This window comes from Desulfosporosinus lacus DSM 15449, assembly GCF_900129935.1.
Lineage (GTDB): Bacteria > Bacillota > Desulfitobacteriia > Desulfitobacteriales > Desulfitobacteriaceae > Desulfosporosinus > Desulfosporosinus lacus.
In genome coordinates this window covers 1-57,671 of sequence record NZ_FQXJ01000015.1, presented here as the reverse complement: position 1 = coordinate 57,671, position 57,671 = coordinate 1, and the positions used below count along the sequence as shown (strand labels likewise).

Here is a 57,671-nt window from a genome sequence, read left to right as displayed (position 1 = left end):
TATGGTAGTAAATGGGATTAATAACCATGTGGTTTTGGATGGGGTGGTATAAATAATCTGGAATACAGAAATGACGTTTCGAGCTATGATAAGTTCAATTAGTGATGGAATCTATATAACTGATTCCCAGGGAGACTGTCTTGCCCATAATGAAGCTTTTTTACGCATTACTGGAATTCCAATAAATATCTTGGGTCGGAACGTCAGTACACTTATAGACGATAACTTGATATCAGACTCTGCGACAATTGAGGTCATTAGAAGTGGACAGCGTACGTCTAAAATAATAATATATCCAAGTGGTTGCGAGGCCTTAGTAACTGGTAATCCAGTCTTTGATAAAGACGGCAAATTGATAAACGTGGTGTGCGAGGTGCGTGATTTAAGTGAACTAAATACATTGAAAGATGAATTAAAGCGTTCTAAACAGCTTAACAAGCAGTACCGGGAGATTCTAAAAAACTATGGCCCTGCTGTGAGCACTGAGGTGGTAACGGTACGCGATCCTAAAATGCAAAGCATGTTAGATGCCTTACCCAGAATCGGTGATTCTGACGCAACGGTGCTGATCAACGGAGAGTCTGGGGTAGGAAAAGGACTGATAGCTTCGTTGATCCATGAGCATAGCAGTCGCAGCACGAAAGGAAAGTTCATAAAGGTGGACTGCAGCGCGATTCCATCGTCATTGATGGAATCAGAATTATTCGGCTATGAGGGGGGAGCGTTCACAGGTGCGAAACGAGAGGGTAAGCCGGGATTGCTGGATCAAGCCAATCACGGCACAGCCTTCATGGATGAGATAGGAGAGTTGCCCCTGTTTCTCCAAGTAAAACTGCTTAGTGTATTACAAGACCATAAAATTCTACGAGTTGGAGGAACGACACCTCGGTCGATGGACATTAGGTTTGTATGCGCCACTAATCGAGATTTAGAAAAGATGGTGGATGAGGGGACATTTCGTAAGGACCTCTATTACCGACTAAATGTCATACCTGTTGGAATACCGCCCTTAAGAGAACGGAAAGAAGATATATTTGTATTAACCTTGTCCTTCTTGGACAAATTCTGTAAAAAATATCATCGCAATCTGAGCTTTGTCCCGGAAGCAATGGACTGCTTATATGAATACTCTTGGCCCGGAAATGTGCGTGAACTGGAAAATGTTGTGGAACGATTGGTGGTACTGAGCCAAACGGGTCTCATTGAGAAAGCGGATTTACCGGAGAAGATTCGACAGGCTAGTGAGGTGGTTGTTTTGACCGTTCCTTCGAGTGAAAATAATCGGAAAGTAATTCCGCTGAGAGCGGCCGTGGCAGCAACCGAAAGGCAATGGATTGAGCGAGCTTTCCAGCAAAACAAACAGCTCGGGCCGACCGCACAGGCTCTCGGTATCGACATCTCTACTCTTTTGAGAAAATGCAAAAGGTTGGGGATAAGACGAACTGCAACATTAGCGGAAATGCCATGAATAGGCCACTTAGATCTCGATTTGTAGATGGATGTAGAGACCTGATTATTATTTCGTTAGATCCCAAGAATGATTAATTCACAAGGGAGGTTGGATTTAACCAATGACAAAAGTTATAAGTCCTGAAGAAGCAATCAGCAAGATTAAAAATGGAATGACCATAATGGTCGGAGGGTTTATTGGATGTGGAGCTCCCAGCCAACTCCTTGAAGAGGTCTGCCGTAAGCAAGTCAAAGAGCTGACCCTTATTGCCAATGATACGGGTATCCTCGGGGATGCAATGTCTCAACTCATCGTGCAACGATGCGTAAATAAACTTATTGCAACGCATATAGGCACGAACAAAGAGACTGGAAGGCAAATGTCCGTCGGTGAGCTTGAAGTCAAGCTAATACCCCAAGGAACATTAGTTGAACAAATTAGGGCTGCGGGTGCGGGTTTAGGAGGAATTTTAACTCCGACTGGAATTGGAACTCTTGTGGAGGAAGGGAAGCAGAAGCTTGTCGTAAATGATACTGAATATCTTCTGGAACTTCCAGTTCGTGCTAATGTAGCCTTATTAAATGCCTATAAAGCTGATAAGGCCGGTAATCTCGTTTATCGTCGTGCTGCTCGTAATTTTAATCCTTTAATGGCAACAGCCGCCGAAACTGTTATTGCTCAAGTGGATCGAATAGTCGAAGTAGGAGAAATCGACCCGGATGAAGTCATGACTCCAGGCATCTTTGTGGATTATCTGGTTCAGAAACAGCCTCGGGAGGTGAGCAGTGTTGGATAAGGAAGCAAGAATAGACTGGCTTATAAAAAGAGTGGCTCAAGAATTTAAAACTGGAGATGTCGTCAACTTAGGGATCGGAATTCCTACTAGGGTAGCCAACGCTTTACCAGAGGGGATAAAAATTATTCTTCAATCTGAAAACGGTTATATGGGGGTTGGCCCTGTCCCGGAAGCCGGAAAAGAAGATCCTGATATCGTTAACGCTGGGGGTCAATATGCTACCATCTTACCGGGTGGTTGTAGCTTTGACAGTGCCATGTCGTTTGCCATCATTAGGGGAGGTCATGTGGATGCCACTGTGTTAGGAGCTCTTCAAGTAGATGAAGATGGAAATTTAGCAAGCTGGATGATACCGGGAAAGATGGTGCCTGGAATGGGTGGAGCGATGGACCTGGTAGTCGGTGCGCGCAGAGTCATTGTTGCAATGGAGCATGCGGCTAAGAATGGAGGCATAAAAGTCTTGAAGAAGTGTACTTTGCCTTTGACAGCATCGAGACAAGTTAATCTGATTGTTACGGATATGGGAGTGATTGAAGTAACTCCCAAGGGGTTGGTCCTTAGGGAAATCGCACCGGGCTTAACGTTTGCGGAAGTGCAAGCTTGCACAGAAGCTATTCTGCTTACACCCGAATCTGAAATAGTAGAAGTATGACGTAGTATTTGTGAAAAAGTATGATTTGCAAGGTGAGATGAATCTCGTACTCAATTGTAAAAAAGGCTAAGGAGGGTATTTATGTATATTGAAGAGTACCGTAACAAGTGTGTCTCAGCGGATGAAGCGGTAAAAGCGGTTCGAAGTGGAGATTGGATTGAGTTTTGTTGGGCAGCAAGTATAGCGTGTTTGTTAGATGAGGCTTTAGCCCGCCGGGTAAAAGAACTAAACGATGTGAATATTCGTGCAGCTGTTCTGCTCAAGCCGTCGGCCATCTTGGAGAGTGATCCAACGGGAGAACATTTTACTTGGAATAGTTGGCATCTTAGCGGGCGCGAACGAAAATTAGTCCAAAATGGTCAAGCTTACTATATTCCTATTAAATATTCGGAGGTGCCTCGCTGGCTCCGTGAGAATTTACAGACAGATGTTGTTGCTATTCAAGTTGCCCCAATGGACAAACATGGGTATTTCAGCTTTGGGGTAACGGTATCTCATTATGCGGCAGCGATTGAAAAGGCTCGTGTAGTCATTGTTGAAGTAAATGAAGATATGCCGAGTATCCATGGTGGATATGACCATATGGTCCATATTTCAAAGGTTGACTATGTTGTTGAAGGAGGGCATAGGGGACTTCCAGAATTACCTTCAGCGCCTGCCTCTGAAATAGATAAAAAAATTGCCTCATATGTATTGCCTGAGATTATGGACGGCGCTTGTATTCAGTTGGGAATTGGGGGAATGCCTAATGCCTTAGGACAGATGATTGCGGAATCAGATCTTAAGGATTTAGGAATTCACACTGAAATGCTAGTTGACGGTTTTGTAGATATGGTTGTAGCAGGGAAAGTTAATGGTACGTGCAAACAACTAGACCGAGGCAGAATTGTCTTTTCTTTCGCGGCGGGGACCCAAAAACTTTACGAATTTATGAAGAATAATCCATCTTTGGCTGCTTATCCAGTAGATTACACTAATCATCCATGTAATGCTTCACGAAACGACCACCTAATTTCAATTAATAGCTGTTTGGAGATCGACTTGACAGGTCAAGTATGTTCTGAATCAGCTGGCTCCAATATGATGAGCGGTTCTGGCGGACAGCTTGATTTTGTGGAAGCCGCTTATAATTCTAAAGGAGGAAAGAGCTTTATTTGTTTGCCATCCACCTATATAGATAAACAGGGACAAGTTAAATCCCGCATTAAAGGGCTTATGACATGGGGCTCTGTGATTACGGATACTAGGACGACTGTTCATTTTGTAGTCACAGAGTTTGGAAAGGTTAATCTTAAAGGGTTGTCGACTTGGCAGCGAGCAGAGGCTTTAATTTCAATCGCCCATCCTGATTTCAGAGAAGAATTGATCGCTCAGGCAAAAAAACTGAAGATTTGGCGTCAATGTCATAGTGGTTAAGTTAAGGCGTTTAACTCTAATAGATTACTCATCTACTTTAGTGAGATAAAAAATAAGAGAGACAAGGAATTTTCAATTAGCGTAAAGAGTAAATGATTAAAATTATATTAAGATAAGGGGTTGGGTTATGGGTGTTACTCTTACGATTGATCAACATATAGCAAGGGTTGTAATTGATCGACCTGAAGCTCTTAATGCTATGAATGAAAGCGTTTTAGTTCAAATGAAGCAGGCTGTTGATAGTATTCAAAATAATGAAAATGTAAGGGTTGCTATTTTTATGGGTGGCGGTGTGAAGAGCTTTGTTGCCGGCGCAGATATAAACTATATGTCTTCTATGACCCCTCTCGAAGGTGAAAAATGGGGTAAATTCGGACAAAGCGTTTTTATGGCTATTTCGGAGTTGAGGTGTCCTACAATTGCGGTAATTCAAGGGTACGCCTTGGGTGGTGGTACGGAACTCGCAATATCTTGTGATCTAAGAATTGCAAGTGAAAAAGCTTGTTTTGCTCAACCTGAGGTGAAGTTAGGTATTATCCCAGGGTTCGGCGGTACACAACGCTTGACACGTTTAATCGGTCCGGGCTATGCAAAACAGATGATTTTTACAGGTGATCAATTTAGTGCTCTACAAGCGTTAGCGATGGGGCTCGTAAATGAAGTTGTTTCCCACGACAAACTTATCGAGCGAGTAGACGCTCTAGCCCAGAGTATAATAAGTGGATCGCCCAATGGAATTCGATTGGCTAAAGAAGCAATTGAACACGGATTACAAGGCTCTCTTAATAAAGGATTACAGCTGGAGGCAGCTTTATTCGGATTATGTTTTGCTTCTCCTGAGCAACGGGAGGGTATGACCGCTTTTGTGGAAAAACGCAAGCCCAAGTTTTAGGTAGACTAACTTTGAACTTGAATGTTTTATTTATAAGCATACTCTTCACTTCTTCTTACAATTGAACCCTCTTGTTAGAATTTTATCGTACGTGATAGACTCGCACTTGGTAGATGCCTGTTATAAATTGGTATTTGTGATGGACAAAGAATGAAAAGTAAAATTGGCTAGTTAGTAAGATTGATACATGTTTAAAATTCAATACATGTATCAAAAAGTAGTCATCGATGCAAGGCCAGGAAATGGAAGCAACCATAAGACCTTACGCCATAAAGTGTAAACAAGTGTGCACATGTATCTGATCAGAGTTTTTTGTAATTTGCCTGTGCAAAAACTCTAGAAATCCTTGATAGGAAGGCGAAGGGCCGAAATAAAATTCAGAATATTTAGTATGGCACAAATATTGCAGATAATTAAGTATATTCTGATATTTTACCAGAAATCACCCTAAACAAAACAAAGGGAGGGATGCCTAAAGAAAATCAATAATGGCATGGTTAAGTTCAAGGATTAAGCCCTGGGAACGAAATGTTTAGAGGAGGTATATTAATGTCGGATCACCAATTGAAAGCTCGCTGGGGTCAGCCCTTAACCGGTATTATTTCAACGGCTTCTTTTTTACTCATCGCACTGATAACTTGGTTTATTTTATCATCCCCCCATGGAATTTTTAAGAACTATGAACACCCTATGCTTGAGTTTTTAGCCTGGATGATCTTGTTTGGTGCTTGGCAGCATATTGTTTTTGGAAATTGGCCTTTTGAGAAGCTTAAACCAGTGACACGAGGAATTGTGATGATTGGGGTTAATATAATAGGAACCTATGTCATCATTTATGGTGTATTTCAAAGTTTTCTTGGAAAGCTCATTCTTCCACTTTGGAGTGTTGAAGCCTTAGTGGCACAAGGAATAACTATTGAACATGCCAGAGAATATGTTGGAGGAGCCATTACAATGTTTGTCCTAATGGGCTTTGTCACCTATACGTTTTGGTCAATTCTCTTTAAAAAATGGCCTTGGGGCGGAAAACTGACCCAGCCTGCCTTAGGTTTGGCAGAGTGGTCATTAACTACGGTCATTACGCTTTTGGCTTATGGTGCACTAATCTTCCCCTTCTACGTAAGTGTGGTTTTAAAACAACCTTTAGCGGCCGCTGCTCCTTGGTGGGGAATACTTGATGGTGTTCCTCACTTAAATTACGTGGTCGGAATCTGGGAATGGATGGTTGTTTACCTTTTCATGACAGCAAATGTATGGTCCGGGAAGCCTTTCCACCTGGTTAAAAAGCAACCCTGGAGCGGGCTGGTTGCCATTATTTCTATCATTGTCATGGCCTATGTGACAGTCAAGATTTTGATGTTTGGAATGGGCGCTGTATGGGGTGCAGTGGATCCGAAAGCTGCTGACGGGCCAGCGTCCTTGGCGTGGCGCTATTATAATACTGCCACACTTGCCGGGTTTACCTTGTTCCCATTTTTAATCTGGAACCATTACTTTGACAATTGGCCTCAAAAATGGGGAAGCGTTGTGGGGTGGTTTGTTCGGACAGGGATCGTTGGTGTACTTGCTGTGGCCCAGTTTTTCATCTATTACTCTGTATGTTTACCCTTATTAGGACTGAAGCCTGAGTATTCTAATCATGCCAACAAACCGCTGGTGTGGCTTTTCTGGGCGATTATCCCCCTTCTCTTTAACGATTGGTTCATGTCGAAAGTTCCCTTTTACAAGTCGACTGCAGAGCATGTGGATGTAGTGGAATCAAAAACTACGTCAAGCTCTCATTGATGAAGCACAAACACTAACGAATACTATCGCTGAAGGGTTGGCTTCGCTGAGCCGCCTATCCCAAAATACACTGGTGGCGAAGTCGGAGTCTCCCCCAAAGCGAAGTAGAAACGGGCCCGATTACAAGAAGTGAGGGTCAAGGATATAGATTTGGAAAAAATACGTGGGGTGAGAAGATGTCAAAGATTAAAGAAATTTACCAAGATAAGCTTCGTACGGTTGAAGAGGGGATCAAACTGGTTCAGAATGGGGACTGTCTTGTGGTACCAACAGGAGTGGGTGAACCACCAGCACTTTTGACAGCTTTATCCGAGCATCGTCGGGAGTATCATGATGTTAAGGTATTTCAGATTCTTCCCTTGAGAAAGTTCGGATATATTGATCCTGAAACAGTCGAACATGTTCGCCACGTGGCATATTTTTTAGGAGGCGCAACGCGAGCAGGAGGCCAGCAAGGATGGATTGATTACATCCCAAGTTATTTTAGTGAAATGCCCAGAATGTTTCAAGATGGACTTCTTCCGGTTGATACTGTCTTTACTCTTGCCTCGCCAATGGATGAACATGGGTATTTTTCCATTAGTTTAGCTACAGATTATACAATGGCTGCAATTCAAAAAGCACGTACTGTTGTTCTGGAAGTGAATCCTAATGTTCCCTACGCTAATGGAAATTGTTTAGTCCACATTTCTCAGGTTTCAGCCGTTGTGGAAGATCAAACCCCGCTTACAGAAGTCGGACTGCCTGTTATTGGTCCGGTTCAGGAAGCGATTGGTAAATATGTCGCAGATTTAATCGATAATGGTTCTACAATTCAGATCGGTTTCGGGGCAATCCCTGACGCTGTCGTGATGCAACTTACCCATAAACATGACTTAGGCATTCATACGGAAATGTTTGGAGATGGAATCTTAACTCTGATTGAAAGCGGCGCAGTAACGAATCGAAGTAAGAATTATTTACCCGGTAAAGTTATTGCAACTTTTGCCTTAGGTTCAAAACGTCTCTACAATTTCATGAACCGCAATCCTCAGTTGGAGATGCATCCGGTCGACTTTACAAATGATCCATGTCTTGCTGGGCTGAATGATAATTTAGTCACAATTAATGCTTCCGTGCAAGTGGATTTCTTGGGTCAATGTTGTTCTGAGAGCATGGGCAGTACCCCTTACAGCGGAACCGGAGGGCAATCAGATTTTGTGCGGGCGGCAAATCGTTCCAAGGGCGGAAAATCATTTATTGTTCTTCCTGCAACTGCGAAGGATGGGAAAATATCTCGGATTACTCCGACCTTAACCCAAGGTTCAGCAATAACTACCTCGAAAAATGATGTAAACTATGTTGTTACGGAATATGGTGTGGCACAGTTAAGAGGGAAATCTGCTAAGCAAAGAGCTAAAGCGCTAATTGCTATTGCCCACCCAAGTTTTCGTGAAGAACTTACGGAAGCAGCAAAGAAAATGAATTTACTTTAAAACTTAATGAGATGGATGAAAATAGATTGTGGAAAATATTCCGAAATATGAGATAATATTTTTTGTAGAGAGGAACGCGGCAATATGAGTAAGGAGAGAGATTAAATGTCTAGAGCAGTAATTGTAAGTGCAGCAAGAACCCCTTTCGGTACAATGGGCGGAAGTTTGAAGGATATTTCGGCGGTAGATCTTGGAGCACATGTCATTCGAGAAGCGCTTAAACGCGCGGATCTTCAGGGAGACATGATAGATAATGTTCTTATGGGGATGGTTATCCAGGGTGGAGCAGGACAGATTCCCTCGCGGCAAGCGAGTATCAAAGCCGGACTCCCATTGGAAGTAACCTCAGAGACGATCAACAAAGTATGTGCTTCCGGAATGCGAGCTGTGACCTTGGGTGAGACCATCATACGCGCAGGAGATGCGGAGGTTATTATTGCCGGTGGAATGGAAAGTATGTCTAATGCACCATTTGCTTTGAAAAAGGGACGCTTTGGCTATCGTATGGGGAATGACAGCCTGATAGATTTAATGGTAAACGATGGATTGTGGTGTGCTTTTCACAATGTTCATATGGCAATTCACGGCTCTACAGTAGCCAGAGAATATGGAATTTCACGTGAAGAACAGGATGAATTTGCTCTGAGGTCCCAACAATTGGCCTCTAAGGCTATCGAAGAGGGAAAGTTTGTGGATGAGATTGCTCCAGTGGATATCCCGCAACGAAAAGGGGAGGCACTTTGCTTTGCGAAGGATGAAGGACCTCGACGAGATGCCACTCTGGCAAAGCTTGCAGCCCTACCACCTATTTTTGTAAAAGATGGAACTGTTACAGCAGGGAATGCCCCTGGAGTGAATGATGGTGCCGGTGCAATGGTCTTAATGAGTGAGGAAAAGGCGCGTGAAATGGGTAAAAAGCCTCTGGCAACAATCCTTGGGCATGCCAGTGTAGCACAAGAACCGGCCTATATTGCCACAACCCCAGGACTGGCCATCAATAAACTCCTCAAACAAAAGGGAATGAACATTCAAGATATAAACTTAATTGAAGCTAATGAAGCTTTTGCGGCAGTTGCCCTCACAAGTCAAAAGATAGCTAAGTGGGATCCAGCGATTGTCAATGTCAATGGAGGGGCTATTGCCTTAGGGCATCCCATTGGGGCCAGTGGAGCAAGAGTCATTATGACCTTAATTTATGAATTGCGCCGTCGTGGGGGCGGAATTGGGATTGCCGCGATTTGCAGCGGGGCAGCGCAAGGGGATGCAATCATGCTGGAAGTGTACGGAGAGTAAGGACAGAGTAGAATTGCGAATCGAAAGTGGGCGGAAAGAGTGGATTTTCAATTTAATGATGATCAATTAATGATGCAGAAGATGGTGCGGGATTTCGTCCAAGAGGAAATCGTTCCCTTAGCAATGATCACTGATGAAACCCATGAATACCCTTTAAAAACCATTCGTAAAATGGGTGAGCTTGGATTAATGGGGATACCTATCCCGGAAGAATACGGTGGCTCAGGTTCGGACTTCTTATCTTATATCTTGGCTATTGAAGAAATCGCCAAAGGATGTGCTTCTACAGCCGTTATCTTAGCAGTGCATACGTCTGTGGGAACTTTTCCAATTCTTTATTTTGGAACTGAAGAGCAGAAGAGGAAATATCTTCCTAATCTGGCAAGTGGTAAATTTATTGGAGCTTTCGCTTTGACAGAAGCGAATGCCGGTTCAGACGCATCTAGCCTGCAAACGACTGCGATACGTAAAGGAGACCACTACATCCTCAATGGATCAAAGCGTTTTATCACCAATGCGGGTTATGCGGACGTCTATTTAGTCATGGCTTCTACAGATCGAGGGAAGGGGCCGCATGGGGTGACTTCTTTTCTGGTCGATAAGGATACACCTGGATTTAAAATCGGGAAAAAAGAAGAAAAGATGGGCCTGAATGGATCCGCAACCTGTGAATTAATTTTTGAAGATGCCATAGTTCCGGCAGAAAACCTTTTGGGCTCTGAAGGGCAAGGCTTTAAAGTCGCGATGTCCCTGCTGGACGGCGGACGGATTGGGATTGGCGCACAAGCCTTGGGGATAGCAGAAGCGGCGCTGGAGGCGGCATTAGCTTATTCCCAAGAACGTGTACAGTTTAAACAAACCATCGGTAATTTCCAAGGAATTCAATTCATGTTAGCAGATATGGCAACTCAAATCGAAGCGTCGAAATTGCTGATTTACCAAGCGGCCTCGCTGAGGATGGCCGGACTGCCTTACAGTAAACAGGCCTCGATGGCCAAGATGTTCGCGAGCGATACCGCAGTTAAGGTGACGGCAGATGCGGTGCAGATTTTTGGGGGGTATGGTTATTGCAAAGAGTATAAAGTTGAGCGCTATATGCGAGATGCAAAGATCACACAAATTTATGAAGGAACAAATCAGATTCAGAGAATTGTGATTGCGAAACACATGAGAGCTTAGAGAATCGGACCGACTGCATGAGAAAAAGCTCATAACACAAAGCACTTCTTCGATTCGGAGAGGTGCTTTGTGAAGTAGCGCTAATGTTTAACTAAGGGTCAATAAAGGAATTTTCTCTTTTTGGGCGAATTATTTGATAATATCAGATTGCAGGAGGTTTGACCAATGTTGCTTGAGGGACAAAACTTTTCGATTACCCTTGATGAAATATTAGATAACACAAATAATGCAATTATTGCCGTTGACCCTCAAGGTATGATTATATACGCTAATCGGGCAGTTTTTAATATCCTTAAGATTCCAGTCAGCAATATTATTGGGCACCCTATCACCAATCATTTCCCTGAAACAGGGTTAATGCGGGTTTTCGAAACAGGTATAGCTGAGTTAGCCCAGAGGTTATCCCTTAATGATACGATTTTATTAAGCAATCGAACTCCAATCTATGTTCATGGAGAACTTGTGGGGGCCGTCGCTGTATTTCAAGACATTACGATTCTGCAGAATTTCCTTGACAGTTTAGTAATCGAACATGAGAAAACCAAGCAACTTCAACGTACTCTTGAAGTCGTTCTGAACACAGCCTATGACGGGCTCATTGTGGTAAACAAAAAGGGAATTGTCACTATGACGAATCAGGCATTTTCTAGTTTTTTTGATCAAAAGCCAGAGGACCTGGTAGGCAGACCTATTACAGAAATTTACGATAATCCAAAATTTACGGAAGTCCTGGAAACTGCCCAACCAGTGCACGGATACATACATGATCTAAATGGACATGAAATAATTGCCAGCAGAGTTCCGATTATACAGGACGGTAAAATCGTAGGCGCTTTAGGTAAGGTTGTTTTTAAAGATGTTAACGAACTCTATGCTTTAACCAAAAAGATTGATTCTCTGCGTTCTGAACTTGACTATTATAAGAGGACGGTGTCAGAGAACAATTCTTCAGCTCTCGAGTTGTTGCATGGGAGAAATCGTATTATGAGTTCGTTGATACAGACTACTTTACGCGTGGCTAAATCTGGATCGACGGTACTTCTAAGGGGAGAAAGCGGGACAGGGAAAGAATTATTCGCTCTGCTATTGCATGCGCAAAGCTCCCGCAGTGAAGGTCCCTTTATTAAGGTGAACTGTGCAGCCATACCTGAAAATCTGCTCGAATCTGAAATGTTTGGTTACGATGAAGGGGCATTTACCGGTGCAAGGAAAGGGGGAAAGATAGGTAAGTTTGAATTGGCTAATGGGGGAACTCTTTTCCTGGATGAAATTGGGGATATGGAAATGAGTATGCAAGCTAAGCTGTTAAGGGTAATTCAGGAACGAGAAGTGGAACGCTTAGGAAGTAATAAATCTCATAAAGTAGATTTCCGGTTGGTTGCTGCGACTAATCGTGATCTCGAGGGGATGATTCGGGATAAACAATTTCGCGAAGACTTATATTATCGCTTAAACGTAGTAACCTTGACGATTCCACCCTTACGAGAAAGGATAGATGACCTGGGAATTCTGATTAAAACATTTATTAAGAAGTTTAATCTTCAGTTTGCTCAATCGGTGACGGGAATCACAGATGAGGCAAAAGACGTTCTGAAGAAACATCGCTGGCCAGGTAATATCCGGGAGCTTGAGAATATTATTGAAAGGGCCTTTAACATGGTTGACGGTACTGAAATTGAACTCAAGCATTTGCCAAGCTACCTGCAAATAATAGCCAGTCATGATATACGACCTTATGTTGAAGGGTCGTTAGAAACGATTCTTAATGAAGTGGAAAAGGATGCTCTTATCATTGCGCTTAAAAATACCAATGGAAATAAAGTTCAGGCCGCAAAATCCTTGGGTTTGTCGAGAGCAGGCTTATATAAGAAACTAATTAAACATCAATTGCACAAGTTGTAATAGATAGGTAAAAAGGGAATTAAAGTATGTCTACTTTTTGATAAGTGTATCTATTTGTAGACAGTGTTTAACATCAGCTGTAGTACAGATTGTAGAGTTTTTGCCTGATATATGTATACTAATGTGTACATATATTTGATTTTCAAAGATTTGTAGTATCAATCGAGTTAAATGCTTAGAAGCTTGATATCAGCAGACATTAAATTATCTAAAGATACAGAATATTCGTTGGCATGTTAATTGCAAGATTATTCAGTAAGATTCCTAATCACCTATAAAAGGTCTTGTAATTAAAACAAAAGGAGGATTAAGTGTGAAGACTATTATGGTTATTGGAGCTGGACAGATGGGTGGTGGAATCGCCCAAGTTGCTGCCCAAGCAGGTTACTCAGTCATTTTAAATGACATCAAAGAGGAATTTGTGAACAGGGGTTTCGGAATTATTGATAAGAATCTAAGTAGAAGTATAGAAAAGGGAAAACTTAAGGCAGAAGAAAAGGATCTGATTTTAAGTCGTATTACTAAATCAATTACTCTGCAAGATGCGGTATCAGCTGACTTAGTGATTGAAGCAGCAATAGAGAATATGGGAATAAAGGCCCAGATTTTTTCTCAATTGGATGTCATATGCCCAGAGCATACAATTCTTTCTACTAATACCTCTTCATTACCAATTACTGAGATTGCCGCTTTTACAAAACGGCCTGATCGAGTCATAGGGATGCACTTCATGAATCCCGTTCCAGTGATGAAGTTGGTAGAGGTTATTCGAGGCCTTGCCACCAGTGATGAAGTGTATAAAACAATCGAAGATCTCAGCTTAAAAATGGGTAAAACCCCTGTGGAAGTCAACGATGCCCCAGGTTTTGTTGCTAATAGGGTCTTAATCCCCATGATTAACGAAGCTGTCTATACGCTTTATGAAGGAATAGCCTCTGTCGAGGCAATTGATAACGTCATGAAATTAGGTATGAATCATCCGATGGGTCCCTTAGCGTTAGGAGATTTAATCGGCTTGGACACGGTTCTATCGATTATGGAAGTCCTTCATGAGGGATTAGGCGATAAATATCGCCCATGCCCATTACTCCGAAAATATGTCAAAGCGGGCTGGCTTGGCCGGAAATCCGGTCGCGGCTTCTATAAATACGATGCTTAACTCCAACGTGCAAGGAGGGCAAACTATATGAACTATACCAATCTGTTACTGGAAAAGAACGGTGCGGTCGCGGTTCTAACCATTAATCGCCCAAAAGCTTTGAATGCCTTAAACAGTGACACCTTGAAGGAACTATCCGCCCTGCTCGATGAGTTGGGGAGTGACTCCAGTGTCAAAGCTGTAATTCTTACAGGCAGCGGGGATAAGGCCTTTATCGCTGGGGCAGATATTTCTCAGATGAAAGATTTTAATGCTATAGAAGGCCGCCGCTTTGCCCAACTGGGGCATGCAACCTTCCGAAAACTTGAATTGATGCCACAGCCGGTAATTGCAGCCATCAATGGATTCGCTTTAGGTGGCGGTTGCGAATTAGCTATGGCCTGCGATATTCGTATAGCTGGTGAGAATGCAAAGTTTGGCCAACCGGAAGTAACTCTCGGACTTACAGCAGGATTTGGAGGGACTCAGCGTTTACCTCGTTTAGTCGGCACCGGCATAGCTAGTGAGTTACTATTTACCGGAGACGTTATTGATGCTAAAGAGGCCTATCGTATCGGGTTAGTGAATAAAGTCTATCCTTTAGATACTCTCATGGAAGAAGCTCTAAAGCTTGCGAAACGCATTTCCGGAAGGGCACCTGTAGCAGTTCAGCTGAGTAAGAGTGCAATCCAACGCGGTATTAATATGGACTTAGATAGCGCCCAAGCCTTTGAAGCGGAAGTTTTTGGACTGACTTTTAGCACACAAGACCAAACCGAGGGATGCGGCGCCTTTTTAGAAAAGCGTAAACCCGTCTTTGAAGGAAAATAACTTTCAACCTTAAAAGACGAGCCTTTAGGTGAGACACAAATTAAATTTTATAAATGAGAGGATTGATTTATATGAATTTTGATTTAACTGAAGACCATATTATGATGCGAAAAATGGTGCGGGATTTTGCTGAGAAAGAATGCGGCCCGGGAGCAGAAGAACGCGATGAGACCGAAGAGTTTTCTGTGGATATATGGAAAAAGGCTGGAGAGCTGGGCCTGGCAGGTGTTACATTTCCTGAAGAGTACGGCGGTGTTGGCGCGGACTATATTTCCTATGCTATTACCGTCGAAGAACTTTCTCGCGTCGATGCATCTGTGGGAGTAACCATTTCTGCCCATGCCAGTCTGTGTGCTAATCCAATTGCTTTGTTTGGAACTGAAGAGCAGAAGAAGAAATACTTAGTTCCGTTGGCTACAGGAGAGAAGCTCGGAGCATTCGGGTTGACAGAGCCTATGGCTGGATCGGATGCATCAGGAACTCGGACAATGGCTGTCCGTGATGGCAATGATTACATCATAAACGGCACTAAATGTTTTATAACCAATGCTTACTATGCCGATGTCTATGTGATCACTGCTCAAATGGATAAGAGCAAAGGAAATCGGGGGATTGCCGCCTTTATTCTGGAAAAAGGAATGCCGGGTTTCTCCTTTGGCAAAAAAGAGAAGAAGATGGGGATTCGTTCTTCAGCCACCTATGAATTAGTTTTTGAAGATGTCCGCGTTCCTGCTGAGAACTTGCTCGGTCAAGAAGGACAAGGCTTCAAAATCGCCATGCAAACACTTGACTTTGGTCGAATCGGGATCGCTTCCCAAGCATTAGGTATTGCCCAAGGCGCTTATGAGCAAGCCATGAAATATACCAAGGAAAGAGTACAGTTTGGCAAAGCCATTTCTGAGTTCCAAAATACTCAGTTTAAACTGGCAGACATGGCAACACAAATTGAAGCAGCCCGTCTCCTTGTTTATCAAGCGGCATATTTAGCTTCTCAACATAAACCTGTTGGCAAGGCTTCTGCCATGGCTAAACTTTTCGCTTCCGAGACTGCTATGGCGGTAACCACAATGGGTGTTCAACTGCACGGTGGATATGGATATACGCGGGATTATCCTGCTGAGCGCATGATGCGTGATGCTAAAATCACCGAGATCTATGAAGGAACCAACGAAATTCAACGGATCGTCATTAGCGCTAATATTCTTAAATAGAAGATTTAATTAATACTTAGCGAAGCGCCGAAAAGGCGCTTCGCTGTAAACCAGTAATTCGGTTTAGGTAATTTAAGAACTTCGGACTATTCACCGTTGCAGAAGGAGAGGGCTAATCAATGAGAGACGTTGTTATTGTGAGTGCAGTTCGTACCCCTGTCGGTTCTTTTTGCGGCACTTTAGGGCAAATGCCTGCTGCCGACTTAGGTGCCATAGCTGTCAAAGAAGCGATTAGAAGAGCAGGGATTACCCCTGAGCAAGTCGATGAGGTTATTTTAGGTAACGTTTTACAGGCCGGATTAGGACAGAATCCCGCTCGTCAGGCGTCAATCAAGGCTGGAATTCCTCAAGAAGTACCCTCCTGGACACTGAATAAAGTATGTGGATCCGGACTGAAAACCATCGTTTGTGCCGCTCAAACCATTATGGTAGGGGATGCGGATATTGTAGTAGCAGGTGGAATGGAGAGTATGTCCCTTGCTCCTTATGTGCTTCCCAAAGCGCGTACCGGTTACAGAATGGGCAATGATACTATCGTCGATTCCATGGTTAACGATGGCTTAACAGATGCCTTTGACAAGATTCACATGGGCATTACGGCTGAAAATATTGCGGAACAGTTTGGCATTTCTCGCGAGGAACAAGATCGTTATTCAGTTTCCAGTCAAAATCGTTGCGAGGCTGCCACAAAAGCCGGAAAGTTTGAGGAGGAAATAGTACCTGTGTCCATTCCCCAACGCAAAGGGGATCCTGTAGTTGTTTCTCAAGATGAATTTCCTCGCTTTGGAGCCACCTACGAAGCTGTTGCCAAATTGCGACCAGCCTTTAAAAAGGATGGAACCGTTACTGCCGCCAATGCTTCGGGGATTAATGACGGAGCCGCTGCCCTGGTTATCATGTCGAAAGAGAAGGCTGAGGAACTTGGCATAACACCCTTAGCAACCATTAAATCATGGGCTTCAGCCGGCGTAGATCCCAAAATCATGGGGACCGGCCCTATTCCTGCCAGCCGTAAAGCCTTAGAAAAGGCTGGGTTGAAAATTGAAGATATCGATCTCGTAGAGGCTAACGAGGCTTTTGCTTCCCAAACTTTGCGAGTCGCACAGGAGTTGCAACTGGATATGGCTAAGACGAATGTCAACGGCGGGGCCATTGCTCTGGGCCATCCGGTTGGAGCTTCAGGAACACGTATTCTCGTGTCCTTGCTGTACGAAATGAAGCGCAGCAACGCGCATCTCGGATTGGCAACACTTTGTATCGGCGGTGGTCAGGGGATCGCTTTAGTCGTAGAACGCTAATTCGGGACAATTGTTTTTACGTTTATATTTCTCGTTACACTTCTATATTCAAAGATAAGTTGTTCTAACGTTCACTTCCAACTTGAAATTAAAGCGTTTTTTATAGATTAGTAATTGGGTGGAGCAGAAGGGGGATGTAACAATGTATATGGAAGAGTATCGGAAAAAGTGTGTCTCAGCAGATGAAGCAGTAAAAGTAATTCGCAGCGGTGACTGGATTGAGTTTGCTTGGGCAGCAAGTATGCCCGGGTTACTCGATGAGGCTTTGGCCCGTCGTAAAGATGAACTTTATGATGTCAATTTGCGTGGCGGTGTAATTATTACTCCGGTGAACTGTATGGAATGTGATCCAACCGGTGAGCATTTTACATGGAATAGCTGGCATCTTGGCGGACGCGAACGTAAATTGGTTCAAAACGGCCGGGCTTATTATATCCCCCTCAAATATTCAGAATTACCACGGTATTTACGGGAAAATGTAAAAACGGATGTTGTGGCTATTCAAGTAGCTCCCATGGACGCACATGGATATTTCAGTTTTGGAGTTACGGTGTCTCACTACGCAGCAGCTATTGAAAAGGCCCGTGCTGTCATAGTAGAAGTTAACGAGGATATGCCCAGCACTCATGGCGGGTATGATCATGCAGTTCACATTTCAAAGGTAGACTTCGTTGTTGAGGGAGGACACCGAGGACTGCCTATCTTACCTTCGGCATCTGCTTCAGAACTTGATCGGCAAATTGCTGAGTATGTATTGCCTGAAATTATGGACGGTGCTTGTATTCAATTGGGTATCGGCGGAATGCCGAATGCCTTAGGTAAAATGATTGCAGAATCAGATCTTAAAGATCTGGGAATTCACACAGAGATGTTTGTTGACGGATTTGTGGATATGGTAGAAGCGGGTAAGGTTACTGGAATGCGCAAGCAACTTGACCGAGGAAGAATCGTCTATGCTTTCGCCGCCGGCACCCAGAAACTCTATGACTTTCTTCGGAATAACCCATCGTTAGCGGGTTATCCTGTGGATTACACCAATCACCCTTTTATTGCTTCTCAAAATGACCAACTAATTTCCATCAACAGTGCTTTAGAAATTGACTTAACCGGCCAAGTTTGTTCAGAATCAGCTGGACCCAGCATGATTAGCGGTGCAGGGGGGCAACTTGATTTTGTGGAAGCTGCTTATAATTCTAAAGGGGGAAAAAGCTTTATCTGCTTACCTTCCACCTATAAGGATAAAAGCGGGCAATTGCATTCTCGCATTAAAGGACAAATGACCATGGGCTCCGCAATAACGGATACTCGTCCAACCGTACAGTTTGTGGTCACAGAGTTTGGAAAGGTTAATCTTAAAGGGTTGTCTACCTGGCAACGTGCTGAAGCGTTGATTTCAATTGCTCACCCTGATTTCCGAGAAGCGCTGATGGCTGAGGCCAGAGGTCTTAAAATTTGGCGTAAGCCGGCATAGTTCTGAAGGGTTAAGGAGGGGGTTTTGATTAGCCCCTTCTTTTTTTATGCCAGTCAGGCAGTCTTGGCGCGGCCAAGTTTTCTATATTTGTGGACAATGTTTGTTATAAAGGTTAGAATTGGAAATGGACTGGAAATTGAATTGCAGATATAATATTTTCTGAAATGAACAGCGTAATAAGATCAGAGGATGAGTGTGATGGATAAAAAAACTAAACTGAGGTTACCACCGCGAAAACCGGTTTGGAATATTTGGCAGGGATTACTTTTAGTCGCTATTATCACAATTATTGAATTTCCACTTGGCTGGTTGGAGAGCCCAAAGGATTTAGATTCTGTGCGAGGGATTCTCAATTTTATCCTCGTGGGTTTCGGAGATGTACTGCTTTACTTCGCAATAATTTTCATATTTCTTAAATTTATACGCAGACCCTTTTCCGACTTAGGATTTGTTAAATCCTCTCGAGGCTTTTTGCTGCTGGGCTTTATCGCTGGAGTTTTATTGTTTGTAGGAGTCGGTCTTTTAGGAAACTTTTTAACGAAATTGTTTGGAACTCCTGCTCCCCAGAGTTTTGCCATAGCGGTAAAAGGGGCAAATTACACCTGGGAATTCATTCTCCTCACTTTTTTGGGGGGAGTCGTTGCTCCGATTAAAGAAGAAATGTTTTTTCGCGGTTTAATCTACCCACCGTTGCGCCAAGTCTTCGGAAGAGGTAAAGGAATACTATTGACAGGGCTCTTCTTTGCATCATTACACTTAGAAATTATTCGTTTTTTGCCACTATTTATTGGTGGAGTCGTGCTTACATGGTTGTATGAACGTTCTTCAAGTATTTGGCCAGCCATCGTTGCCCATGGGACGTGGAATATACTTATGGCCTTTGCGTTATGGATTCAGCGTTTATAGTAAAGTAATCTTAAAGGAGATATCTAATGAATAGCAATAAACTAAATATCGAATGCCTAAGGCTTATATCAGATGGTTCAGGAGTAGGGTACATGAATGGCATCGCCACGTTTGTGCCGGGACTTCTGCCGGGAGAAACAGCAGAAGTTGCAGTGTCAAAAACGAAGAAAAAATGGCAACGAGCGTCTCTTTTGAACCTAATACAGCGTTCTCCAGAGCGCATCAATGCACCTTGTACTGTCTTCGAAGGATGCGGAGGATGTCAACTTCAGCATACAACCTATGCGGAGACTCTTTTGTGGAAACAACGCTGGGTTGAAGATGCACTTGCCAGAATCGGCAAAATAAGTGCGGAGGTCAAACCTACACTTGGAATGGAGCATCCGTGGCGCTATAGAAATAAGGCGCGTCTTCATCGCCTGCCAACAGGAGAATTGGGATATTACAAGGAAAAGTCCAAGGATCAGGTAAACTTCCATGACTGCCTGCTCTTAAGCGAAGGCATGAACCGTTGGATAAAACGGACGGAAGAGCTTTTAGGGGAAGGTTATCCAGAAATACATACCCTAACCTTCCGTGAAAACACCAAGAACGAAGGGCTTTTAATAATCGAGGGAATGCCTGGCGAATTCCTTTCAGCCTCCGAAAATAATGATTTCTTTGAGGCTCTTGCGAAGGAAGGGCTTCGTTCCGTTTGGAATCTTGATGCCGAAGGAAGCCTTCAACTGATTTGGGGAGAGGAAGAGTTCAGCCAAAGGATTCTTGGCTTTACTTTTGAACTGTCTCCTTTAGCATTTTTACAAGTCAATTCACGCCAAACAGACCTCCTGTATAAGCTGGTTTTGGATGCGGTGGCTCTGACAGGCGAGGAGATTGTATGGGATCTTTATTCGGGAATAGGTACTCTGACTTTAGCTTTAGCCACAAAAGCCAAGAAAGTAACGGCTATCGAGGAAAACCCGTATGCCGTTGAAAATGCAATTCAAAATGCCGTCAACAATCACGCTGTGGGGAACATCGAGTTCTTGAAGGGGAAAGTTGAACAGCGGATGATGAAGATAGAGGAAGAACCGGATGTAGTAGTTCTGGATCCTCCACGTGCTGGGATTCACGCGGATGTTTTGCAACGGTTGCTGGAGCTGAAGCCTCAACGCATCATCTATGTGTCTTGCGACCCAGGTACTTTAGCACGGGATTTGGGGGGACTCGCAGCTGGAGGGTATAAGGTAGAGAGTGTGCAGCCGGTGGATATGTTTCCGTGGACAGGGCATGTGGAGGTAATAATCCTGTTGCAGAGGCTGTAACGTTGATGTATCAAGGGTTTAAGAGGACGGACGCAAAAATGTGTTTTCGACGTGAAGGATATCTTTCACGTCTTTTGTTTAATGTAATTGTAGGTGCGTATTATCCAGTTTATGTTTACACAAATAAAAGGATTGAGATGAAGAATGTTCGAATCATACCGCCTAAACCCAAAGAAAATAGAAAACATAGGGTTGCAGCCTATTGCCGGGTCAGCACATCCGGACCGGAGCAGATGCGTAGCCTTGAGATTCAGATAAAGACTTATACGAAGATGATAAAAGACCATCTTGATTGGCTTTTTGCCGGTGTTTTCTATGATATTGAAAGCGGGCTTCGACGAAGCGGTAGAGTGGCCTGTGATTACGTGATTAACGGTTGGCTGGTAGAAATGGGACTGGGAGAGCTGCCTAAGGTGGGAGCGCTTTATGATCCCGAACTGAAGGGACTTTCAGCTGAAGCAATTTATGACCGGATTGTTCTGGACATGAGAACGTATCGAAAGCTGGCAACCTTAAGAGGAATCGGGCTTGGAGATTTGCTGGAAAAGAATGCGCCCGACTGGCGGTCTAGCGGAGATGGGGAAAGTCTGGATGATTTTTATCGCCGTTATCTCAGTCAGGGACTTGCCTATCATGATGAACAAGGACGTGGAACGCTACCTGCAGGGTTAATAGAAGAGATCAGAGCTTTGAGTCAGCCGCCTGTGCCTTGGGATGTTGAGCTGGCGCAATGGTTTGATCAGTATTTCTCACCACTGGAAAAAGTACGTTCTTATGCCCGTCCCAGTCGACGCCAGTCATCAACTCCGGATATACCCCGTCCACAGTGGATACCTGAAGCAGGATCTGAGGAAGGAAGAACTTACGGGGTTATTCTGGACACCTCAGGTTCCATGGATCGTTCCTTGCTGGCCAAAGCCTTGGGCGCTATTGCCAGCTATAGTATTTCCCGAGATGTACCCTTAGTAAGAGTGGTCTTTTGTGATGCGGCAACCTATGATCAAGGATATCTGCCAGCTGAAGCCATCGCTGAAAGTGTTAAGATCAAAGGACGCGGAGGGACAATCCTGCAGCCCGGCATTGATCTGCTGGAGAAAGCGGAGGATTTTCCGAAAAATGGTCCGCTATTGCTGATCACCGATGGCTATTGTGAGCCGCTTAGGATTCATCGGGATCACGCTTTCCTGATGCCGAAAGGGAATAACCTACCGTTTATACCCAGAGGAAAAGTTTTTCGATTTAGTTAGGCGTGAAGTATATTACCTTTTTATACCATATCGTGATATAATAATTACGTTAGAATAATGAAAACGAATAAAACAATAGCAATGAGATCGGGGTGTTTATATGGACGCAGCCGCAAGTAAAGAGCTTGAAACGATCAAGCAAGCTATTTTAGATACCATTATTGTTAATGAAATATACTTGTTTGGTTCTTTTGTATATGGAACGCCTCATAATGATAGTGACTTTGACATTTATGTGGTCATCCCGGATGATAGTATGCGCCCTATCGAAGCTATGCAAAAAATTGGTGGCGCTATCAGTCGGAAGGATATTCGGGCAGTAGACATTATTGTCGGCAAGGAAAGTGAATTTAACCAACGAAAGCAACTACCTACTATTGAAAGAACAATTTTCAGAGATGGGGTGAAGCTCTATGGACAAGAACGGCATAGTCAAATCATGGTGTGATTTTGCCAAGGATGATTTGATAGCCGCAAAATACTTATTGGGGCTGCATCCACTTAAACTGGAAATCATATGTTATCATTGCCAGCAATCGGCTGAAAAGATCCTGAAAGGGTTTCTCATCGACAAGAATATTGACCCGCCGAAAACGCATGATTTGCGATTGCTCAGGAGGATGTGCGGGAAAATTGCAGAAGGCTTCGATGAAATTGAGGAATCTTGTGTTCATCTGACTGCATACGGTGTGCAGCCTCGTTATCCTATGGAAATTGAGATAAGCGAAAGTGATATGCGTCAGGCAATAAACGATGCAGACCATATCATGAGTTTTATTGCTCTGCGCTTAGAACTTAAATCAGATGAAATGCAAAAAGACAATCCTCAGGCAGGTCACCAAATGACATAACAGACTAGAAAAGCGAAGTGCCCGGTAATAAATTGCTTGGCATTTTTTTGCGATAATATTCAAGGCAGAGTTATCCGAATTATCGCCCAAAGGCATACAGAATGTTGCTGCTTGCTTGAACATGCATAAAGGCTGATGTATAAAGGGGTTGAGGCATATTTATAGCAACTACCGAATACCAAAAAATAAGATAGACGGCCAACAGACAGGGAATATATGCGTGAGAGAAGATGCTGAGGGATGAAGCATCTTTTCTTTTGTCATTTTAATACTTTTTATAACCTGCTATTGACATTTCCAAGACCTCATACTAAACTGTGATTACAGTGCATGCACACAATAAAAATGGGGTGGTCCAGTATTGAATATAATCATAGTAAATTCTGCGGAAGTGCCAATCTACGAGCAGATTATGAATCAAATTAAAGCTGCTATTTTGTCCGGTGAACTAAAAGAGGGCGATGTTTTGCCGTCTGTTAGGGGCTTGGCGAAGGATTTGAATGTAAGCGTTATTACTACAAGGAAAGCGTATGACGGCTTGGAAGCAGAAGGATTTACTATCAATATGATGGGAAAAGGCTCCTTTGTCGCCCCGCTGAATATGGAACTTTTACGAGAAACTCGATTGGTGGAAATTGAAAAAAAACTGGTGGACATTATTGAGTATGCAAAGCCCGTTGGAATTTTGGGCAAAGACTTGAAAAAAATTATAGATGAATTAGGCCGGGAGGAATAAAGTTTGGATACGGTTCTGGAAATTCGCAACCTTTGCAAAAGCTATCATGATTTCAGCTTGCAGAATATAAATATGTCACTGGAAAAGGGAACGCTGACCGGCTTCGTAGGGCCTAACGGCGCAGGAAAAACGACGACAATTAAGAGCATACTGAACATTATTAAGCCGGATGATGGAAAAATCACGGTTATGGGTATGGACAGCATTATCAATGACTTAGAAATAAAATCCTTGCTGGGCATTGTCCTTGATGATGGTCATTTTTATGAGGATATGACCTTGAAGAAAATGAAAAGTTTGATTGCGCCTATGTACCCCACCTGGAATGATCGTGCTTATCAGACTTATATAAAAAAGTTTGAACTGCCGGAGAATAAAAAAATCAAAGATTTATCCAGAGGAATGAGAATGAAGTACGCGCTTGTGTTTGCTCTTTCGCATGACGCAGAACTTTTTATTTTGGATGAGCCGACATCCGGCCTTGACCCTTTGGTGAGAAACGAGCTGATAGAGATACTCAAAGACATTGTATTTGAGGACAACAAAACCGTTTTGATGTCAACACACATCACTTCCGACCTTGATAAAATAGCGGATTATCTATTTTTCATATTCGACGGTAAAATTATCCTGCAAGGGCAAAAGGACGAGATAAAAGATCAACACGCTATTGTAAAAGGCGATACTGGGGCATTATTACCGGATTATGAAAGCTACTTTGTCGGTATAAACAAATCCGCTTATGGCTTTGAGGGATTGACGGATAATAAAGCCGCGCTTAAAAAGGTATTGCCTGACAAAACGGCTTATGAAGTTCCCTCAATAGAGGATATCATGCTCTACTATATAAGGAGGCACAATAATGGGCTCAAATTTTCTTAATTTCACAAAAATGCAGATTTCAGCACTAAGCCAAATTGTTTGGTTACAGCTTCTTTGTATTGCCTTATATCCGATGTTTTTCAATCGAATTAACATAAATAATGACTTGGCCAATGTTCTTATTTACGCTGCGGGACTTTTAATGTTGTCTTATTTAATTCTGCGAAATTTTATGTTCAATGACGCAAAATACAAAACGAAATTGCTGTTCAGCATTTTACCTGTCTCGCCTAGTGCAATCATAGGGGCAAGGGGTATTATTATCTACCTTTCTTGTTTAATTGCCACGCCCCTATTAGTTTTGTTTTCCGGCATAACACATGCGATAAAGCCGGAAATGTTTGCGATTGTGCAAATACATATTCTGCCTTATGGCTTCCTGTTGGTAGCCACTTTTATGCCAATAGAGTTCTTGATATTTTATATGTTTGAAACACAAAAAGCGGATATAATCGGTGCGCTTGCGATTTTTCCGTATATGGGCCTTATGGCTCTTTTTTATAACTATTTGATAAATAGTACTCTTTGGATCGTTGTGTTAATTATTGCAGTTTTCATAAATGTGTTTTGTTACAGGCTTTCCACACGACTATATAAAAATAGATAAAGGGTTAGATAGCAGACGTACTGTTCAACTTCGGGCCAACTTGGCCCGAAGTTCGGTATGTCCAATAGCATTACCGTCAAGGCGGGTCAAAGGGTTGTCTGGAGCAAGTGATTGCCAAATGCGGAAACTCCGGGTATACCAGTCAGCCTCACATTCACTTTCATTTAAACGACTGCGAAAGCTTTTTTGCCTCCGCCGGTCTGCCAATCCGATTCGTAGATGTATGGGTAAAAGATAACGATAATTTTTCTCCCGTGGGATATATCGTTAAGGAGCGATTTGTGCAAAACAGTCAGTTTTAAGGTCAGGAAAAGGAAAAGGATTGAACTGATCTCCGCCAAGGGGATACCAGATGGTTACGGCATCTTTTTTGTATCCTCAAGGCATGTGAAAGCCGTGATCCTGTTGCAACGGCTGTAACACTGACGTTGCAAGGCTTAACGAGATTACGGCAAGAAATATGCTTTGACGTGAGTGAATTTATTGCCGGGTCAGCACCTCCGGGCCGTAGCAGTTGCGCAGCCTTGAGATTCAGATAAATGCGTACAAGAAAATGATAAAAAGCCATCCCAACTGGCTTTTTGCCGGTGTTTTTTATGATATTGAAAGCGGTCTTCGACGAAGCGGCAGAAAAAGTTTGGACAAGCTGCTCAAAAAGGCGGCGACAGGCAAAATTGATTACATTATCACAAAGTCAATCAGCAGGGTATCGAGGGATACGCTGGAGATTTTAAAGATTACAAGATTTTCAAGAGAGCGGGGAATCAATATGCATTTTGAAAATGAGAGGCTGGACTCAATCGAGGCGGATAAAGAATTCGAGATTACGCTAAGGAGCATGCTGGCACAGGACAAAAGCCGGAACATGAGCGAGAATATTCAACGGGGAATTCAACGAAAGTTTGAAAAAGGCGAGATTTATACGAAGTATAAGAATTTTATGGGTACACTTGCGTTGACGGTGAAATTGTTATAGTTCCGGAACAGTCAGAGGTTGTCAGAAAGATATTTGACTTATATTTACAAGGCCAGACGTTAGGACAAATTAAAGCCTATCTGCAAGCCCAAGGAATTAAGACTGTAACGGGTGAGGACATCTGGGATACAAAAACGATTCAGAGGATGTTGACCAATGAGAAATACAAGGGCGACACAATGCTTCAAAAGACCTTCACCGAGGATTTTATGACCGGAAAGAAAAGAAGAAATGATGGGCAGCGAAACAAGTATTATGTGAAAGACAGCCATCCTGCCATTGTCTCCGCCGAAGTATTCGACAAGGTACAGGAAGAAATGGCGAAGCGGTCAAGGCTTGTCAGCAAAGATGATGGGACGATAGAAACCACGGGAGCAAATATAACGGCAAATATCTTCTTGGGAATCTGCTTGTATGTGGCGATTGCGGAGCATCTTATCGGAGAAGGACAGAACGTGGCAAGGTGGTCTGGCGCTGTGCAACAAGAATTGAAAAAGGCAAAGAGTTATGCTCCCACTCCCCCACTCTAGATGAAGGATGGTTGCAGAATACTTTGAGTAAGGCTATTTGCAAGAATGGAGTTTATGATGAAGGTATTATCAGGGATGAGGTTGATAATATTCATGTTTTTGATACTTATATTCTGATTTTCCGCACGGATAAGGCACAGGAGAAAAGACCATTCCAGAATGACTAAACCTGTGATAGGCTAATAATTGTCAATAAGAATAGAGGTTAAAGCCTCTGGCAAATATTGATTGGGGTAAAACCCAACGCAGAAGAAACAAGCTGAGAGGCTTGTTTTATGCTATGCAGTGTCTTTTGGGTTAATATATATTGCAATATTTATGAGCAAAAAAGACATTTAATTTCATGAAGAGTTTATTAAGGGAGGCATCAAATTTTGAGATATCGTTATCAATATAATTTTGATGAAGAAACAGGGAAAATCAGCATAACTGGACTACCTTTTAAGACGAAATTTGTTGAAGTTCCAAGAGAAAAAAGGTTTGAACGGCTTTACTCATATGGTTTGATAAAAATAGATTTACAAAATGCCATTAAATATTTAGGAATATCGCTGCAAACCACTGATATGGCCATAAAAGAAGGCATGTTTAGAATAGCCTTAGTTTTATATATTAAATGCTTTAACAATTCTGGTGGAGGTAGATCTCAGCTTTCGTTAAACAAAGTATATAAAGATGTATCAGGAGAGCCGATAGAATGTTATTTGAAGCTAAAGAAAATAAGGGATAAATATATAGCACATGATGAAAATGATTTTCTTAACGCGAAATTAGGCATGGTTTTAAACGAAAATGATAAATGCATTGTAGGAGTTGCTTATCCTGAAATGCAGGCTAAATTTGATTATGATGAGACTTTGAGAATATTGCAGTCATTATGCAAAATTGCTCTGGAAAAGACAGAAATATACATTGATGATGAGATACATAATGTGGAGCAATATCTTAGACAAAGAAATTTTGAAATAGTAAGTAAATATCAAGAAATGTTTGTTGAAGCAGATAAAGATTAGTTGAAAGTTTATGCTGCCAGGGAGATACCAGAGGGGTGCCAATTTTTATTGACCACTCAAGGTATACAGAAGCATTTTTCGTAAAAAAGACTTTCTTATAAGTGGAGGGGTTGTTATGGGATTATTATCGAAGCTTTTTAATAGGAAATCTGAAATTGTTAATAGCACCACAGAAACGGCTGCTCAAGCTAATCCAAAATTGAATAGCATAAAAATAACCGGTGACAACCCAATTGCTCTTCCTGAAGAAGATACCATTGGCAGAAACAGTTTCGCGCAATCATTCTCAAAGCAGATACTTTCACTTGATACAAGCAAAGGTAGTGTTGTTGGAGTACTTGGTGCATGGGGTTCAGGAAAAACATCTTTCATAAACCTCGCTAGAAACGAGCTTAATCAAGATAATATTACCACTCTTGACTTTAATCCATGGATGTTCAGCGGTACAGAACAATTAATGCAATCTTTTTTCTCCGAATTATCAGCGCAACTTCGATTATGGCCTGACCTCAATGACATCGGAGAGGCGATAGGTACATATGGCGATTTATTTACGGGTATGGGATGGCTACCAATAATTGGACCATGGATTGAACGTGGACATAAAGCAACCGAGGTTATTAGCAAAGTACTTCAGGGGCGTAAAGAAGGCGTCGGAGCTCACCGAAAGAAAATTGAAGATGTCCTAACTAAACTCGACAAAAGGATTATTGTCGTTATTGATGATATTGACCGTTTGTCAACAGCCGAAATAAGGGATATATTTAAGCTCGTCAGACTAACTGCGAATTTCCCAAACATAATATATATTGTCGCATTTGACAGAATCCGTGTTGAAAATGCTTTAAACGAAGAAGGTATAAACGGACGCGACTATCTGGAAAAGATACTTCAAGTTGCAATTGATATTCCTCCAATCCCATATCAGATTCTAAGCACGCAGATACTAACAGCAGTTGATAACGCAATACAAGATATCGAAAAAGCAGGGCCCTTCGACAAACAAATATGGCCAGATATATTTGTTGAGATAATAAGACCTTTAATAAGAACGATGCGCGATGTTCGACGTTACGCTGTTAACATACGTGGCACGGTAGCTTCGCTTGGCGGCGAAGTTGCTTTAACAGATGTGCTTGCACTTGAAACAATCCGTATATTCATGCCTGATGTGTTTCAATTACTGCATTCATCGATTGACGCCCTTACTACAACAGATGATCACATATTAGGTTATAGTCGTAATGCAGATAATCCGCTTAAAGCTAAAATTGAGAAATTGATCGAGGTTTCTGGCGACAACTCAAATATAGTAAAAGATATGATATGCAGGTTATTTCCTGCCGCGAGGCGACATATCGAAAATAACAGCTACGGAGCAGAGTGGAAGAAAGAATGGTTACGAGAACGTCGTGTCGCACATGAAGATATACTCCGGTTGTACTTAGAACATTATGCCGGTGATCATTTTAAAGCTTTTTTACATGCTGAGAAGGCTCAGCTATTTATGGATAATCGTGAATTATTTGATTATTACCTGCGTTCACTTGATGCTTCTGAGATAACAGATGTAATAACTGCGCTCGAAGCCTATGAAGACCAATATAAAAGTGAGAGTGTAGAACCGGCATCTATTGTTCTCCTTAATCTCTTGCATACTCTGCCGGACAACCGTGTTAATATGTTTGATTATGATGTCCGTATAAAAGTTGAACGTGTAGTATATCGTCTTATTAGGTCATTGAAAGAACCTAATTTAATTGAAAGTGTTGTAAAATCAATACTGACTGAAATCACTACATTATCGGCGAAGTTTGATTTAATTAGTATGGTCGGTCCATATAGAAGGACAAGGTCACAAGTTAATTTCTGTGGAAGCCGCAAAACAGCTTGAAGGTACATGGGCAATTGAGGTCAAAGCAGCGTCAGATGGTATTTTACTGAAAGAACCAGACTTACTTAGAGTTCTCCTGCGCGCAAAAAGATACTTAACTGAAAGTGGTGAACAGATAGTTATCAGTGATACTGCCGAATTAACAGTAGCAGTAATAAAGTCCTCACAAAGCAAAGCAATGAGTCAGGCTATTGATAGTCGTGCTGTTCGAAAAGAAACCCGTCTGGCATGGGATGCGCTTATTGAATTGTACGGCGATGAAGATATCTTAAAAAATCGTATAGATCAGGCAAAGGATTCAGCATCTGTTGATGATAAAGAGATAATTGAACTTGCTGATAAATATAAAAATGGGTGGCGTCCCGAGAGATTTTAATCTATATTAAGTAAATAATTAGCAAGAGGTAACACATTATGTTGATAAATGGCAATATTGATAAATATGACAGAGAAACTTCAGAATGCATTGTAGCATATCTGGACTTATTAGGTGTGGCAACAAGAATGAAAGCTGATAGGGAATACCAAAAAATATCAATGAATAAATTACATAATTTATATACTTCGTCTATCCGATTATCAAAAGAAATTGCCATTGAAGGTTAATGAATGGCTTTAACATGATGCAGGATGAACTTAGTGGAAAATACGCAAAACGTGTTTACCCAAAATATTGTTGGCATATGAATTATGTAAATCGGGAATTGGATAAAAAGAATGAACGTAAGGATAGGAAATTTAGATTAGAACTAAGACAAAAGTAAGTGATTGTATTTTCCGCCAAGGGGGTGCCAGAGGGGTGCGACATCTTTTTTACACACTCAAGGCATGTGGAGTGCTGTGTTAGGATTGAACGGGTGAAATGCCTATGAATAGAGGGATGCAGATGATTCGTAAAGCTGATAATTTAGTGCGATCCTTGAGTAGTGTAGACAATAAAGATATTTAAAATATTGAGTTTCATAGAAGAAGGAGGTTCACATTATGGCTAAAAACGATAATATGCTGGCAATTCTGTGGATGCTGAATTCAGGCGTAAAAATGACTGCAAAACAGATTTCTGAAAAGCTAGAAATAAATATAAGGACAGTTTATCGGTATATTGATGCACTATGTGCCAGTGGCGTACCTATAATATCTGACCCAGGCCATAATGGTGGGTATAGCCTGCTGAATAATTTTATCAGAGCACCTCTGCTATTTGATATGGAAGAAAAAAAGGCACTCCTTCAAGCTGCTGTTTTTGCAAAAGAAGCTGGATACCCTTCGAGTGAGGCATTAGGCAATGTAACATCAAAGTTGAAAATGTATTCGAATCAGGAACAGGAAAGTATACTTAACCATCATTTAGCCGGATTTGAAGTTATAAACCGCATGGTAAACTCTTCCATTCAGCCGATATTGGCGGAATTGGAGCAGGCTGTAGAAAAGGAATTCTCTGTAGAAATTGATTATCGCACAAGCCGTGAAGAGCAACCAAAGAATAGGATGATAGACCCCTATGGAATGGTTTACTGGAACAACAAATGGTATACTGTTGCATTTTGCCACCTAAGGAATGAAATACGAAGCTTTCGGGTAGATCGGATTTTACTAATCAAGTGTACTCAAATAATATTTAAGCGTCCCGAAGCTTTTTCGACCCGTGAATTTTTTGTGAAAAACCTGTTGCCTGATTTAGTGGGTAAGGAGGGATTAATTTCTTTAATTATCGAAGGCAGGTCAGAGGCGTTGGATGAACTATGCATTCATTGGTTTTTAGGGCATCATCTGAAAGAGCGAACATCTAATCAAGCCATCTTTTTATTTGAGGAAAAATCAATTCATATTTATGTCCCTTATTTTCTCCTATCCTATGGTAAATCCATTCAAATAATCGAACCACAGAGTTTGAAAGAAAGACTTGTTGCTATTGCATCGGAGTTAATGGAATATTATCAACTTTAATAGCTTCACTGACAGCAGATGTCAGTGAAGTTGTTTTATAATGAGGATAGTCACTGATTACCGATGGTCGGTATTCCTTGATGAATAAAATAAGGGAGAAATTGCAAAATGAATAATACAGTATATCTTTATGTGTTTGACACAATGTCAGACTGGGAAATAGGTTACTTAACTGCCGAGCTGAACTCGGGAAGATATTATAAAAAGGGACTTGACCCATCAAAAATAGTGACTGTTGGAATTGAAAAGACGCCTGTAACAACAATGGGTGGATTGAAAATACTGCCTGACATCAAACTAGATGAGTGCAGTATTGAAAGCACAGATGCATTGATTTTACCTGGTGGAGATACATGGACAGAAACAATGCACCAACCCATCTTAAAAATCGTTGAGAGGTGTTTAAAGGAAGGTATATTGGTTGCAGCGATTTGTGGTGCTACAATGGGACTTGCTCAGACAGGATTGTTGAATTCACATTGGCATACAAGCAATGATCTGGAATACCTTAAAATGATCTGTCCCACTTACACGGGCGAAAAGTATTACAAAATGGAGTCGGTAGTAACTGATGGAAAATTGATCACCGCATCTGGAATAGCTCCGTTGGAATTTTCTGTACACGTCTTGAAATCTCTGGGTGTGTTTTCTTCAAAAACATTAGATGCTTGGTATAGTCTTAATAAGACTCATGAATCCAAATATTTCTATGAGTTGATGAATTCAATCCAATAAAGATATAAGCATAAAATTGATATGTTATGATCATTTAAAGGAGGAGTAAAAATGACTAAATAGTTAAGTGAACAGATTGGATGTCATAGTCCGGTGACAGAGCAAGTTAGATGTTTTTCGGATTATGCGAGGTTGACAGAACAGGTTGGATGATAAATTGTTATTATAATTTTGGAGGAATGCGTTTTCCAATCTGCCGCCGAACCAGCGACTCGTCGTATTGAGGGGATGGCGGTGGGTTGCTCCCGCAGGAACGCGCTTATATCGGTAATCCATATCCTCAAGGCATTCAGAAGTTGTAGTGCTGTTGCAACGTGAAAGGTAACGCAAAGGAGATATCCCATTTGAATTATGTGTTATAACTTCCCTTGACACTATATCGGAACACCGATATAATAAATTTAGGTGATAAAAATGACAATACAACAGCTTTTACATGATATGCAAATGTCCCGTTATCGTTTATCGAAAATCAGTGGGATTCCATGGGCAACTCTCGCGGATATTTATTCCGGGAAAACCCATTTGCACCGATGTGGTGCAGGAACGCTTTCCAAACTGTCCAAAACACTTGGTCTATCCATTGAGGAACTATTGGCACTGGAAACAGAGCCGGAAAAAAACACAGCCACCGGGAAACCAAACATAAAAACTTACTTGGAAACCGGGCTGTCGGAGAGTGTCCAAAAAGCAATAAAAGACTATTCGCAAGGCGAAAAGGAGCAGGTGCTATATCTTGACTGCTTGTGGAATGAGTTATATGGAGCCATTAATGCCGACCTTTGGGCTGGCTTAATTACTGAGGAACAGGCAAGCTATCTGCGTGGAAAATATCTTGGCACAGGGGGGAAGGATGGTATTAATGATTGATTTTACGTTGTGTGAAGTAAATAAATTCAGAGCTTACGGTGGGGCAAATGGGAATAAAATCAATATTCTTTATGAGGGCAATAGCTATATGCTTAAATTCCCGCCTGTCCCAAGCCGCAATAAAACCATGAGTTACACCAACGGAAGTATCAGTGAATACCTTGCCTGCCATATCTTTGCATCCCTCGGATTCAAAACCCAGGAGACCCTGCTCGGTACCTATACTGATCCACGCGGGAAGGAAAAAGTGGTAGTGGCCTGCGGAGATTTTACCGAAGGCGGCAAAAGACTCATTGAGTTTGCGCATCTGAAGAATACCTGTATTAGCAGTGAACAGAATGGATATGGCAAAGAACTTTCATCCATCATGCAGGCAATAGATGAGCAGATGCTTCTGCCGCCGGATCAGCTTCGGGACTTCTTTTGGGATATGTTTATTGCCGATGCACTGCTTGGTAATTTTGACAGGCACAATGGAAACTGGGGCATTCTTGTAGATGAACAGTCTAAGACGGCTGAAATTGCCCCCGTTTACGACTGTGGCTCCTGCCTCTACCCGCAGCTTGCAGCCAAGGATATGGGGGATGTCCTGAACAGTGAAGATGAGATTGACAGGCGGGTTTATGTTTTCCCTGCCTCGTCCATTGAGGAAGACGGAAAGAAGATTTCCTACTTCGAATTTATCTCTTCCCTGAGAAATCCAGACTGCACGGCGGCTCTAAAAAGAGTCTCCGCACGGATTGATATGGAAAAAATTCGCACGCTCATTGATAAAACACCGACATTGCTTCCGGTACAAAAGGAGTTTTATACTGTAATAATTTCAGAGCGAAAGGCAAAAATCATTGATTACAGCATGGAACAACTCATGAAACTGGACGGACAGGAGCTGGAGCGAGAGAAACTACAAAGCCGTGGACAGCAGTTTACCATGTGATATAAATACCCTGTAAAAAGAACCGTGCTGTTTACAAAAAATTGTACGGTTCTTTCACCTTTGTTGCCTCCTGTTTGTCACTGTGTCGGCTTTTGGCAAGACTGGATTTTGTCACTGCTTGAAAAGGCTGCTAAGACTAAAATTCTCAGTACGCTGAGGTTTTTAGTGTTGGCAGCTTTAGATTTTCTTAGGTGCAAGATTTCGTGCAAAAACTGAACTTGGTGGATCGGTTTTTTAGAAGAAAAAGCCGTCTCCAAGGGGGTGCTAGCTTCAAGTGTCATCTTTTTTGCATCCTCAAGGCATGTGGAAACAATGGTCCTCCTGCAAAGACAACATAGTTAGAATGATCGCTCAACCGCTGGTTTGACAAGTGAGGCCGTGTCGCGAGGATATGATTAAAAATTGCCGTTTTTGAGTTTGACTTAAGCTAGCTTAGTTAAGCTTCAAATGGCCGAATTTTTATTTAGAGTACTTTTTTGAGGGGTTATTTTTTTGTTGTCTCAAGAGATTATCAGCAGGCCAGATAGAAAGGAAGCAACAGTAGACAAGAGGTTATGAAGAATGACAAGAAACATTACAGTTATTCAGCGAAGAAAAGTAGGATGAGCCTTGCAGTAAACCAGGAACCTCAGAAAAGAGAATGGCACTTATAGAAAAGCGAAGTGCCAGGTTTAAATTGCTTGGTATTTTTTTTGCGATAGTAATCAAGGCAGAGTTATCCGAATCGTCGCCCCAACGCATGTCGAAAATTGCGTGCTTTTGTCGAAGAAGTGAGCAAGAGTATATACCCAGGAATAACCAAATAATTTTTCCAGGAAGAGAAAAAGTGATGTGTCATAATCAAAAGATTTTATTCATGCCCTTAGAACTTCTGGAAATTTTAACGGCAAGGCTAATGGAACTCTATAATCATACGCGGATGTGGATACATAAGGGGCATACTCCCGATGAGCTTTTTCAAGAAGAAAAGAGGTACTTAAAACCGCTATCGGCGGAGTCATTTAGGATGGGCCAAACAGATCCGAATTTTCAAATTCGGGAGAGCAGTCCATCGTGCATGTTAAAGCTTTGGACAAGGTATTAAGAAATTCAACAGACTGTTCAAGTATTAAATGGGTTAATTTGGATCGAAGCAGGTTTGAGATAAATTAACAGGTAGCACGAGCATTCTGAACTCTCTCCAGCAGCGACCATAATTGTTCTACCATGTATGTTGATGGATAAGGCATTGAATTTATAATCCACCATTCCACAACACCGATAGCGGCTGAAAAAGCGGCAAGATCAATCATATCGGTTTTTCATACCATGGAGATAAACAACAGTTTAAAAAAATCGTAGATGATTATTCATGGGAATTTTGCCAGATTCAATACAATTATATGGACGAAAATTATCAGGCCGGCAGAGAAGGGCTCGAGTATGCAGCTTCAAAAGGTCTTGGGATTTCAATAATGGAACCTTTAAGGGGTGGTCTGCTAGCTAGAAAAAACGATGATATTGAAGCCATATTTAGCAAAGCGGATACAATTATGACACCGGTTGAATGGGCGCTGCGATTCGTTTGGAATCATCCGGAGGTTTCGATTGTACTATCGGGTATGAACGATGAATCTCAAATCGAAGAAAATGTCAATATCGCTAATCGTGCACAAGCAAACTCGCTTTCGAACAATGACCTGAAATATATCGTTGACGCAAAAAATGTACTGGATAAAAACCTTAAGGTCGGTTGTACAGGATGCGGATATTGTATGCCTTGTCCTGCCGGAGTTAATATACCGATGTGCTTCTCGTATTATAATGACAGATATGTTTTTGACGAAAAGGCAGCGAAAAATTTCTATACAAATTTGCTATCCGGACTTGACTCGGGAAAACCTTCATATGCCTCGCAATGCAAAAACTGTGGTAATTGTGAAAAGCATTGTCCCCAGCATATTCAAATACGAAACTATTTAAAAGACGTATCGAAAGAGATGGAAAGTTGAACAATAATGTAACATTATAAGGAGATGAATAAAATGAGCTATATAACCGTTAATGAAGAAAAATGCGTCAAATGTGGACTTTGCGTTAAGGAGTGTCCGGTTTATGTTCTGAAAATGGGGGAAAATGGGCCTCTAGAAAACCCGATAGCTACTTGCAACGCTTGCGGTCATTGTGTTGCTGTATGCCCTAATACCGCTATAGATAATGAGAAAGCACCTCTGGCACAACAAGTTGATGTAAAAGATATACCTAAGCTAAATGAACAACAGGCAGAGTACTTTTTAAGATCCCGCCGTGCTATAAGAAATTATCAGGACAAGCCTGTATCGAGAGAACTATTATTAAAGTTAGTTGATATAGCAAGAATGGCTCCAACCGCAAGCAATAGTCAAGATATCTCCTTTATAGTAGTTGAAAATAAGCTTTTGCTTGAAAAAGCAACTGAAATCACTATTCAAATGTTAGAAAATTCACCCTTTAAGGTGCAACTGAAAAACACTATCAACAGTTATAGGGATGATGGGGTTGACTCTATCTTCCATGGTGCACCGAATTTAATCATAGCTACCGCAAATAAGGATTTTCCGCACGGGAGAAATAACGCCATTTCATGTTTAACCTATCTTGAATTATATGCTCCTTCATTAGGACTTGGATCTTTTTGGGCTGGAATGTTTGAACATTGTGCATCTGCAGAGGGTTCTCCGTTACTTGAATTATTCAATATATCGGAAGAAAAAAAGGTAGTAGGTGCGGTTATGGTGGGTTATCCTAAATATAGATATAGGAGACTAGTGGATAGAAATCCATTAGATGTCACATTTATAGATTAAGACAGGAGGCCACCGAAAGAGCCTATCCCATATAATATTGAATTTTAAAAATTGGATCAGAAAATTAGAGAGCTGGAATCAGAAGGGCGGTATTCGTCTTGAGATTAATAACAAAGGTATTGATACTGCTGGAATCAAGAAAGATAATATGGCAGGTACATTCAAGAAATGAAAGGGGTATAATCTATGAAATTCGCCCGTTACCTTGACCAGTTTCTGACTAAGCGAGGCAGACTGATAATCAGTTTAGTGCTTGTGATAGCAATCCTTATTACCCTTGATGCATACGCCCGTGGAAGATTTGAGTCAGAGGTAATGACATCGTCGGAGCATTTTGAGTTAAGTGGACTTGCAACGCAGCAAGCACAAGAGGTGCTCAATGAAATGGAGAGCAGCTACGATCGTATCGGTCGTGATTTAAAGGCTCAGCCTGAAGCTCTGATACGGGTTTATGTCTATAATAATAGGTGGGCATATGGTCGCGCTACAGGACATTGGGGTGCATCTGGGAATATTGAGGGTTCAAAGATGATCCACATCCTTTGGGTCGGAGAAGAAACTGGCCAGGTAGCGATTCATGAGTTTGCTCATACGGTCACATTGCAACTTTTGATTGAACATGAGCCTCAGCCTTTAGATGCCGCCAAGTTTGATGAAAAATTTGCCTCTTTCCCTGTTTGGCTCTGGGAAGGAGTCGCAGTGTATGAGGCTAACCAGGCCCATAATCCAATGTCATTTCCGTATATGAAAAGTGGACAATACCCTAGCCTGCAGGAACTAAGCCAAACATCGAAAGGCGCAAAGATTTACGACGTCGGTTATACTCTAGTGGAATTCATCGAAAGCAAATGGGGGCATGACAGGCTAATTCAGCTCATTCTTGAATATGGAAATGCTCAGAAAGTGCTGGGTGTGAGCGATGAGCAATTAAGTAGGCTCTGGAGCGACTTTGTGCGCGCGAAGTATCAGTAGGGATAGGCCATTATTTTATTGATTTTAAAGTTCTTAGAGATAAACGTTAGTAGGGTCTAGCAAAGCCTACAATGAGGTCACATTTACATCAACACCAACGCACTTTGAGACGGTAGTTCTGATGACGAATAGTGGCCAGAAGGGAAAATGAGAAGGTTTGACCACTAGATATAGTGGTTTGGAGTAAAAAATGAGCAAAAATCGGGGCAAAAAAGTGTATTTTTGGCCTTTTTCATAAGTTTCTCAATCTCTATTCATTTTGTTTATAATTGTCCCTAGTTGTTTAATAAAATTCTGCTTTATGGAATGTGGATAGATATTAACAAGAAATTGTCCAAATTGATGAAGATAATTGATCAGGAACTCTATTTCTGATGGCTCAATCCAACCGACGATAAAGATTTGTCCATTATTATCTTCTAATAACATATTGGGGTAATGACATCTTTTATAGATAGATTTACCTTCTTTTGAAATTTCAACTTTGTAATCAATAGCGTGTGAACTTTTTTTTACCAGTTGAAAACGGTTATTTAAATCAAATTTCATTATATTATCAAGAGGCCGATCCTCAAGTATATCAATTTTATTAATCCTGTCACAGCGGAAAAGCCTATACTCATTTTTATCAATATCAAAGGATGGGCAATACCAATTACCATACTCTGCAAAAATACCTATGGGTTGAATTCGACGCTCAGTTTGTTTGTCTGAGGTTTGGTAAACAATTTTTAAAACTGATGGTTTCATTATTGCATGGAGGATATTTTCCAACATGGGGCATTCATCTGTTATTTTTGCCGTACCAAATGAGATACGGGAGTTTATTTGCTCAAGTGCACTTTTGATTTTTGGTGATACAGAATCAAGAAATTTTTCTTGTATAGTGCTGTATTCTGCTTGAAATGGTATTGACTCCATCAGTTCCATACTTTTAATCGAAAAAAACAGAGCATAAGTTTCCTGTGGAGTAAATGTAATTGGCGGTATCTTATATGTTTCCAGAATTTTATATCCGCCATATCGGCCCATTTCCGAATATAACGGTACTCCTATATCCTCAAGTGCTTTGATGTAGCGAAGCGCAGTGCTTTTTGAGATTTTAAACTCCGTCATTAAGTCATGTAGCTTGAAATAATCTTTTTTATAAACATAATTCATTATTTTATATATTGACTCATATTTTTTCATAATCTCCTCCAATGGTATCAGTTTTTGAAACCTATAGATATTATAGTATATATTGTACAGACTAAATACAATAAAAATTATCAAGGAGATAAATTATGAGTTATGAGGTAGTTACTTTCCTTTCGATGAATGGAAGAGGAGCTGAAGCAATTGATTTCTATACCCAGCATCTTAATGCAAAAGTTATTTTTAAAGTCACATATGAGGACATGAAGAAAATGGATCCTTCGATGGTAGTAGAAACTGGAAAAGAGCAATGGATATCTCACTCCATACTCGAGGTAGGTGTTCACAAATTAATGCTTGCGGAAGAAACGATGGTTCCAAAATTAGATTACATTGTAGGCAACAACATTTCACTTTGCATTCAATCTGCTGAGAAACAAGAAATTGAAAAAATATATAACTCTCTGATTCAAGATCCAACGACGGAAGTTATCACTCCATTAGGCAAAATTGTTTTCAGCGAGGCGTATGGTATTGTAAAAGATCCGTTTGGCGTTCTTATACAATTAAACTATGACAAGCGATTGGCTAAGTAAAAATAATATCGGAGGGAGGTCATAAAAAATTGATGGTGCCGCCAAGGAACCTAATAGTTTCAGGCGGCATCATCTTTATCTCCTCAAGGCATGTTGAAACGGTAATTCTGATGACGAAATGTGGTTCGGAGGGGAAAAAGTAGACTTTGACCACAATATGTTGTGGTTTGCTAACCAAAAACGAGTAAAAAATCAAGGACAAAAAGTGCAAATTTTAGCCCGATTTTTTGGCCATTTTTATAGATGACATAACGACAAATAGGAATTAATTGAGCAGATAGCCATAATAAAAACACAAAAAATTGGTCTTAGGTAAATTATCGGAGGTTTATAAATGGAACAAAATGATTAAGATTAGGAAAGAAGAAGAAACAGATTATGAGAGAGTAGAAGAAATCACAAGGAAATCTTTTTGGAATTTATATATTCCGGGGTGCATCGAACACTATTTAGTTCATGTTATGCGATCCCGCAAAGACTTTCTGCCGGAGTTGGATCTGGTGATTGAAGTTGATAATCAGATCATTGGGAATAGCATGTATACGAAAACAAAACTAATTGATGAGTCTGGGGAAGAAAAAGACATCCTTACTTTCGGTCCAGTTTGCATTTTGCCAGAATATCAGAGAAAGGGGTATGGAAAAAAACTAATGGAATATTCCTTTGAACAGGCTGCCGCATTTGATTATGATGTGATTGTAATATTTGGAAATCCGAATAATTATGTAAGTCGCGGTTTTAAGAGTTGCAAAAAGTACAATGTCTGTCTTGAAGACGGGACATATCCGGCGGCAATGATGGTAAAAGAACTCAAACCAGATGTCTTGGATGGAAAAAAATGGGTTTACTATCAAAGTCCTGTATTTGAGATAGATGAACAAGAAGCTGGGCGCTTTGACGAGGGTCTGGAAAGCCTGGAGAAAAAATACCAGCCAAGTCAGGAAGAATTTTTTATTCACAGCCATTCTATTATACAGTGAGTTTCCTTTAGTGGTATAAGGATAAGCTACAACTTCCAATTTATCTATAAATCAAAAATTAAGTGAATCTTGGAAATCAGCGGGGAGTATTTTTTAACGAAGATACCCCTGCTTTTTTATACCCTTTTTTAGGGATGCGAATAAAAGAATGGAGGAAAACAAATGGCAAATGATACATGCGTATCTTTTTCCCTCTGAAGATATTCACCTATCTTCGGTATGACTGCGTGTGCGAGCCGATTATCATTGAGCCAGATGACGTAATAACTGTTAGCGAAGATGAGGACGAAATTAACGTGTAACAATATGCGCGCGAAAGCCCCTCTAATGCCGAGAACTACGGCGTTTGATGGGCTTCCTCTTTTCCTCAATTCCCATTGCCGTTATCGGAATACCGCCCCTTCGAGCTACACTGTGAATATGGAATTGTACCGAATAAAGCCTTCAAGAGATGAACACACTTTTAAGGGTTTATTGCTTATAATTCACTATGAACTGTAACGCAAAATCAGTCGCTAAATCGACGTAAATAATGGCTTATCCAGGTGACTGTTTCTGAAGTATGACTACCCGCCAAGGGGATACCAGAGGGGTGCGACATCTTTTTTGCCCACTCAACGCACTTTGGCGTTACTTCATTGTAAGTTTTGAGTGTAGCTTTATGTCTCAGACAGGGCGTTGTGAGGTCGTCGCGAGGATTGAAAGGCTGATAAATAAAGGGTTTGAGACGCTTAATTAATTTTCAAGTTTTGGATAGTCGAGTGTATAAAAAGGTGTACCTTTTTAGCGCAGGTAGGATCTTAAAAGAAGGATTCAATCTGTGCTTTTGTTTAAACAAATGTATTGATGCTTAGTTGTAAATATGTTACCTTAATTTTGAGGGAAATAAAATATAGAAGTTAATTGGAAATTTAGTACCTTATGAAAGAATTATGACGGATGCCGAGTGTGTATTTAAGGTTGTTGAAAGGAGTTTCTTCTTCTCCTAAACGAAAGCAGTCCCTTTACAAAATAACTTTTCCCAAACCAGAAGTAATGCCTTGTTAAGGTATATCAATAGCGTAAGAAAGGCAAAAAAGGGAGGTTTTTATTGTGTCAAACAACTATAAGTTGGAAATTCAAGTTGTGGCTACCTGTTTCGCAAATAGGCTTTCACCACCACAATCTGTAAGTAGCGTCAATTCCAAATACAATCTTTTCTAGCCAGAAGGATTGCCTGCTTACACAAAATAATTGGTGGTGTCCTCCTTGGCTCGAAAAGAGAACAAGGAGATAATTGAATGTTTAAGGATAAAACTCTCTTGGGATTGGTTGTAGCGGTAGTGTTAATGATGATCGGAGTAGGTATGGTAGTCACTCTATTGCCGCAGCGAGTTGTCGATTTGGATGGAAATGGACGATCAGTTGGGTATATAGCGTCGGCCTTTGCCTTCTCGTATCTGTTACTTCAAGTTCCTATCGGCCGCTTGTCGGATAAGATAGGATTCAAGCCGTTACTCATTGCTGGATATTTGCTATGTTTTCTTACCGGACTGGTGTTTTACTTTGCAACAAGCTCTAACATGATATTTTTTGCCAGGCTTTTACAAGGTGCTGGTGAAGCACCGGTTTGGGCATTGGCCCCGGCCTTGCTATCGCTAAGATTTCCTCTGGCTAAGGGGAAAGTAATGGGGATATATAACGCGGCCTTTCATTTTGGCCTTACTGTAGGGCCTTTTCTAGGTGTAGTATTGGCGAAGGTATTAAACAGCAATGAGATATTCCTAGTTTACTCATTTTCCTGTTTAGTGGGCGCGATTGTAATCTATTTTCTAGTAGAGACTCCTGCTAAGAAGGAAGAGCAGACAATCGACCTATCAGATTATTATCAAAACATATTGGAACTGGTAAAACAGCAACAGACGTTGATTTGTTTTATGGGAATCACTTTATACGGAGCGGGTTACGGCATCTTACACACAACAATTCCCGCATTTCTGTTACAAGAAAAGGCTTTTAGTGCAGTTGATATCGGCGTGTTTTTTTCACTGTTCTATTTAGCTATAAGCCTATCACAAATTCTTACTGGCTCATTATCGGACAGATTTGGTCGGAATAGTTTTATGATTTTAGGGCTACTTATAGCTGCTGTTGGGATTATTGTTTCGCCAGCCTTCAGCTTCCCGTTGATCTTATTGGTGCTAGCTATATCAAGTCTAGGGTTGGGGGTTTTTCATCTCGCTTCAATGGCCTTCTTGAACGAATCTGTACCTAATTCTTTAAAAGGCACAATTTTGGGGACATATTATCTTTTTTGGGGCGTCGGTATGTTTTTTGGTCCCCCTATAATGACCCGGATAGCGGCGTCCGTTAGTTTTCAGGTATCAATGGCTGCTTATTCATTTCTTATACTTCTGGTTGCAGTTGGGATGATGAAGATATTGGGGTGGAAAAGTAAGTGCCAGGCTCCGAACAAAAGAACTAGATAAATAAAATAATTACGATTTGAGCGCCTTCTGTAGTGATATGCTACCCCCAGATAGGACAGTGAAATAAAAAACGCTGTTCAGTCTGGGGGTAATTATGTCACAAAAAGGAAAAATACCAGCAGAAGAGAAGATGCGAATAGTAGAATTGTATCTCTCAGGAAAAGTAAGATATTCATCAGCGTGTCGAGAAGCAGGCGTAGATAAAGCTACTTTTAGGAAGTGGCTTAGCCGGTACAAAACGGAAGGGCCATCAGGATTTCTACCGAAGGAGAACAACCGAAAATATACAAAAGAAACCAAGCTCTCAGCTGTTCTGGATTATCTGGCAGGACAAGGATCGATGTTGGAGATATGTGAGAAATACGGAGTCAAGCACCCACGTTGGCGTTACTTCATTGTAAATGCCCTTATAGTTCTAAAGTCAAACCACCCGTTAAACGGGTGGTCCGGTGATTTTGATATCAAAGGGGTAAAGAGCCAGCAACTATCTTAATCCTTCTTATATCTACGGTAGTCTATTCATCGCAATTGCGATATAGGCCTAGACCGTTCATTACATAGGGACAGGCAATATTTACAAGTAAATCGGTTCGATCATTTTCCCTAAACATAAACCAATAATGCGCAGCGCCATAGATAGCTGAGGCTGTCATGGCCGAAATGATCTTTGCATTATGGTGCTCTGACATACGGGAGGTATCCCCTTTCAAAAATATGCTTTCTATCATTTGCTGCAACATCTCCTTTATCTTTTCGTCAACAAGTGTAGCAATAGATTTGGAATCGAATCTGCATATCTGATAAAAATTCACAATGTAGTTGTGTGTTAGTAATATCAACTGGTTACATATTTCACCCGTAAACTCCTGCGCATTAATCACTTGTTCGGGAAACATCTTGTGAAAAGCCTGTTCTGTAATATCTTCCAGCAAAGCATATTTATCTTCATAATGAGCATAGAAGGTGGCACGGTTAATGGTAGCTCTCTGTGCGATATCTTTTATAGTAATTGCATCAAATTCTTTCTTCTGTAACAAAACTCTGAACGCTTCCCTTATTAATTGTCGTGTGCGCAAAACCCTGGGGTCATCCTGATTTACCATATCTATCTCCCTTTTAAAACATCAAATATCAAAATCTGTTGTGTAAGCAACTTTTCACTAAATCTACTGGTTGCAATCATATGAATGACATACTATCGTTATATCATACAGGTGTCGCATAGACAACCTTTGACGAATTATCTGGAAGGAAGGATAATATTGAACGTAAAGCAAAAAAGACTTTTGGTATTTGGCGCCGGTGTGATTGGTAGTATATACGCGCTCAGATTTGCACAGTCGGGACTGGACGTCACATTGCTTGCCCGAGAAAAGAGGCTGGAAGCACTGAAAAGGGATGGGCTGCAATACAACGATAATGGGAGGATTAAGCACATATCTATCCAGACGATCGAAAAACTGGAAAACGACGATATCTACGATTTCATCTTTGTTCCAGTACGCTATGATCAGGCCGAATCTGCTCTGTCTGCGATGAAGAATAATCAGAGCAAAACTATTGTCACCATGACCAACACTGTGGGATATGACCGCTGGCTTGAAATCGTGGGCGACCGGTTGCTTCCTGGATTTCCGGGTGCAGGTGGAGATATCAAAGACGGTGTTCTATACGCCCAATTCGGTTCCGAAAAACATCAAGGAACTATTTTTGGTGAAATAAGTGGACAGATGACAGAAAGAATGAACGAGCTTGCTAAAATATTTGAAACAGCGGATTTGCATTATGAAGTACAAGAAGACATTCAAGCATTTCATGTTTCGCATGCCGCGATCGCGATAGTTAACAAGCATTTCTATACGAATGGCGGTATGGTGGATATAGAGACGGCAAGAAACGAAAGCACTCTATGCAAGGTCGCAGCAGACCTGAAATATAATATTCGCCTGGTAGAGCAAGCCGGAATCCCGGTAATACCGCTGGAAACGAAGTCAATGGGAGAATTGCCGGAAAAAGATATTATTACCTGGTTCCGCCAGATTCTGAACAATGATTTTTACATTGATGTTAAGCTTGGAAACCATGCTGTAAGCGCGAAAGCAGAAATAATGTTATTGGATGAGGTATTTCATAAAAAGATGTCAGTTCGACCATGACATCACCATCCACTCACCAAAGGATGGTAATGAGGCGGATATTACCTTAAAAGAGATTAAAGCAGCTTATCCAAAGATTGATGGACTGGTGAATAATGCAGGAATCCATTCTTTTGAGCAACGAATGGCATTAGAGGGCTTTGCAGAAATGATGGTAGTAAACTATTTAGAAACATGGGTATTGTCATATACCTGATATCCAATCGGAGCCCTTCAAAAGATTTTACAATGAAGTAACATTTACATTCACATCAACCCACGTGGAGACCGTGGTACTGCTGGGGAGGAAAGGCTAGTAAATCAAAGGATACAAATTATTTATCTATTATATACAAAAAGGAGGGCTTAAAATGGAAAAAATTATATGGGTTAGAAGCAATGGAAAAATGATAGGGGCGAAAGAAGATGATGGCTTGGATATTGTAAACAAGTATTTGGAGGAAGGGTGGAGCGTTAAGCATATATCGGCATGTGCTGTAGGCGACAGTATAAACCAAGGTCAAGCATATATTGTTATTGAAAAAAATGATGGTTAGTCAATGCAATTTTCAATGTACAATTAAAATGATGTGCATGAATTGAGGGTCTGTCCAGGTTGGGGAGCCTGTGTTTTTGACCATGAGATGGAAGCGCATCAATACAAGCGCTTGTGAAGATTATTGAAGCGATGAACATTTCTAAAATGTTGATTACAGATGAAAATGATGGGTGCGTATCAAATAGATATTATGTTGTACAAAATACAACAAGCAGGTGCAGGGCAGTTACTACCTGATTAAGCCAAAAAGCAAAACAAAGGAGAGAAAGCCATGATTACACCTTACCTTACATTCAACGGGAACTGCAAAGACGCGCTGAACTTCTACCGCGCCATCTTCCATTGCGACGAGCCAAAAGTCCTGCCCTACGGTGACTATATGCCGGAGGGGTCAAAGACGCCGCCTGAGCTGCTGCGTACTTGGGTTATGCACGCTGAGATGGTCATCTGTGGTACGAACGTCTGGTTTGCCGATGAAGCTACGCCGCCCAAGAATGGCGACAACATCAAACTAACCGCCACGGCACCTACGGGCAAGGAAGCGACGGCTATCTTCGACGCGCTTTGCGAGGGTGGCGAGGTGACACTCCCGCCGACGGAGACCTTCTACAGCGTGTTCCACGCCGCAGTAACAGACAAGTTCGGTGTAAACTGGAATGTTGTCGCCGAAGAAGCGCCGAAGCAAGTGGAGGGATGAAGAGTGAATAACGAACGTGTATACAAAATGAAAATCTCCGGCGTCTACCCTCTGTATATTCAAAAAGCCCTGCGTAAAGGACGCACGAAAGCGGAAGTTGATACCGTCATAGAGTGGCTGACAGGCTACGATGAACAGGGATTGCAGTCTCAAATTAACAGAGAAGTGGACTTCGAGACGTTCTTTGCTGAAGCCCCTCAAATCAATCCGAACGCTTCCAAAATCACCGGAGTAATCTGCGGAGTTCGCGTCGAGGAAATCGAAGACTCGCTTATACAGAAGATACGCTGGTTAGACAAGTTGGTGGACGAACTGGCAAAAGGTAAACCGATGGAGAAGGTGTTGAGAAGCATGCAGCCGCTTTAGAAAAGGGGTCAGGGTCACCCATTCGATAATGCTATAAAATAGGTTCATTTCCGAAGGCTCCACCAGCTTAGAACGGCATCTTTTTTATCTCCACAAGGCATGTGGAGACGGTGGTACGGTTGGAGAAGATGTAGAACTGAATAAACGCAATGAATTAATGCCCTTGAGTGTCAAAATGATGCTCAGGGGTTTTTGTTTGAGGAACCATAGCTAATAGGTGTGTAAAGTAAGTCGAAAAAATTATCTTAAAGGGACATATGATATCGGTTGATTTGTAAATAGAAATTTGGTAAGTAAGCAAGACCCCTAATAAGTTTTAGTAAGTATTTTTTGTTGACACACATAGTCTAATTAGACTATAATAAATGTGTTGGTCTAATTAGACTACACATTTTAAGGTATAAGGAATTAGTGATTTTGAGTAATTGCTTGGAAAGGAGCACATGATGATTAAATCTTTTTTGATGATAGGGCAATCCAATATGGCCGGTAGAGGCTTTTTATATGACGTGCCCCCTATTATAAACGAACGTATACAAATGTTACGCAATGGCAGATGGCAAATGATGATTGAACCTGTGAATTATGACCGTCCTGTTTCGGGTGTAAGTTTGGCAGCTTCTTTTGCGGATGCGTGGTGTTTAAAGTATCCGGAAGATACGATTGGCCTGATACCATGTGCCGAAGGTGGAAGCTCGCTAGACAACTGGGTTATTGATGGCGAACTTTTTCAACATGCCGTCAGCGAAGCCAAATTCGCCATGAAGCATAGCAAATTGACAGGTATTTTGTGGCATCAAGGCGAAAGTGATAGTGCTGACGGCAAATACAAAGTGTATTATGACAAGTTATTGGTTATCGTACAAGCGCTTAGGGATATCCTTAATGTTCCGGAAATCCCGCTCATCATCGGCGGCTTAGGAGACTTTTTAGGTAAAACAGGATTTGGGCAGTACTGCGTCGAGTATGAACGTATAAATGATTCCCTTCAAAAATTTGCTTTTGAGCAAGCAAATTGTTATTTTGTATCTGCGCAAGGGTTGACTGCGAATCCAGATGGAATTCATGTGAATTCATTATCTCAAAGATATTTTGGTCTGCGCTATTTTGAGGCCTTCGATAAAAAAACTCAAGTTTTAGCACCACTAAGCCATGAGGTTGAGCTTTTGGATAGACTCAGTGCGAGAATGCATACACCAACTGAATTGATGTTTGTGAAACAGATGGACTTTGCACTTGGAAAAATTTCTTACGAAACACTAATCAACGAATAGTGAGGCACAGATTATGATTCCATTGCTGATTTTAGGGCTATTAATACAAAATCCTGGAGCCCATGGATACGAGCTTCTGGCACAAATGGAAGAAAGGCACTACAAGTATATTGTGAATTTCACGAAGGGTTCATTTTACTATAATCTTCAGCAGTTAGAAGAGAAAAACTTAATCAAGCAGGTTAATCAATCAGAACAAAGTCGGGAAAGTCACCATTATGTTATCACGGAGCCTGGGAAAGCCGAGTTTCAAAAGTTGATGTACCAATACGGTGCAAAAACGGAGTATGTTAATCTGTCCTTTTATGTGGCGCTTTTATTTGCCAAGGAATACAAAAGCGATAATATGGTCAAGCTTATTGAGATTCAAATTGAGCAGACTGATGCAAAAATTCTATTATTAAAGGATGCCTTGGATGGAGAACATCAACTCCCAATATATTTTAAAAAGATGTTAGAGAACTCGGTTTCACACCATTTAGTAAACTTAGAATGGTTTAATTCCCTTCTAAAAGATGTGGATTGTCTATAAGATTTATTAAGAAACGATTCAGTGATGAAAAGTCGAGTTCTTACTAAACCTTCAATGGTGGAACTGGGACGAAGAAAAGATATTTAATAATCTTGAAAAGCTAACATCGGAAGCTGGTTTAGATCAATTAATGAAATAATTATATAAACAGTAAAATCTGTATGGTTTGAGTATGGATCTTCAAGGTACCTAAACAACTTTATTCTGGTTTGTATAAAAAACGGGCGTATTTTCAAATGAAAATGCACCTGTTTTTTTATATCTTTAAACTCAAGCTTTACAGCTGTTACATTAAAAGAATGGACTGCGAGATAGTTAGCAATGAAATCTTGAAAAAAATGCTTGACTCCAACCTCAGGACATACCTTAGATTTATATTCGAGCCATGGAATTGGCGAGAAGAAATATGGAGGTGTGTTTATGAAATTAGATCAGGTCATTAAGGTAGAAAACTTGAAAAAGACTTAAACAAGAAAATGTACCGTTTTGCTTACTACACATTATTTGGAAGAAGTTGATCGACTGGCAGATAAACTTGCAATTGTAAATGCAGGAAAAGTCATATTCATATATCACTGATAGTATTGACTAGACAATAAGTTTGGAGAGGGCTGTGATTAACAGCTATGGATTTTTAGGTTGGATGCCTTATGCTATATTGCTTCTCGTGTTTGTATCCGTAAGTTTAGGCTTTTGAAAATACTCGTTCAACCTATATAGGCATTCCATATAAAAAGTAAAAACTTCTTTGACTCCGACCTGAGGTAAGAGATTATACTAGATAACGAGGTGAAGTCAAATGTCCTATACAGTACATGAAGTAGCTGAGCTTTCCGGTGTGACAATTAAGACATTGTACCACTATCAGAAAATCGGATTATTAATGCCGGAAAGTATAGCTGAAAATGGTTATCGATATTATGGCGATAAGGAATTAAAACGATTGCAGCAGATATTATTTTATCGAGAGTTGGAGTTTTCTTTGGAAAATATTAAAAACGCATTGGACAATGAGCCGGATCGGCTGAATTGTCTTAGAGAACAGTATTCACTAATAAAAGCAAGAGAGCAGAGGCATGCCCACATTTTGCGTACGCTCGAGGAAACGATCCAACACGAAGAGAAAGGAGTACCTATGAGTAAGGAAAAAATGTTTAACGGATTAAATAAAAAGGAATGGGAGGAAGCAATTGCTGGTCAGAATGAGCATTTGCAGGAAAAATACGACTATAAGATTGATACAAGCGAAATCGATGCAGATGCAATGAACAAAAAAGCTAATGAAGCAGCCGAATTTATGTCGTTTATGGTAACCTCACTGAAGAACGGCGTTAGTGTAAATGACAAGAGTGTATCAGATGCAATTGAAAAGCATATCAAATTCATGCAGCAGGATATGAGCATTGATGCAAATGGTTTTGCAGCTCAAACGAGGTTTTTAATGACAGATGATTTTCATAGGAAGATGATGGAAGATCAACAGACTGGTTTAAGCTACTATATCTGCTTCGCAGCAGAGAACTATGCAGGAAAATTAATCTAAACAGGAAGTCAGTCAGTCCTTTCTGAGCCGCTCTCAGAAAGGACTGACTGGTGCAGGAGCAAATCAGGTGTTAAGATTGATTGAAATGGAATCGTCAGTAAAAAACCATCTGAAAAAGAATGATTCTAGAATTTTAATTGAAAAAATTTCAGGAAATTATAGGGATGAGGCAATAAAATTAGCAATAGAAGTATTTACTGATGAGCAGGGTATTCCTGCAGAATTGGTTCCAGTGAATGATAATTTAAAGCCAATTTGGTGGTGCTCAAGAGTAGGAGAAGATATTATTGCAGTGGTAGCAGCCTGGAAAAAAGATGATAAATGGCAATGGGGAAGGTTTGCAGTTGATAAAGGATTACGAGGTATCGGCATTGGTCAAAAAATGGCTATTTATTCATTGAGAGCTGTGTTACATGCAGTATGTAGAATAGGTGGATCACGAATAGTGGTCGGAAGAAATAATAATACGGTTTGAACACAAGGGGTTGTAGTTAGAGACGAAAATTGAGCAATGCGAAAAGGAAAAAGAAGTAAACCAGTGCGGGGGGAGCGGATTGAAGGACAGGAAAGGTCAAGAGCTTGGAGAAATTACGACCCGAGGCAACTACCAGTGAAACCCGGTGTTTATATGATGATCGATTCACTTGGAAATATTATCTATGTTGGTAAGGCGAAAAATTTAAAAAACAGGGTGTCACAATATTTTAATCATCAAAAGGACAGGACTCCTAAAGTTGTTGAAATGATACACCGCATTCATACATTAAAATATATAGTTACAGATACGGAATTGGATGCATTTATTGAAGAATGTCGCCTGATCAAGGAAATTAAACCTCGATATAATAAACAGATGAAGACTGATAAAAAGTATTGTTATATTAAGATAATGGCTGAACGTTACCCTAAGGTTACGAAGTAAATGAAAAAATAGATGATGACGCATTGTATTTTGGTCCTTTGACCAGTCTTCGGCGGGTTGAGACCGTATTAGATTATTTGAAGGATTTTTATCCTATACGAAAATGTTCTACTCCACGACTGGTTAAGAGGACCGATGGTTGTCTGTTCTTGCAATTAGGTACTTGTTTGGGAGTTTGTTCAGGGCGGGTAAGCCCTGATGAATATAAGGTTTATATTGAAGAGATCTGGCAACTTTTGAACGGAAATGATAGAATCGCAGTTCATGAACTTTCTGGAAAGATTAATACAGCTATTGAAAATTTTAATTTTGAAAAAGTAGCCCAATATAGTGGGTATCTTTTAGGACTTCGGCATGTCATTGGAAAGCAGCGATTAGTTCGATCCTCAAGTAAAAATAGGAATGTCTTAGCAGTTGAACTTATTAACAATGAGCTTCCTAAATCAAAGGGAACAAGATTCTTTATCGAAAAGTGATTGTGAAAGAAGCCATGCCGCCAAGGCCAAACAGGTTTAATCGGCGTCTTTTTTGTATCCTCAAGGCACGTGGAGGTAATAATCCTGTTGCAGAGGCTGTAACCTTGATATATAAGGGTTTAAGATGAAGGATATGAAAATATGTTTTTGACGTGGTGGCTATCCTTCGCGTCATTTATTTTGGAGTTTTTAATTCCTCTACACGAAACAAACAATGAGCAGGCTGTTCTTGTAGGAAGCAGAATAAGTGAAACAGTACAAAATCTGGTATTTGAAGATAAAAGTGAGTTCAGATGCACGATCAGTGGTAGGTATTTATTCCGATGTACCGGATAATTCAAAGGAATATGCAACATCTTATAGACAATGCAGATTAAACACTATATAAAGCAAAAGAATCAGGAAGAAATTGTATAGTGACAACAAATGTTGTATGGCCGTAAAGTATAAAGTATAATGAAAATATGCCGATATATTATAGAAAGATTTTGGTATATCGCCAAATTTTTATAGAGGCCTTTTATTCAGAGATATGATATTCAGTGAGGTGTCACGATGGGGCTGGAGGCTAATATCCTGTTAATCGATGATGAAGCGAGTGTTATTCGTGCCCTCAGACGTGTTTTCCAGCAGGAGGCGTACAACCTGTTATCGGCGGAAAACCCCGAGGATGCCTTGACACTGATCCAAAAGAATGAAATTGATCTGATTATTTGCGATCATCAGATGCCCGGCATGTCGGGCATTGAGCTTTTGACGCATGCCAAACGAATCAGTCCGGATACAATTCGAATTCTCATTACCGGGTCTAACGATATTAATGTTGCGATTTCAGCCATCAACGAGGGAAGTATTTACTACTACATTGCAAAGCCCTGGGAAAACGAAGAGGTAAAAACGGTCGTCAAAAAAGCCCTCACCTGGAAACAAGAACAAAAAGAAAAGGAAAATATTCAGCAAATTCTCAACTTCAGCAAAAATTGCCTGTTGGATGTTTCCGAAAAATTAAACGCAATCAATCATTTCCTGCCGGGGGAAGATCAAAACGAACAGACCGGTACGAAATGCAAACCTGAACCGGGTATGGGAAAAATCCCTGTTAATGAAGAGGATAACATCATCATCATCGAAATTACGGATATTATTTATCTTTCGGCCGAGAGCGGGGATGTGACCGTGGTTGCCAGTACAGGAAGGTATATAAGCCATGATTCCTTAAATTTATGGGAACAGAGACTTGCGGGATATAATTTTTTCCGGTGTCACAGGAGCTTTATTGTCAATGTCGATCAGATTGCCAAGATAACCCCCTGGTTTAACGGAGCCTACACAATTACGCCAAAGAATTTAAAGGAAAACATCCCTGTCAGCAGAAACAGCATAAAACAACTGAAAAAAATATTTGCGTTTTAAAGTAGAAAAAAGGCGCTTGGAATATGGTATCTCTTTGAGGTGAAAGCCGTGAGTGAAAAGCTTAATAAGTCTGCCTGGAAGACGATCCCGAAAATCATTCAGGTACTGCGTGTGGCTGAAGATACGGAAGTAATACGAAAATATGAAAACATCATTATTTGTATGTACGCATCTTCGCTTCTCTACCTTGCGTCAGCGGCCAGTTTTATCGCACGTTTTTTTTTCGAACGGCAAAATTGGGAGAACTACCTACCGGATAGTCTGGTTCTTTTGTTGGCAGGTATAGTCTACTCGGTTCTTGCCAGATTAGAACCCGATAGAAAACTGCTGATTCTGAGTCCCGTGCTTACAGCGGTCATTTTTATATTTGTAACAGTCAGATTTTATTATCTGATTGGACCGGCCGTTTGGACCTTGGCCTTTATCCAATTAATACTGGCCATGTTCTGGGTTTCCAGGTCCAAATTATATGCTCTGGGCTTGGCCGTTGTCATTGCGAGCTTTTATATTGTTTCTCGTCATTTTTTTGCGGAATCTTATCAGATCGGTATTGTGTATTATATTACGCAAGGTGTCTTTATCGTTTTTTTGGCTTTTATTGCGGCCGCTTTTCATAAAATCTGCATTGACCGATATTGCAGAATTGAACACGAACTTCAAAAAACGGTGAAACAGAAAGAAGAAATCTCAGTCTTATATGAAGAAAAAATGGCTTCCGAAGAAGAATTAAGGGAGGCTTTGGAGCGTTTACAAAAAAACCAGGAGCAGATGATTCAACAGGAAAAACTCGCAGGAATTGGACAGTTGGCTGCCGGGGTGGCCCATGAAATCAACAACCCCTTAGGCTATATTGCCAGCAACTATGAAACATCCCGGGATTATTACCATCAACTCAAGGAAGCCAACAGGGAGTTTGCGGCATATATGCACCAAATGTCTGCTGATAAACTGGAAAAAAATGCAGAAATACTCTCAAAGCTAAAGGAAATAAACGATAAGAAAAATATTCTTCCCCTATGTGCAGATTTGGAAGAAATCCATCATGATATTGAAGAAGGATTGGCGCGCATCCGGGAAATCGTTCAAGGCATGACAACCTATGTGAGGGTGGAGCCTAACAATGATTTCGCAGATTTTGATCTGAATAAGAACATCCAAAGCACCCTCTTCATGGTAAAAAATGAAATCAAGCATTCTGCGCGAGTTGTCGAGCTTTTGGGGGATATTCCCACAATCCAGGCCAAAGGAAGTCATATCAGCCAGGTATTGGTGAATATCATTCTAAACGCGGTTCAGGCGATCAAAGCGAAAGAGTCCGATACTTTTGGAACGATCATTATCAGCACGGAATTATCAAAAGACGTTGTGATTTGCCAGATCGAGGATAATGGCATCGGAATAAGCGAAGAGAACCTGCATCAGGTATTCAACCCGTTTTTCAGCACCAAACCCATTGGCCAAGGAACGGGTTTGGGGCTGAGCATTGCTTACGACATCATTGTGAATGAGCACGGGGGCCAGCTGCTTGTTCAAAGCACGGAACATGTGGGCAGTAAATTTATCATTAAACTCCCTGTTTCCAAGTTGGAATAGAGAAAGCGGTTGGCGATGGATAAAAAAAATATTTTGCTTGTAGATGATGAAACGAATATCCTGCGTTCTTTAAAACGGGCGTTGGCCGGAAGTCCGTATCAGGTTTATACCGCGGAAAGCGGGGAGGAAGCCTTAAACCTTTTCAGCAGTCAGGATATTGATTTGCTGATTACAGACATCAGGATGCCCGGAATGACCGGCTACCAGCTTTTGAAAGAGGTAAAGGCCAAATACCCGTCTGTTATCCGGCTGGTCTTAAGCGGGTATCCAGATGAGCATGAATTATTGAAAATCCAGCGAAGCTGTCTGGCCAAGCTTTTTATTTTAAAACCCTGGCAAAACCAAGAGCTTTTAAAAACCATTGAGAATGTTTTCAGTGTTGAGCAAATACTCAACAATAAGAAAGTACTGGAAAAGATCAATAATATTGACTTTTTGCTTTCACCGGATAGCGTGTATCATCAATTTAATGAGCTTGTCGAAAAAAATGCTGATATGAAGCAGATTGTGGCCGCAATAGAACGTGATCCATCGACGGCAGCCAAAGTCTTACAGGTTGTCAACTCGGCGTTTTTTGGCAAAAAAACAGGTTCTGTCCAGCAGGCTGCTGTCTATCTGGGGCTAAACAGCGTAAAAGATATCCTGATGAACTGCTGTCTTTATCAGGAATTAAACCATACGAAGAATCCTCGTCTCAAACGGGACCTTGATACGCTATGGCAGCATGCCGTTCTGACCAATCGCATTCTGCATGATCTCTATCTGCGGGTGTTTAACGAAAAAATACCCGAAACCTGTTCATCGGCCGGTTTATTGCACGACGTTGGAAAAGTAATCATACTGAGCAAATATACTCATGAATATGCCGAACGGACAAAAACCATAACGACCGGACATGACGTCTTTTACTACTACGAGGAGTTGGAATTCTTGGAAACTACCCATCCTGAGATTGGCGGATATCTTCTCAACTGGTGGGAACTGCCTTATTCAATTGTTGAAGCGGCAATGTTTCATCATTGTCCTATGGATGACAAAGTGATCAACCATAAGCTGGTATCCTTGGTGCATATGGCGGATATTTTCTCCTGGAATATGGTATCCGATCAGGAATTGAGAAAAGTGGAGCCGGAGGTTATAGAACGGTTATATTTGAAAGAAGAAGACATCGACAAAATGTTTCAAGAGATAAAAACATCTGATTCATAATTATAAGGACCTTTATCGGGGAAAAACGACATTTCATGTCGTTTTTTTTGCTTTCTGTCATTGAATCCCCCTAAAAGAATGAAGAATCGAGTATCATTGAAAAAAGCAAAGGCAGTAAAGCTGGCTAAGTTATCACAAATTGAGATTTGCAGGAATTTGGAGAAAAACATGATGCTTAAACAGGCGAAAAACATGGAAAGAGAATATTGCATCACGATCCACTTTGAGGAAAGCGGCGAAGCGGATAATGAGAAGGCATTATTGCTGCTTTATTGTATGATGAAATTTGCGGATATCATCCATTATTATCCCACCGATCTGGTTTCCGACAAGGAGTGTGCGCGGATCATCAAGGAAGAAGGCTTTCGGATTCAATTCAAAACAAGATACGAGCCGTACGAATTGCGCGCCTTCTTTTCTAAAAAATGCTCCTTCGACATTGATGTTGGGATTTAAAGTTGAATGGTTGAAAGATGTAGTTTAGGAGGCAACAAAATGTGGCAACCGCTGACGTTTCATCGGGAGCTATCGAAAAAGATGAGAATTTTTATCATAATGATCTGCAGTATGGGCTATATCCTATTTGCGGCTTTACTCAGATGTTCCTCAGGTGCGGAGGCCGGTTCCCCGGTTTTGTTTCTGGATATGTCCGTTATTCGAGGGATTGTCACCCAATTCCAGATGCTGATATCCGTTTATTTGGTCTTAAAGCTGAATCAAACAGGGTATATCACTGCTCTGGGTTTGAATGGGTTTAGTATGCTAACGGCCATTCTAGTCATTCTGTTCTCAGAGTCACTTTCTCCCCTGCCGGGGATCGTGTCCTATGGGGCGGTGCTTATTATCTTGACCTTAATCGTCAGATATAAAGCCCAGCTGGACATTTTTTTCAACCAGATAGAAATTCAAAAACAACAATTGGAAATCTCCCAAAAAAAGCTGTATGAGCAGGCCTTTTACGACTCACTTACAAACTTGCCAAACCGGGATTATTATCTGGAAAGCCTGGTGGGGGCAAATGGCGCAGGCAAAAGCACCTTACTCAAGGTGCTCTTGGGAGAATTAACTTTGCCGGGATGTAAAATCAATCGTCTTGGCAAGTTTGCCTATATTCCTCAGTTAGAGGAAGTAATTTTTCAAGAGATCAAAGATTTTGCCCTTACCGGTAAACTGGGTGTTAGTCAAATAGAAGCACAGACCATGAGCGGTGGGGAAGAAACAAGGCTTAAAATTGCTCAAGCTCTTTCGGAACAGGTGCATGGTATCTTCGCAGATGAACCAACCAGTCATTTAGACCGTGCAGGAATTGATTTTTTAATCGGACAGCTGAAATATTTCTCGGGTGCCTTACTCGTGATTAGCCATGACCGCTATTTCCTGGATGAGGTGATTGATAAGATATGGGAACTGAAAGACGGAAAAATTACCACTTGTTGCCGTAAAGCCCCTAGTTTCAACTATGGGGATATAAGGCAATTCTAGGTTCTAATTGTATTATATAAGTATGCGCGGTATAATATAAATATGGATATAAACTACAAATCTAACAACAACATTGTCTATTCATGCAAGTACCATGTGGTGTGGTGTCCAAAGTATCGTAGGAAGGTTTTGGTTGGTCAAATTGAAGTTCGCTTAAAGGAGTTGATAAGGGAGATATGCGAAGAACTTCAATCTGAACTAATAGAACTGGAGATCATGCCCGACCATGTCCACCTTTTGATAGAAGTAGATCCTCAATTTGGTGTCC

At 41.1% G+C, this 57,671-nt stretch carries 59 protein-coding genes and 4 pseudogenes; 60 read left to right on the top strand and 3 right to left on the bottom strand.

Features of this window, described 5'->3' with window-relative positions; translation table 11 throughout:
* Positions 1-70 precede the first annotated feature (70 nt).
* The 35 genes and pseudogenes from BUB11_RS18315 to BUB11_RS18160 all read left to right on the top strand — a co-directional run bounded on the left by BUB11_RS18315 (position 71) and on the right by BUB11_RS18160 (position 34,224).
* Positions 71-1,468, top strand: coding sequence for a sigma-54 interaction domain-containing protein (locus tag BUB11_RS18315; protein WP_073031201.1), 1,398 nt, complete (start codon positions 71-73; stop codon positions 1,466-1,468).
* Between the two features lie 103 nt (positions 1,469-1,571).
* On the top strand, positions 1,572-2,246 hold the full coding sequence (locus tag BUB11_RS18310; protein ID WP_073031200.1) for a CoA transferase subunit A: 675 nt from the start codon (positions 1,572-1,574) through the stop codon (positions 2,244-2,246).
* Positions 2,239-2,898 carry a 3-oxoacid CoA-transferase subunit B gene (locus tag BUB11_RS18305; protein WP_073031199.1) on the top strand — a complete coding sequence of 220 codons (660 nt, stop codon included), beginning with the start codon at positions 2,239-2,241 and terminating at the stop codon, positions 2,896-2,898. The genes BUB11_RS18310 and BUB11_RS18305 overlap by 8 nt, the downstream gene beginning before the upstream one ends.
* Positions 2,899-2,979: 81 nt before the next feature.
* The gene (locus BUB11_RS18300; RefSeq protein WP_073031198.1) at positions 2,980-4,314 is read left to right on the top strand and encodes an acetyl-CoA hydrolase/transferase family protein; all 1,335 of its coding nucleotides are present in this window, start codon (positions 2,980-2,982) and stop codon (positions 4,312-4,314) included.
* A gap of 127 nt (positions 4,315-4,441) precedes the next feature.
* Positions 4,442-5,206: an enoyl-CoA hydratase-related protein gene (locus BUB11_RS18295; protein ID WP_073031197.1), complete on the top strand. Its 765-nt coding sequence runs from the start codon at positions 4,442-4,444 to the stop codon at positions 5,204-5,206.
* 549 nt (positions 5,207-5,755) lie between these two features.
* Positions 5,756-6,991 (top strand): hypothetical protein, encoded by a 1,236-nt coding sequence (locus tag BUB11_RS18290; protein ID WP_073031196.1) that lies wholly within the window; start codon positions 5,756-5,758, stop codon positions 6,989-6,991.
* 176 nt (positions 6,992-7,167) lie between these two features.
* Positions 7,168-8,466 (top strand): acetyl-CoA hydrolase/transferase family protein, encoded by a 1,299-nt coding sequence (locus BUB11_RS18285; protein WP_073031195.1) that lies wholly within the window; start codon positions 7,168-7,170, stop codon positions 8,464-8,466.
* A gap of 105 nt (positions 8,467-8,571) precedes the next feature.
* The gene (locus BUB11_RS18280) at positions 8,572-9,759 is read left to right on the top strand and encodes an acetyl-CoA C-acetyltransferase (protein WP_073031194.1); all 1,188 of its coding nucleotides are present in this window, start codon (positions 8,572-8,574) and stop codon (positions 9,757-9,759) included.
* Positions 9,760-9,798: 39 nt separating this feature from the next.
* Complete coding sequence (locus BUB11_RS18275) at positions 9,799-10,938, top strand: acyl-CoA dehydrogenase (protein ID WP_073031193.1); 1,140 nt, start codon at positions 9,799-9,801, stop codon at positions 10,936-10,938.
* 165 nt (positions 10,939-11,103) lie between these two features.
* Positions 11,104-12,840, top strand: a complete 1,737-nt coding sequence (locus BUB11_RS18270) for a sigma-54 interaction domain-containing protein (protein ID WP_073031192.1) — start codon at positions 11,104-11,106, stop codon at positions 12,838-12,840.
* A gap of 313 nt (positions 12,841-13,153) precedes the next feature.
* Complete coding sequence (locus tag BUB11_RS18265) at positions 13,154-13,999, top strand: 3-hydroxybutyryl-CoA dehydrogenase (protein WP_073031191.1); 846 nt, start codon at positions 13,154-13,156, stop codon at positions 13,997-13,999.
* 27 nt (positions 14,000-14,026) lie between these two features.
* Positions 14,027-14,809: a short-chain-enoyl-CoA hydratase gene (locus tag BUB11_RS18260; RefSeq protein ID WP_073031190.1), complete on the top strand. Its 783-nt coding sequence runs from the start codon at positions 14,027-14,029 to the stop codon at positions 14,807-14,809.
* 71 nt (positions 14,810-14,880) lie between these two features.
* Positions 14,881-16,020: an acyl-CoA dehydrogenase gene (locus tag BUB11_RS18255; RefSeq protein WP_073031189.1), complete on the top strand. Its 1,140-nt coding sequence runs from the start codon at positions 14,881-14,883 to the stop codon at positions 16,018-16,020.
* A 119-nt stretch (positions 16,021-16,139) separates the two neighbouring features.
* Entirely contained in the window at positions 16,140-17,318 is a 1,179-nt protein-coding gene (locus tag BUB11_RS18250; RefSeq protein ID WP_073031188.1) for an acetyl-CoA C-acetyltransferase, read from the top strand.
* Between the two features lie 142 nt (positions 17,319-17,460).
* A complete protein-coding gene (locus BUB11_RS18245; RefSeq protein ID WP_073031187.1) occupies positions 17,461-18,789 on the top strand; it encodes an acetyl-CoA hydrolase/transferase family protein in 1,329 nt (442 codons plus the stop codon).
* Between the two features lie 198 nt (positions 18,790-18,987).
* On the top strand, positions 18,988-19,695 hold the full coding sequence (locus BUB11_RS18240; protein ID WP_073031186.1) for a CPBP family intramembrane glutamic endopeptidase: 708 nt from the start codon (positions 18,988-18,990) through the stop codon (positions 19,693-19,695).
* 26 nt (positions 19,696-19,721) lie between these two features.
* A complete protein-coding gene (gene rlmD / locus BUB11_RS18235; RefSeq protein ID WP_073031185.1) occupies positions 19,722-20,999 on the top strand; it encodes a 23S rRNA (uracil(1939)-C(5))-methyltransferase RlmD in 1,278 nt (425 codons plus the stop codon).
* A complete protein-coding gene (locus BUB11_RS18230) occupies positions 20,954-22,246 on the top strand; it encodes a DUF2201 family putative metallopeptidase (RefSeq protein ID WP_200797949.1) in 1,293 nt (430 codons plus the stop codon). The genes rlmD and BUB11_RS18230 overlap by 46 nt, the downstream gene beginning before the upstream one ends.
* A gap of 100 nt (positions 22,247-22,346) precedes the next feature.
* The gene (locus tag BUB11_RS18225; protein ID WP_073031184.1) at positions 22,347-22,694 is read left to right on the top strand and encodes a nucleotidyltransferase domain-containing protein; all 348 of its coding nucleotides are present in this window, start codon (positions 22,347-22,349) and stop codon (positions 22,692-22,694) included.
* On the top strand, positions 22,660-23,097 hold the full coding sequence (locus BUB11_RS18220; protein ID WP_073031183.1) for a HEPN domain-containing protein: 438 nt from the start codon (positions 22,660-22,662) through the stop codon (positions 23,095-23,097). Before BUB11_RS18225 ends, BUB11_RS18220 begins: the two co-directional genes overlap by 35 nt.
* A gap of 361 nt (positions 23,098-23,458) precedes the next feature.
* Positions 23,459-23,833, top strand: a complete 375-nt coding sequence (locus tag BUB11_RS18215) for a GntR family transcriptional regulator (RefSeq protein ID WP_073031182.1) — start codon at positions 23,459-23,461, stop codon at positions 23,831-23,833.
* Positions 23,834-23,836: 3 nt separating this feature from the next.
* Positions 23,837-24,715: an ABC transporter ATP-binding protein gene (locus tag BUB11_RS18210; protein ID WP_073031181.1), complete on the top strand. Its 879-nt coding sequence runs from the start codon at positions 23,837-23,839 to the stop codon at positions 24,713-24,715.
* Positions 24,696-25,322, top strand: a complete 627-nt coding sequence (locus BUB11_RS18205) for an ABC-2 transporter permease (RefSeq protein ID WP_073031180.1) — start codon at positions 24,696-24,698, stop codon at positions 25,320-25,322. The genes BUB11_RS18210 and BUB11_RS18205 overlap by 20 nt, the downstream gene beginning before the upstream one ends.
* 553 nt (positions 25,323-25,875) lie before the next feature.
* A complete protein-coding gene (locus tag BUB11_RS28415) occupies positions 25,876-26,298 on the top strand; it encodes a recombinase family protein (RefSeq protein ID WP_242947606.1) in 423 nt (140 codons plus the stop codon).
* Positions 26,289-26,567, top strand: a pseudogene (locus BUB11_RS28410) (recombinase family protein); the annotation flags it as partial. The gene BUB11_RS28415 and the pseudogene BUB11_RS28410, both read left to right, overlap by 10 nt.
* Positions 26,568-26,704: 137 nt before the next feature.
* Positions 26,705-26,806, top strand: a pseudogene (locus BUB11_RS28405) (recombinase zinc ribbon domain-containing protein); the annotation flags it as partial.
* Positions 26,807-26,851: 45 nt separating this feature from the next.
* Positions 26,852-26,995 (top strand): hypothetical protein, encoded by a 144-nt coding sequence (locus tag BUB11_RS28400; protein WP_242947605.1) that lies wholly within the window; start codon positions 26,852-26,854, stop codon positions 26,993-26,995.
* A gap of 207 nt (positions 26,996-27,202) precedes the next feature.
* Positions 27,203-27,841: a hypothetical protein gene (locus tag BUB11_RS18190; RefSeq protein ID WP_084110384.1), complete on the top strand. Its 639-nt coding sequence runs from the start codon at positions 27,203-27,205 to the stop codon at positions 27,839-27,841.
* Positions 27,842-27,956: 115 nt separating this feature from the next.
* Positions 27,957-29,735, top strand: coding sequence for a KAP family P-loop NTPase fold protein (locus tag BUB11_RS18185; RefSeq protein WP_200797948.1), 1,779 nt, complete (start codon positions 27,957-27,959; stop codon positions 29,733-29,735).
* Positions 29,713-30,111: a hypothetical protein gene (locus BUB11_RS27880; protein ID WP_200797947.1), complete on the top strand. Its 399-nt coding sequence runs from the start codon at positions 29,713-29,715 to the stop codon at positions 30,109-30,111. The genes BUB11_RS18185 and BUB11_RS27880 overlap by 23 nt, the downstream gene beginning before the upstream one ends.
* Before the next feature lie 38 nt (positions 30,112-30,149).
* The gene (locus BUB11_RS18180; RefSeq protein ID WP_073031177.1) at positions 30,150-30,341 is read left to right on the top strand and encodes a hypothetical protein; all 192 of its coding nucleotides are present in this window, start codon (positions 30,150-30,152) and stop codon (positions 30,339-30,341) included.
* Between the two features lie 378 nt (positions 30,342-30,719).
* Complete coding sequence (locus tag BUB11_RS18175) at positions 30,720-31,682, top strand: helix-turn-helix transcriptional regulator (RefSeq protein ID WP_073031176.1); 963 nt, start codon at positions 30,720-30,722, stop codon at positions 31,680-31,682.
* A gap of 108 nt (positions 31,683-31,790) precedes the next feature.
* Positions 31,791-32,417 (top strand): type 1 glutamine amidotransferase family protein, encoded by a 627-nt coding sequence (locus tag BUB11_RS18170; protein WP_073031175.1) that lies wholly within the window; start codon positions 31,791-31,793, stop codon positions 32,415-32,417.
* Positions 32,418-32,831: 414 nt separating this feature from the next.
* Positions 32,832-33,287, top strand: a complete 456-nt coding sequence (locus tag BUB11_RS18165) for a helix-turn-helix domain-containing protein (protein WP_073031174.1) — start codon at positions 32,832-32,834, stop codon at positions 33,285-33,287.
* Positions 33,280-34,224 carry a HipA domain-containing protein gene (locus BUB11_RS18160; protein ID WP_073031274.1) on the top strand — a complete coding sequence of 315 codons (945 nt, stop codon included), beginning with the start codon at positions 33,280-33,282 and terminating at the stop codon, positions 34,222-34,224. Before BUB11_RS18165 ends, BUB11_RS18160 begins: the two co-directional genes overlap by 8 nt.
* A 77-nt stretch (positions 34,225-34,301) precedes the next feature.
* Here the strand turns inward: BUB11_RS18160 and BUB11_RS18155 are convergent, their stop codons facing one another.
* A complete protein-coding gene (locus tag BUB11_RS18155) occupies positions 34,302-34,505 on the bottom strand; it encodes a hypothetical protein (protein ID WP_073031173.1) in 204 nt (67 codons plus the stop codon).
* Positions 34,506-35,507: 1,002 nt separating this feature from the next.
* On the opposite strand from BUB11_RS18155, the gene BUB11_RS18145 reads away from it, so the two are divergent.
* From BUB11_RS18145 to BUB11_RS18135, 3 genes are all read left to right on the top strand, one after another.
* Complete coding sequence (locus tag BUB11_RS18145) at positions 35,508-36,215, top strand: aldo/keto reductase (RefSeq protein ID WP_282434023.1); 708 nt, start codon at positions 35,508-35,510, stop codon at positions 36,213-36,215.
* Between the two features lie 33 nt (positions 36,216-36,248).
* On the top strand, positions 36,249-37,049 hold the full coding sequence (locus BUB11_RS18140) for a nitroreductase family protein (RefSeq protein WP_073031170.1): 801 nt from the start codon (positions 36,249-36,251) through the stop codon (positions 37,047-37,049).
* Between the two features lie 186 nt (positions 37,050-37,235).
* A complete protein-coding gene (locus tag BUB11_RS18135; protein ID WP_073031169.1) occupies positions 37,236-38,021 on the top strand; it encodes a gluzincin family metallopeptidase in 786 nt (261 codons plus the stop codon).
* A gap of 243 nt (positions 38,022-38,264) precedes the next feature.
* Here BUB11_RS18135 and BUB11_RS18130 read toward each other — a convergent pair whose 3' ends face one another.
* The gene (locus BUB11_RS18130) at positions 38,265-39,212 is read right to left on the bottom strand and encodes a helix-turn-helix transcriptional regulator (protein ID WP_073031168.1); all 948 of its coding nucleotides are present in this window, start codon (positions 39,210-39,212) and stop codon (positions 38,265-38,267) included.
* A gap of 95 nt (positions 39,213-39,307) precedes the next feature.
* Here BUB11_RS18130 and BUB11_RS18125 point away from each other — a divergent pair, with 95 nt between their 5' ends.
* The 4 genes from BUB11_RS18125 to BUB11_RS18110 all read left to right on the top strand — a co-directional run bounded on the left by BUB11_RS18125 (position 39,308) and on the right by BUB11_RS18110 (position 43,695).
* Complete coding sequence (locus BUB11_RS18125) at positions 39,308-39,754, top strand: VOC family protein (RefSeq protein WP_073031167.1); 447 nt, start codon at positions 39,308-39,310, stop codon at positions 39,752-39,754.
* Positions 39,755-40,098: 344 nt separating this feature from the next.
* Positions 40,099-40,734: a GNAT family N-acetyltransferase gene (locus tag BUB11_RS18120; protein WP_073031166.1), complete on the top strand. Its 636-nt coding sequence runs from the start codon at positions 40,099-40,101 to the stop codon at positions 40,732-40,734.
* A gap of 1,280 nt (positions 40,735-42,014) precedes the next feature.
* On the top strand, positions 42,015-43,202 hold the full coding sequence (locus BUB11_RS18115) for an MFS transporter (protein WP_073031165.1): 1,188 nt from the start codon (positions 42,015-42,017) through the stop codon (positions 43,200-43,202).
* Between the two features lie 94 nt (positions 43,203-43,296).
* The gene (locus BUB11_RS18110; protein ID WP_073031164.1) at positions 43,297-43,695 is read left to right on the top strand and encodes a transposase; all 399 of its coding nucleotides are present in this window, start codon (positions 43,297-43,299) and stop codon (positions 43,693-43,695) included.
* 22 nt (positions 43,696-43,717) lie between these two features.
* On the opposite strand, the gene BUB11_RS18105 is transcribed toward BUB11_RS18110, so the two are convergent.
* A complete protein-coding gene (locus BUB11_RS18105) occupies positions 43,718-44,305 on the bottom strand; it encodes a TetR/AcrR family transcriptional regulator (protein ID WP_073031163.1) in 588 nt (195 codons plus the stop codon).
* A 159-nt stretch (positions 44,306-44,464) separates the two neighbouring features.
* Here BUB11_RS18105 and BUB11_RS18100 point away from each other — a divergent pair, with 159 nt between their 5' ends.
* The 18 genes and pseudogenes from BUB11_RS18100 to tnpA form a co-directional block, all read left to right on the top strand.
* Entirely contained in the window at positions 44,465-45,358 is an 894-nt protein-coding gene (locus tag BUB11_RS18100; protein WP_073031162.1) for a ketopantoate reductase family protein, read from the top strand.
* The gene (locus tag BUB11_RS27875; protein WP_073031161.1) at positions 45,321-45,554 is read left to right on the top strand and encodes a Rossmann-fold NAD(P)-binding domain-containing protein; all 234 of its coding nucleotides are present in this window, start codon (positions 45,321-45,323) and stop codon (positions 45,552-45,554) included. Before BUB11_RS18100 ends, BUB11_RS27875 begins: the two co-directional genes overlap by 38 nt.
* Before the next feature lie 154 nt (positions 45,555-45,708).
* Positions 45,709-45,894: a hypothetical protein gene (locus BUB11_RS18090; RefSeq protein ID WP_073031160.1), complete on the top strand. Its 186-nt coding sequence runs from the start codon at positions 45,709-45,711 to the stop codon at positions 45,892-45,894.
* Between the two features lie 273 nt (positions 45,895-46,167).
* Positions 46,168-46,593, top strand: a complete 426-nt coding sequence (locus BUB11_RS18085; protein ID WP_073031159.1) for a VOC family protein — start codon at positions 46,168-46,170, stop codon at positions 46,591-46,593.
* A 3-nt stretch (positions 46,594-46,596) separates the two neighbouring features.
* Entirely contained in the window at positions 46,597-46,959 is a 363-nt protein-coding gene (locus BUB11_RS18080) for a DUF2200 domain-containing protein (RefSeq protein WP_200797946.1), read from the top strand.
* A 446-nt stretch (positions 46,960-47,405) separates the two neighbouring features.
* Positions 47,406-48,233: a sialate O-acetylesterase gene (locus tag BUB11_RS18075; protein WP_073031158.1), complete on the top strand. Its 828-nt coding sequence runs from the start codon at positions 47,406-47,408 to the stop codon at positions 48,231-48,233.
* Between the two features lie 13 nt (positions 48,234-48,246).
* A complete protein-coding gene (locus BUB11_RS18070) occupies positions 48,247-48,765 on the top strand; it encodes a PadR family transcriptional regulator (protein WP_073031157.1) in 519 nt (172 codons plus the stop codon).
* A 2-nt stretch (positions 48,766-48,767) separates the two neighbouring features.
* Positions 48,768-48,904 (top strand): annotated as a pseudogene (locus BUB11_RS28395) (acetyltransferase); the annotation flags it as partial.
* A gap of 660 nt (positions 48,905-49,564) precedes the next feature.
* On the top strand, positions 49,565-50,308 hold the full coding sequence (locus BUB11_RS18060; protein ID WP_073031156.1) for a MerR family transcriptional regulator: 744 nt from the start codon (positions 49,565-49,567) through the stop codon (positions 50,306-50,308).
* Between the two features lie 94 nt (positions 50,309-50,402).
* Positions 50,403-50,723, top strand: a pseudogene (locus BUB11_RS18055) (GNAT family N-acetyltransferase); the annotation flags it as partial.
* Between the two features lie 96 nt (positions 50,724-50,819).
* A complete protein-coding gene (locus tag BUB11_RS28390; protein ID WP_073031154.1) occupies positions 50,820-51,230 on the top strand; it encodes a GIY-YIG nuclease family protein in 411 nt (136 codons plus the stop codon).
* A gap of 38 nt (positions 51,231-51,268) precedes the next feature.
* Entirely contained in the window at positions 51,269-51,706 is a 438-nt protein-coding gene (locus BUB11_RS28385; RefSeq protein WP_242947604.1) for an excinuclease ABC subunit UvrC, read from the top strand.
* Between the two features lie 555 nt (positions 51,707-52,261).
* Positions 52,262-53,119, top strand: a complete 858-nt coding sequence (locus tag BUB11_RS18040; RefSeq protein ID WP_073031152.1) for a LytTR family transcriptional regulator DNA-binding domain-containing protein — start codon at positions 52,262-52,264, stop codon at positions 53,117-53,119.
* Positions 53,120-53,167: 48 nt separating this feature from the next.
* The gene (locus BUB11_RS18035) at positions 53,168-54,712 is read left to right on the top strand and encodes a sensor histidine kinase (protein ID WP_073031151.1); all 1,545 of its coding nucleotides are present in this window, start codon (positions 53,168-53,170) and stop codon (positions 54,710-54,712) included.
* 15 nt (positions 54,713-54,727) lie between these two features.
* The gene (locus tag BUB11_RS18030; RefSeq protein ID WP_073031150.1) at positions 54,728-55,921 is read left to right on the top strand and encodes an HDOD domain-containing protein; all 1,194 of its coding nucleotides are present in this window, start codon (positions 54,728-54,730) and stop codon (positions 55,919-55,921) included.
* A 78-nt stretch (positions 55,922-55,999) separates the two neighbouring features.
* Positions 56,000-56,377: a hypothetical protein gene (locus BUB11_RS18025; protein ID WP_143187651.1), complete on the top strand. Its 378-nt coding sequence runs from the start codon at positions 56,000-56,002 to the stop codon at positions 56,375-56,377.
* 39 nt (positions 56,378-56,416) lie between these two features.
* Entirely contained in the window at positions 56,417-57,403 is a 987-nt protein-coding gene (locus BUB11_RS29115) for a P-loop NTPase family protein (RefSeq protein WP_427846321.1), read from the top strand.
* Positions 57,404-57,445: 42 nt separating this feature from the next.
* Positions 57,446-57,671: IS200/IS605 family transposase (gene tnpA, locus BUB11_RS18015; RefSeq protein ID WP_143187650.1), on the top strand; the 226-nt coding region annotated here is incomplete at its 3' end.

What these genes read in the sequence shown, in the direction of transcription:
- BUB11_RS18315 (WP_073031201.1), top strand. Translation starts at nt 71, where the DNA reads ATGACGTTTCGAGCTATGATAAGTTCAATTAGTGATGGAATCTATATA.
- BUB11_RS18310 (WP_073031200.1), top strand. Translation starts at nt 1,572, where the DNA reads ATGACAAAAGTTATAAGTCCTGAAGAAGCAATCAGCAAGATTAAAAAT.
- BUB11_RS18300 (WP_073031198.1), top strand. Translation starts at nt 2,980, where the DNA reads ATGTATATTGAAGAGTACCGTAACAAGTGTGTCTCAGCGGATGAAGCG.
- BUB11_RS18295 (WP_073031197.1), top strand. Translation starts at nt 4,442, where the DNA reads ATGGGTGTTACTCTTACGATTGATCAACATATAGCAAGGGTTGTAATT.
- BUB11_RS18290 (WP_073031196.1), top strand. Translation starts at nt 5,756, where the DNA reads ATGTCGGATCACCAATTGAAAGCTCGCTGGGGTCAGCCCTTAACCGGT.
- BUB11_RS18285 (WP_073031195.1), top strand. Translation starts at nt 7,168, where the DNA reads ATGTCAAAGATTAAAGAAATTTACCAAGATAAGCTTCGTACGGTTGAA.
- BUB11_RS18280 (WP_073031194.1), top strand. Translation starts at nt 8,572, where the DNA reads ATGTCTAGAGCAGTAATTGTAAGTGCAGCAAGAACCCCTTTCGGTACA.
- BUB11_RS18270 (WP_073031192.1), top strand. Translation starts at nt 11,104, where the DNA reads ATGTTGCTTGAGGGACAAAACTTTTCGATTACCCTTGATGAAATATTA.
- BUB11_RS18260 (WP_073031190.1), top strand. Translation starts at nt 14,027, where the DNA reads ATGAACTATACCAATCTGTTACTGGAAAAGAACGGTGCGGTCGCGGTT.
- BUB11_RS18255 (WP_073031189.1), top strand. Translation starts at nt 14,881, where the DNA reads ATGAATTTTGATTTAACTGAAGACCATATTATGATGCGAAAAATGGTG.
- BUB11_RS18250 (WP_073031188.1), top strand. Translation starts at nt 16,140, where the DNA reads ATGAGAGACGTTGTTATTGTGAGTGCAGTTCGTACCCCTGTCGGTTCT.
- BUB11_RS18245 (WP_073031187.1), top strand. Translation starts at nt 17,461, where the DNA reads ATGTATATGGAAGAGTATCGGAAAAAGTGTGTCTCAGCAGATGAAGCA.
- BUB11_RS18240 (WP_073031186.1), top strand. Translation starts at nt 18,988, where the DNA reads ATGGATAAAAAAACTAAACTGAGGTTACCACCGCGAAAACCGGTTTGG.
- rlmD (WP_073031185.1), top strand. Translation starts at nt 19,722, where the DNA reads ATGAATAGCAATAAACTAAATATCGAATGCCTAAGGCTTATATCAGAT.
- BUB11_RS18225 (WP_073031184.1), top strand. Translation starts at nt 22,347, where the DNA reads ATGGACGCAGCCGCAAGTAAAGAGCTTGAAACGATCAAGCAAGCTATT.
- BUB11_RS18220 (WP_073031183.1), top strand. Translation starts at nt 22,660, where the DNA reads ATGGACAAGAACGGCATAGTCAAATCATGGTGTGATTTTGCCAAGGAT.
- BUB11_RS18205 (WP_073031180.1), top strand. Translation starts at nt 24,696, where the DNA reads ATGGGCTCAAATTTTCTTAATTTCACAAAAATGCAGATTTCAGCACTA.
- BUB11_RS28415 (WP_242947606.1), top strand. Translation starts at nt 25,876, where the DNA reads ATGATAAAAAGCCATCCCAACTGGCTTTTTGCCGGTGTTTTTTATGAT.
- BUB11_RS18185 (WP_200797948.1), top strand. Translation starts at nt 27,957, where the DNA reads ATGGGATTATTATCGAAGCTTTTTAATAGGAAATCTGAAATTGTTAAT.
- BUB11_RS18180 (WP_073031177.1), top strand. Translation starts at nt 30,150, where the DNA reads ATGTTGATAAATGGCAATATTGATAAATATGACAGAGAAACTTCAGAA.
- BUB11_RS18175 (WP_073031176.1), top strand. Translation starts at nt 30,720, where the DNA reads ATGGCTAAAAACGATAATATGCTGGCAATTCTGTGGATGCTGAATTCA.
- BUB11_RS18170 (WP_073031175.1), top strand. Translation starts at nt 31,791, where the DNA reads ATGAATAATACAGTATATCTTTATGTGTTTGACACAATGTCAGACTGG.
- BUB11_RS18165 (WP_073031174.1), top strand. Translation starts at nt 32,832, where the DNA reads ATGACAATACAACAGCTTTTACATGATATGCAAATGTCCCGTTATCGT.
- BUB11_RS18160 (WP_073031274.1), top strand. Translation starts at nt 33,280, where the DNA reads ATGATTGATTTTACGTTGTGTGAAGTAAATAAATTCAGAGCTTACGGT.
- BUB11_RS18155 (WP_073031173.1), bottom strand. Translation starts at nt 34,505, where the DNA reads ATGACACTTGAAGCTAGCACCCCCTTGGAGACGGCTTTTTCTTCTAAA.
- BUB11_RS18140 (WP_073031170.1), top strand. Translation starts at nt 36,249, where the DNA reads ATGAGCTATATAACCGTTAATGAAGAAAAATGCGTCAAATGTGGACTT.
- BUB11_RS18135 (WP_073031169.1), top strand. Translation starts at nt 37,236, where the DNA reads ATGAAATTCGCCCGTTACCTTGACCAGTTTCTGACTAAGCGAGGCAGA.
- BUB11_RS18130 (WP_073031168.1), bottom strand. Translation starts at nt 39,212, where the DNA reads ATGAAAAAATATGAGTCAATATATAAAATAATGAATTATGTTTATAAA.
- BUB11_RS18125 (WP_073031167.1), top strand. Translation starts at nt 39,308, where the DNA reads ATGAGTTATGAGGTAGTTACTTTCCTTTCGATGAATGGAAGAGGAGCT.
- BUB11_RS18120 (WP_073031166.1), top strand. Translation starts at nt 40,099, where the DNA reads ATGATTAAGATTAGGAAAGAAGAAGAAACAGATTATGAGAGAGTAGAA.
- BUB11_RS18115 (WP_073031165.1), top strand. Translation starts at nt 42,015, where the DNA reads ATGTTTAAGGATAAAACTCTCTTGGGATTGGTTGTAGCGGTAGTGTTA.
- BUB11_RS18110 (WP_073031164.1), top strand. Translation starts at nt 43,297, where the DNA reads ATGTCACAAAAAGGAAAAATACCAGCAGAAGAGAAGATGCGAATAGTA.
- BUB11_RS18105 (WP_073031163.1), bottom strand. Translation starts at nt 44,305, where the DNA reads ATGGTAAATCAGGATGACCCCAGGGTTTTGCGCACACGACAATTAATA.
- BUB11_RS27875 (WP_073031161.1), top strand. Translation starts at nt 45,321, where the DNA reads ATGAGGTATTTCATAAAAAGATGTCAGTTCGACCATGACATCACCATC.
- BUB11_RS18090 (WP_073031160.1), top strand. Translation starts at nt 45,709, where the DNA reads ATGGAAAAAATTATATGGGTTAGAAGCAATGGAAAAATGATAGGGGCG.
- BUB11_RS18085 (WP_073031159.1), top strand. Translation starts at nt 46,168, where the DNA reads ATGATTACACCTTACCTTACATTCAACGGGAACTGCAAAGACGCGCTG.
- BUB11_RS18075 (WP_073031158.1), top strand. Translation starts at nt 47,406, where the DNA reads ATGATTAAATCTTTTTTGATGATAGGGCAATCCAATATGGCCGGTAGA.
- BUB11_RS18070 (WP_073031157.1), top strand. Translation starts at nt 48,247, where the DNA reads ATGATTCCATTGCTGATTTTAGGGCTATTAATACAAAATCCTGGAGCC.
- BUB11_RS18060 (WP_073031156.1), top strand. Translation starts at nt 49,565, where the DNA reads ATGTCCTATACAGTACATGAAGTAGCTGAGCTTTCCGGTGTGACAATT.
- BUB11_RS28390 (WP_073031154.1), top strand. Translation starts at nt 50,820, where the DNA reads ATGCGAAAAGGAAAAAGAAGTAAACCAGTGCGGGGGGAGCGGATTGAA.
- BUB11_RS18040 (WP_073031152.1), top strand. Translation starts at nt 52,262, where the DNA reads ATGGGGCTGGAGGCTAATATCCTGTTAATCGATGATGAAGCGAGTGTT.
- BUB11_RS18030 (WP_073031150.1), top strand. Translation starts at nt 54,728, where the DNA reads ATGGATAAAAAAAATATTTTGCTTGTAGATGATGAAACGAATATCCTG.
- BUB11_RS18025 (WP_143187651.1), top strand. Translation starts at nt 56,000, where the DNA reads ATGAAGAATCGAGTATCATTGAAAAAAGCAAAGGCAGTAAAGCTGGCT.
- BUB11_RS29115 (WP_427846321.1), top strand. Translation starts at nt 56,417, where the DNA reads ATGTGGCAACCGCTGACGTTTCATCGGGAGCTATCGAAAAAGATGAGA.